Origin of the sequence: Bartonella sp. CL70QHWL, assembly GCF_042194855.1 — a bacterium.
GTDB lineage: Bacteria > Pseudomonadota > Alphaproteobacteria > Rhizobiales > Rhizobiaceae > Bartonella.
The window spans coordinates 1-57671 of record NZ_JBHINJ010000010.1; the positions used below are offsets into that span (position 1 = coordinate 1).

The following is a 57671-nucleotide window of genomic DNA, read 5'->3' on the forward strand; positions in this document are numbered from 1 at the left end:
GTTTTGCTATTCGTGAAGGTGGTCGTACTGTTGGTGCCGGTATCGTCTCTAAGATCATTGAATAAATAATGCTTGTTGAGTGCTTTAATTATTAATGCACTTTGTATAACAGGGAAATAAAAAGCATGAACAGTCAGAATATTCGCATTCGCTTGAAAGCGTTTGATCATAGAATTCTTGATACGTCGACGCGTGAGATTGTATCGACTGCTAAACGTACCGGTGCAAATGTCCGTGGTCCCATTCCGCTTCCGACGCGGATTGAGAAGTTTACGGTCAATCGTGGACCGCATATCGATAAGAAAAGTCGTGAGCAGTTTGAGATGCGAACACATAAGCGTCTTCTTGACATTGTTGATCCAACGCCGCAAACAGTGGATGCGCTTATGAAGCTCGATCTTTCTGCTGGTGTGGATGTAGAAATTAAGCTCTGAGGTTTGAGGACAGAAGGAACAGACCCGATGCGTTCAGGTGTAATAGCACAGAAGCTGGGCATGACCCGTATTTATAATGATGCTGGTGAGCATGTGCCGGTGACGGTACTTCGTTTGGAGAATTGTCAAGTCGTTGCTCAGCGTACAGTTGAAAAGAATGGTTATACTGCTGTTCAATTAGGTGTAGGCTTTGCTAAGGTTAAGAATACTTCACAAGCTCTTCGTGGACATTTTGCTAAGGCTTCTGTTGAGCCTAAAGCCAAAATAGCAGAGTTTCGTGTGAGTCCCGACAATCTTCTTGATGTTGGTACTGAGATTACAGTGGAACATTTTGTTCCAGGACAAAGAGTTGATGTGACTGGTACCAGTATTGGTAAGGGGTTTGCTGGTGTTATGAAACGACATAACTTTGGTGGGCATCGTGCTTCCCATGGTAATTCGATCACACATCGTGCTCATGGTTCTACGGGGCAGTGCCAAGATCCTGGTAAAGTTTTTAAAGGCAAAAAAATGGCCGGCCATATGGGGCAAGCGCGTGTAACAACACAGAATATTGAAGTTATTTCCACTGATAGTGAGCGTGGTTTAATTTTAGTGCGTGGTGCTGTTTCTGGTTCTAAAGGTTCTTGGATTTTGATACGGGATGCTGTGAAGAAGCGTCTTCCTGATAATGCTCCAAAGCCTGCCGGTATTCGCCGTCTTGTGAAGGAGAAAGCGGAAATGGTTACTCCGGTGACGGAAACCTCTGAAGTTGAGGGAGCCTAATAATGGATCTTGTAATTAAAACTCTTGATGGTAATGAAGCTGGCAAATTAAAGGTTTCTGAAGCTATTTTTGATCTTGTTCCGCGTGAGGATATTTTGCAACGTGTTGTTCGTTGGCAGCTTGCACGTCGTCAGCAGGGAAGTCATCAATCCCAAGGTCGTTCTGATGTGTCGCGAACAGGGGCAAAAATGTTTAAACAGAAAGGAACTGGGCGTGCTCGACATTCATCTGCACGTGCACCGCAGTTTAGAGGTGGGGGTAAGGCACATGGACCGGTGGTTCGCAGTCATGCGCATGATCTTCCTAAAAAGATTCGTGCTCTTGGGTTGCGTCTTGCTTTATCTGCAAAATTAAAAGCAAAAGATTTGATTATTGTGGATGAGTTGACTGTTAAGGATGCTAAAACGAAGATGCTTGTTTCTCATTTTTCTAAGCTTGGATTTAATAACGCTCTCTTGATTGGTGGTAAAGAGATTGATATTAACTTTTTTCGTGCAGCCTCTAATATCCCTAATATTGACATTTTGCCTATTCAGGGAATTAATGTTTATGATATTTTGCGTCGCAGCAAACTTGTTTTATCAAAAGCAGCTGTTGAGGCTCTTGAGGAGCGTTTTAAATGACAGATCTTCGCCATTATGATATAATTATTAGTCCAGTTATTACTGAAAAGGCGACTATGATTTCTGAATATAATCAAGTTGCTTTTAATGTCGCGCCGAAAGCGACGAAGCCTGAGATTAAGGCTGCTATTGAAGCGCTTTTTAGCGTAAAAGTTAAAGCAGTTAACACGATAGTCCGTAAGGGTAAAGTGAAGCGTTTCAAAGGTATAGTTGGTCGGCAGAGTGATGTCAAAAAAGCGATCGTAACTCTGGCCAGTGGTCAGACTATCGACGTTTCGACAGGTCTTTAAGAGGCTCGGAGATAGGAATAATGGCACTTAAGCAATTTAATCCAACTACACCTGGGCAGCGTCAGCTTGTTATTGTGGAACGTTCTTGTCTTTATAAGGGAAAACCTATAAAGATGTTAACTGAAGGTTTGTCTTCAAAGGGTGGACGTAATAATCGCGGTCGTGTTACTGCTCGTTTTCAGGGTGGTGGACATAAACGTAGTTATCGGTTTGTCGACTTTAAGCGTCTTAAACGTGATGTTTCAGCAAAGGTTGAGCGTTTAGAATACGATCCTAATCGTACCGCTTTTATTGCTTTAATCCGCTATGAGGATGGGCAATTGAGTTATATTCTTGCGCCACAGCGTCTTGGTGTTGGTGATTCTGTTATGGCTGGTTTAAATGTGGATGTTAAACCAGGTAATGCTATGCCTCTTGGTAATATGCCTGTAGGCACAATTATTCATAATGTTGAGATGAAGCCAGGAAAAGGAGGGCAGATTGCGCGTTCAGCAGGTGCTTATGCGCAGTTGGTTGGACGAGATCATGGTATGGCTATTCTTCGTTTAAATTCTGGTGAACAGCGTTTGGTTCCGAGTAGTTGTTTTGCAACTGTTGGCGCTGTTTCAAATCCTGATCATGGGAATATTAATGATGGTAAGGCGGGTCGGTCACGTTGGCGTGGTAAACGTCCACATGTTCGTGGTGTTGCTATGAACCCCGTTGATCATCCGCACGGTGGTGGTGAAGGTCGTACATCGGGGGGGCGCCATCCAGTATCTCCTTGGGGTAAACCTACGAAAGGTAAGCGTACGCGCTCCAATAAAGCCACTGATAAATTTATTATGCGTACGCGTCATCAACGCAAGAAATGAGAAAGGTAGTCTGAAGTGGTTCGTTCAGTGTGGAAAGGTCCGTTTGTTGACGGCTATCTTCTTGGTAAAGCAGAGAAGGTACGTGCAAGTGGGCGCAATGAAGTTATAAAAATATGGAGTCGTCGCTCTACTATTTTACCGCAATTTGTTGGTTTAACTTTTGGTGTTTACAACGGTAATAAGCATATTCCTGTTTCTGTTTCTGAAGAGATGGTTGGGCATAAGTTTGGTGAGTTCGCTCCTACCCGGACTTATTATGGTCATGGTGCCGATAAAAAAGCGAAGAGGAAGTAGGAATGGGAAAAGCTAAAGTTTCGCGCCAGCTTAAAGATAATGAAGCAAGAGCTGTCACGCGGACAATTCGTGTTAGTCCGCAGAAGCTTAATTTAGTTGCTGCAATGATTCGTGGTAAAAGAGTTAATGTAGCGCTCGCTGATTTGATGTTTTCACGCAAGCGTATTGCTGCTACTGTGAAAAAAACGCTTGAATCAGCAATTGCAAATGCAGAAAATAACCACGATCTTGATATTGATTCGCTTGTTGTGGCGGAAGCTTATGTTGGTAAGTCGATAGTGATGAAGCGCTTTCATGTTCGTGGTCGAGGGCGTGCTAGTAGAATTGAACGTCCATTTTCGCATCTTACTGTTATTGTTCGTGAAGTTACCGAAAAAGTGGAGGCCGCGTAATGGGGCAGAAGATCAATCCAATAGGACTTCGTCTTGGTGTTAATCGGACTTGGGACTCTCGTTGGTATGCTGATAGTGGTGAATATGGGCGCCTTCTTCATGAAGATTTGAAAATTCGTTCATATGTGCTTGAGGAGCTTAAACAGGCGGCTATTTCTAAGGTTGTTATTGAGCGTCCTCATAAGAAGTGTCGTATTACGATTCATTCTGCACGTCCTGGTTTGATTATTGGTAAAAAGGGTGCTGATATCGAAAAGCTTCGTCGTAAGCTTTCAGAAATGACGGATGCTGAAACTTCATTGAATATTGTGGAGATTCGTAAACCGGAGATTGATGCGACAATTATTGCGCAATCAATTGCTCAACAGTTAGAGCGTCGTGTTGCTTTTCGTCGTGCAATGAAGCGTGCTGTTCAGTCTGCTATGCGTCTTGGTGCGGAAGGTATTCGTATCAATTGTTCTGGCCGTCTTGGTGGTGCTGAAATTGCTCGTATGGAATGGTATCGTGAAGGTCGTGTTCCACTTCATACCTTGCGTTCTGATGTTGATTACGGTACAGCAGAAGCTAAGACCGCTTATGGTATTTGTGGTATTAAAGTTTGGGTCTTTAAGGGTGAGATTCTTGAGCATGATCCGATGGCTTCAGAACGTCGTGCTACGGAAGCTGATCAATCTGGTTCTTCATCGAATCGTCGCCGCGAAAATGCTTAGTTTTTGAGATTGAACTAAAATTTGGAGTAGAGAACAATGTTGCAGCCAAAGCGCACAAAGTTCCGTAAACAGTTCAAAGGCCGTATTCACGGTTCTGCGAAGGGTGGTACGGATTTGAATTTCGGTGCCTACGGTTTGAAGGCTGTTGAGCCGGAGCGGGTTACTGCTCGTCAAATTGAAGCGGCGCGTCGTGCGATTACACGTTATATGAAGCGTTCTGGTCGTGTGTGGATTCGCATTTTTCCAGATCTTCCGGTTACATCTAAACCGACTGAAGTTCGTATGGGTAAAGGTAAGGGAAGTGTTGATTATTGGGCTGCACGTGTTGCTCCTGGGCGCGTCATGTTTGAGCTTGATGGAGTTCCGGAAGATGTTGCACGTGAAGCGCTAAGGTTGGGTGCTGCAAAGTTGCCTATAAAAACGCGTTTCATCCAGCGTATTGCTGAATAATGAGGTTAAGCGATGAGAGCCACAGAATTACGGGCGCAAACGCTCGACCAAATGAAAGATGAATTGGCTAAGTTAAAGAAAGAGCAATTTAATTTGCGTTTTCAAAAAGCAACAGGTCAATTAGAAAAGACTGCGCGTGTTAGACAAGTTCGTCGTGATATTGCGCGTATTAAAACTTTTCTTCGTCAAAAGATAAGTGAAACTAAGGTTTAAGGAAATAAGAGATGCCTAAACGCGTTTTGCAGGGTGTTGTTATTAGCGACAAAAGTGATAAGACTGTTGTTGTCAAAGTTGAACGCCGTTATTCTCATCCGCTTCTTAAGAAGACTGTTCGGCAGTCTAAAAATTATAAAGCGCATGACGAAAACAACCAATTCAAGATTGGGGATCAAGTTTCTATTCAAGAATCTAGACCAATTTCGAAAGATAAATGTTGGATTGTTGTAAAAGACAATGTAGCGTAATGGGTTAAGTTTATTGTTTTAGAATTTAACAGTGTTTTTATCATTGATAAATTTTGAGGCGATGAATTTATCGTTATTTGGCAGGCAAATCCGAGTGTATAAAAGGTACAATCGGATATATGTGTTAAGAGAAGGTGGCCAGTCATGATTCAGATGCAAACAAATCTCGACGTTGCTGATAATTCTGGAGCGCGTCGTGTCATGTGCATCAAGGTGTTAGGCGGTTCAAAGCGGAAATATGCTTCGGTCGGTGACATTATTGTTGTTTCGGTTAAGGATGCAATTCCTCGTGGCCGTGTTAAAAAAGGTGATGTTATGAAAGCTGTTGTGGTTCGTACTGCTAAGGATATTCGTCGCGCAGATGGTAGTGTCATTCGTTTTGATAGTAATGCTGCGGTTTTAGTGGATAATAAAAAAGAGCCGATTGGTACTCGTATCTTTGGACCTGTTCCCCGCGAATTGCGTGGTAGGAATCATATGAAGATCATCTCGCTTGCTCCTGAAGTTCTATAAGGAGTAAATGTTATGCAGAAGATTCGAAAAGGTGATAAAGTTGTTGTTTTGTCCGGTAAGGATAAAGGATGTAGTGGTGAAGTAATTAAGGTTAGTCCAAAAGAGAATAAGGCTTTTGTTCGTGGGATTAATATGATTAAACGTCATCAACGTCAAACGCAGAAGCAAGAGGCTGGAATTATTTCTAAAGAAGCTCCGATTCATCTGTCTAATTTGGCGATTGCTGATCCTAAAGATGGTAAGCCTACACGTGTAGGCTTTCGTATGAATGCAGATGGTAATAAGGTGCGTTTTGCCAAGCGTTCGGGAGAGTTGATTAATGGCTGAGGAAAGACAAGTACCGCGTATGAAAGCGCATTATTTTGAAGTGATTCGTAAAGCGCTTCAAGAGAAGTTTAATTACAGAAATGCGATGCAAATTCCGCGGATTGATAAAGTTGTAATAAATATGGGCATAGGTGAAGCAACTGCTGATTCGAAGAAGCCTTCCCTTGCTGCTGAGGATTTAGGGCTAATAACGGGGCAGAAGGCTGTTGTTACGCGTGCGCGTAATTCTATTGCGACCTTTAAGGTTCGTGAAGGAATGCCTCTTGGGGCTAAAGTTACATTGCGTAAAGATCGTATGTTTGAGTTTTTAGATCGTCTTGTTACGATTGCTCTTCCGCGGGTTCGTGACTTTCGTGGTTTAAATCCAAAGAGTTTTGATGGTCGTGGCAATTTTGCTATGGGTATTAAAGAACACATTGTGTTTCCAGAAATCAACTATGATAAAGTTGATCAAATTTGGGGCATGGATATTATCGTTTGTACGACAGCAAAAACGGATGATGAGGCTCGTGAATTATTGCGTGCTTTTAATTTTCCTTTTCGTTCGTAACGGCAAACATAGTGAGGTGAGATTATGGCCAAAGTAAGTGCCGTTGAAAAAAATAAGCGTCGTGAGGTGATGGTAAAGCGTTATGCTGCCCGTCGTGCACGTTTGAAAGCAATAGTTATGGATCAGAAGGTTTCTCTTGAAGAACGTTTTAAAGCTTCTGTTCAGTTGGCAGAGTTGCCGCGTAATTCTTCGAAAGTTCGTATTCGTAATCGCTGTGAGGTTTCAGGTCGTCCGCGGGCTTATTATCGTAAATTAAAAATGTCGCGAATTGCGTTGCGTGAGCTTGGCTCTATTGGCTATATTCCTGGTATTGTAAAATCTAGTTGGTAAGAGGAGATTATTTAATGTCTATGTCAGATCCTCTTGGTGATATGTTAACACGTATTCGTAATGCACTTGGTCGTAAAAAAGGTAAAGTAGTTACTCCAGCTTCGAAACTTCGTGCGCACGTTCTTGATGTTCTTCAGTCGGAAGGTTATATTCGCGGATATAATCAAATTGATTTAGGTGATGGGAAAGCTGAGATTGAAATCGAATTGAAGTATTTTGAAGGGCTGGCTGCTATTCGTGAGATTTCACGTGTATCAAAGCCAGGGCGTCGTGTGTATGTTTCTGCTAAGTCACTTCCACAGGTGGCTAATGGTCTTGGTATTTCGATTTTATCGACTCCTAAAGGCGTCATGGCAGATCATGAGGCGCGTGAACAGAATGTTGGTGGAGAACTCCTTTGTCGTGTTTTCTAAGTTATGTCAAGAAAACGGAAGAAAAAGTAGGTTAGAACAATGTCTCGTATTGGAAAGAAACCCATTTCAATTCCTTCTGGAGTTACTGCTACTGTTGAAGGTCAGCTGGTTAAGGCAAAAGGTCCAAAAGGTGAGCTGAGTTACGTCGTCAATGATGAAGTCTTAGTCAAACTTGAGGAAAATATCATATCAGTTATGCCGCGGGATCAGTCAAAAGATGCGCGTTCTAAATGGGGGATGTCGCGCTCAATGATTGAGAACATTTTTTGTGGTGTGAAAGATGGTTTTGAAAAGAGGTTGGAGATTAATGGGGTTGGTTATCGTGCTGCTTTGCAGGGTAAGGATGTTCAACTATCTCTGGGCTTTTCGCATGATGTGGTTTATAAAGTTCCGTCGGGTGTTACTGTGACTGTTCCTAAGCCAACAGAAATTGTTGTTTCTGGAATTGATAAACAGCAAGTTGGACAAGTTGCAGCGGAGATTCGGGAGTATCGTAGGCCTGAACCTTATAAAGGTAAGGGTGTTAAGCATGCAGATGAACGTATCTTCCGTAAAGAAGGTAAAAAGAAATAAGGATTTTGTATTATGGTTTCATCTAAGGACATTATCCAACGTCGTGCAAGGCGTGTTCGTCGTAGAATTAAAATGGTTTCTCATGATCGTCCTCGGCTTAGTGTTTATCGTTCAAATCAGAACATTTATGCTCAAGTTATCGATGATTTGCGGGGATGTACACTTGTTTCAGCCTCTACTCTTGAAAGTGATTTAAAAAAGTCGTTAAAGAGTGGTGCTGATAAAAAGGCAGCTTTTGCTGTTGGTAAGTTAATTGCTGAGCGTGCGAAGAAAGCGGGTGTTAATGAGGTGGTTTTTGATCGTGGAGCGTATGTGTACCATGGTCGCGTCAAAGCTTTAGCTGAGGCTGCTCGTGAAGGTGGTTTGAATTTCTAAAATTTCTTATTTATGAATGAGTAAGGAGAGTTTAGAGTTTTTCGTTTAAGTTCTTCCAGTTTGGTGAGGGACTTTGTTATCGTGCTTCCGGAAAAGAAAAAGGAATGAGGAATGGCACAAAAAGAACGTGGTGATAGAGAAGAACGCGATAATGAATTTGTCGATAGGCTCGTTCATATCAATCGTGTTGCTAAAGTTGTAAAAGGTGGTCGGCGTTTTGGTTTTGCTGCTCTTGTTGTCGTTGGAGATCAAAAAGGACGTGTGGGTTTTGGACATGGTAAAGCCCGCGAAGTTCCCGAAGCCGTTCGTAAAGCAACGGAATCTGCAAAGCGTGGGATGATTTATGTTCCACTTCGGTCTGGGCGTACATTGCATCATGATCTTGAAGGTCGTCACGGAGCTGGGCGTGTTTTGCTACGTTCGGCTTCTGCTGGTACTGGTATTATTGCTGGGGGACCGATGCGTGCTATTTTTGAAGCTCTTGGTATGCAGGATGTCGTTGCAAAATCGCTAGGATCGTCGAATCCTTATAACATGGTTCGTGCAACATTTGATGCATTGAAACATCAAATGCATCCTAGAGATATTGCTGCTCAACGTGGTATAAAATATTCGACTTTGCAGGCGCGTCGTCGCCATTTAGTTGACCTAGAAGGGTAGTTTCTGAGATTATCAGAAAAGGAATTAGGAAATGGTTCAGAAAAAATCTCAGAGTAATAAAACTGTGACGGTGGAGCAAATTGGAAGCCCTATTCGAAACTCACAGATTCAGCGTGCAACCTTAAAGGGGCTTGGACTAAATAAAATGCGTCGTCGGCGCGTTTTAGATGATACACTTTGTGTGCGGGGTATGATTGCTCGGGTTCGGCATCTTGTTCGCGTTATAGATGAAGGTTAAGGGTTGCGGGAGTATTATATATGAAACTCAATGAACTGCGTGATTGCGAAGGCGCAATAAAAAATCGTAAGCGTGTTGGGCGTGGCATTGGTTCCGGTATGGGTAAGACTGGTGGTCGTGGTGTAAAAGGGCAAAAGTCACGTTCTGGTGTTTCCCTTAATGGTTTTGAAGGTGGGCAAATGCCTATCTATCGTCGTTTGCCAAAACGTGGATTTAGAAATTTCTTTGCCAAAACCTACAATGAAGTTTCACTAGGACGTATTCAGTTGGCAGTTGATGCGGGTAAGTTGAATATTGAAAAGCCTGTTGATATGATTGCTTTGAAAGAGTCTGGTATTATTCGTCGTGAAAAAGATGGGGTTCGTCTTCTTTCTGATGGTGATTTGAAGGCTAAGATTACCTTTCATGTTTCTGGTGCTTCACAAGCTGCTCGTGTTAAGATTGAAAAAGTGGGTGGTCAGGTCATTTTTCCTGATATTGCTCGATAATTTTTTTAATATGGATAGAGACCTAAAGAAGAATTATATTTGTTTTGTGGGATCTTTTGTGGAGACTTGTTTAAGTTCTGCATTTATTTGTGTATGCGTATGTGAATTTTAGGATTATACTTCTGTGATTTAAAGAACTGGAGTGTAAAGTGGAGACGTTTTATGGCATCAGCAGCAGAGCAATTTGCTTCCAATATAAACTTCGGTACCTTTTCGCGTGCAACTGAATTAAAGAAACGCATCTGGTTTACTCTGTTGGCGCTTCTTGTATATCGTTTTGGCACTTACATCTCTCTTCCAGGTATCAATATCGATGCTTTGCGGCAAACATTTGAACATCACGCGTCTGGTGTATTAGGACTCTTTAATATGTTTGCTGGAGGTGCCGTTGGGCGTATGGCTATTTTTGCGCTGGGTATCATGCCTTATATATCGGCATCTATTATTGTGCAATTGTTAACATCTATTATTCCTTCTTTGGAGACTCTTAAAAAAGAAGGGGATTTAGGTCGTAAGATTATCAATCAATATACGCGTTATGTAACAGTCGTATTGGCAATTCTACAAGCTTTTGGTATTGCGGTTGCGCTTGAAAGCGGTATAGGGTCGGGGCTTCAAATTGTTTTAGAACCAGGTCTTATGTTTCGGTTTTCTTCTGTTATTACACTTGTTGGCGGAACGATGTTTCTTATGTGGCTTGGCGAGCAAATTACGTCACGTGGTGTTGGTAATGGGGTTTCTCTTATCATTTTTACAGGGATTGTAGCCAACTTTCCTTCTACTTTTGCTCAGCTTTTGACAGCTCATAGTCAGGCTGATTTATCAACTTTTCTTTTAATAGGAATCGTTCTTATTGCTGTTTTGGTTATTGGGCTTATTGTTTTTATAGAGCGTGCACAACGGCGAATTCTTATCCAATATCCGAAACGTCAGGTCGGTAATCAAATGTTTCAAGGAGATATGTCGCATCTTCCTTTAAAGTTGAATACTGCTGGTGTTATTCCACCTATTTTTGCTTCATCTTTATTATTATTGCCTGCCACTATTAATAATTTTTCTGATAAAATGCCACAATGGGTTCAGGAGATTTCTTATGCTCTTGGTCATGGACAGCCACTTTATATGATTGTTTATGCATTTTTAATGGCGTTTTTTTGCTTTTTTTATACAGCTATTGTGTTTAATCCAAGTGATACTGCAGATCAGTTGAAAAAGCATTCTGGTTTTATTCCAGGGATTCGTCCAGGTGAGCGTACAGCCGAATATATTGATTACGTTTTGACGCGTATTACTGTTGTGGGCGCTGTTTATATTATCTTGGTTTGTTTGTTACCTGAATTTATGATATCTGCATTACAGGTTCCTTTTTATCTTGGGGGAACATCCTTGTTGATTGTTGTTACTGTTACACTTGATACGGTTGCTCAAATTCAGGGGCATCTTGTTGCCCACCAATATGAAGGGTTGATAAAAAAATCAAAACTTCGTGGAGGTAGAAGGAATCGATGAGAGTTATTCTTTTAGGTCCTCCTGGAGCGGGAAAAGGTACGCAAGCAAAAATGTTGACTGAGGAATATAACATTCCTCATTTATCAACAGGGGATATGTTGCGTGAGGTGATTGCCAAAGAAACGGAGATTGGTAAAAAAGCTAAAGCTATTATAAGTTCTGGTGCTTTGGTTCCTGATAGTATTGTTAACCAAATCGTATCAGATCGGATTGATGAAGCTGATTGTGTAAACGGTTTTGTTTTGGATGGATATCCGCGAACTGTGGGGCAGGCGGAAGCGTTGCAACAGATACTGGATTCAAAAAATACGCGGCTTAATGCTGTTATTGAGTTGTGTGTTGATGAAGACGTGTTGATTGAACGTATGAAGAAGCGTGTTGAGGAAACAATAGCGGCTGGTGGACAGGTTCGTTTAGATGACAATCCTGTTGCTTTTGCAAAAAGATTAGTGGAATATCGTGAAAAAACAGCTCCCTTATCAAAGTTTTATTCAGAGAGGGGAATGTTGAAAGTTGTTGATGGAATGATTGGTGTTGCTGAAGTGACACGTATGATTAGAAGTTTTCTTTCATGAGATTTTTTTTAGAAATAAATGAAAAGAGTTGACTTTTGAGATGAAATCTATCAGAAGTAAATTTAATTTATTTTAGTGAAATAAGAGGATTCGGAAGAATTTTTTTCTGAGTCTATTTTTTTCTGTAAGGTATATCAGGTATTTTATAACAATTTGTCAAAATAACTAAGGAGAGTAGGCGTGGCTCGTATTGCTGGCGTCAATATCCCGACAAATAAGCGTGTAATTATTGCGCTTCAATATATCCACGGGATTGGACCAAAATTTGCTCAAGAAATTATTGAAAGAGTTGGCATTCCTTTGGGGCGTCGTGTGCATGAGCTTTCAGATGCTGAGGTGCTGCAGATTCGTGAGGCTATAGATCAGGGCTATCAAGTTGAAGGTGATCTTCGTCGTGAGGTTGCTATGAATGTTAAGCGTTTGATGGACCTTGGTTGTTATCGAGGATTGCGTCATCGTCGGTCTTTGCCTGTCCGAGGACAGCGTACACATACGAATGCCCGTACGCGTAAAGGTCCGGCTAAGGCAATTGCTGGTAAGAAGAAATAAGGGCCTTTGTGGAAGGTTTTTATATATTCTTTTTTCTTGTTTGATTTGTTTGACAAGGAAAAAAAAGGTGGAGCTGCTGATGTTACGGCAGTGATGAGATCGTTGAAAGGGAAATTATGGCCAAGGAAGCCACACGTGTTCGTCGTCGCGAACGTAAGAATATTTCATCGGGTGTTGTGCATATTAATTCAACATTTAATAACACAATGATTACTATTACTGATGCTCAGGGTAATGCAATTGCTTGGTCATCTGCTGGGGCTCAGGGGTTTAAAGGTGCGCGTAAATCGACACCTTTTGCTGCTCAAGTTGCTGCGGAGGATTGTGCAAGAAAAGCGCAAGAGCATGGTATGCGTTCTTTGGAAGTCGAAGTTTGTGGGCCTGGATCAGGGCGTGAATCTGCTCTACGTGCATTGCAATCTGTTGGTTTTGTCATTACTTCTATTCGCGATGTAACACCAATTCCTCATAATGGATGTCGTCCACGGAAAAGGCGGCGTGTTTAATTGGGTGTTGTTTTTTGTTGTCGGAGATTTCTCTGATGTTCACATTGGTCGTTACGATTGAATGGTAACGGAACTAAAGAACGGGAATAAAAATATGATCCAGAAAAACTGGCAGGAACTTATTAAACCCAATAAGGTTGAATCATGTGCACATGATAATCCAAATATTATAAGTGTGATTGCTGAGCCTCTTGAGCGTGGTTTTGGTTTAACCTTAGGAAATGCGCTTCGTCGCGTGTTGTTATCTTCGCTTCGTGGTGCTGCTATTACTGCTGTGCAGATTGACGGTGTCTTGCATGAATTTTCATCGATTCCAGGTGTGCGTGAGGATGTTACGGATATTATTCTGAATATAAAAGAAATTGCGCTTCGTATGGAAGAAGAAGGGCCTAAACGTGTCGTCGTTTATAAAGAGGGGCCTGGTGTCGTGAAAGCGGGAGATATCAGTACAGTCGGGGATATGGAAATTCTAAATCCAGATCATGTTATTTGTACTCTTGATGAAGATGCTGAGATTCGTATGGAATTTATTGTCAACACAGGAAAGGGTTATGTTCCATCTGATCGTAATTGTGTTGATGATGCACGTATAGGGCTTATTCCAATTGATAGTCTTTATTCACCAATTCGTAAAGTTTCTTATAAAGTGGAAAATACGCGTGAAGGTCAAGTTTTGGATTATGATAAATTGACCTTAACGATTGAAACGAATGGTGCTGTTAATGGAGAGGATGCTGTTGCTTTTGCAGCACGCATTCTTCAGGATCAATTATCGTTATTTATTAACTTTGAAGAGCCACAGAAGGAGCCTATTGAAGAGGTTGATTCTGAGCTTTCTTTTAATCCTGCACTTCTCAAAAAAGTGGATGAATTAGAACTTTCAGTTCGTTCGGCAAATTGTCTTAAGAATGATAATATTGTCTATATTGGTGATCTGATTCAAAAAACAGAATCTGAAATGCTTCGGACACCGAATTTTGGTCGCAAATCGTTGAATGAGATTAAAGAAGTTTTGGCGTGTATGGGTTTACATCTTGGAATGGAAATTCCTGCGTGGCCGCCTGAGAACATTGATGATCTTGCAAAACGTTATGAAGATCAATATTAAAATTAGAATTTAAGGAGAGGGCTTATGCGCCATAGTAAGTCAGGACGCAAGTTGAATCGTACTGCCAGTCACCGTAAAGCGATGTTTGCAAATATGGCAACTTCGTTGATCGAGCATGAGCAGATTGTGACAACGCTTCCAAAGGCTAAAGAAATTCGTCCTATTGTTGAAAAACTCGTTACTCTTGGTAAGCGTGGTGGTTTGCATGCGCGTCGGCAAGCAATTGCAGCACTTCGTGATGCGGGAAAGGTTGCAAAATTATTTGATACGCTTGCGCCACGTTATGCATCACGCAACGGTGGGTATTTGCGTATTATGAAAGCGGGGTTTCGTACCGGTGATAATGCACCCATGGCTGTTATAGAGTTTGTTGATCGTGATGTTGAAGCGAAGGGTGCTGGGGATCGTGCTCGCATGGAGGCTTCTGAGAATGAAAAGGGAACATCTTCGTAGAGTTTTCTTATTCTGTTGGATTTTTAAAGGCCGCCTTGTTTTGGGCGGTTTTTTTGTGAGTATTTTTAAGTTTATTTTAGTTGAGAAATAGGTGCAGAGAGAAAATTATAGAGTATTGAATTATCTTATTTTTATAATATTTATTGTTCAAATAGGTTGTTTTTATTCTCTATTATGAAATATTAATAGAGATCCTTAATTTGCGGGGATGCGTTTTTTTATTCTATTAATCTTCAACAGAATGTGCTGATTTTATAAGGAGTGGATTATGAGGTATTCTTTTTGGGTGCGGATTTTTTTTGCAATTATGATGCAGATATCATTTGATCATGTATATGCTCATGTTCCTCAAACACAAACAGAAATCACTCTTTCATTTTCTCCTTTAGTTAAAAAGACAGTTCCATCTGTTGTAAATATTTATGCAGCTCGACAAATTAGAGCACGATCACCTTTTGAAGGCGATCCATTTTTTGAGCAATTTTTTGGTCGTTTTCAAAATAAATTTCCTGTTCGTAAGCAATCGTCATTAGGATCAGGGGTGATTGTTGATGCACGTGGTTTGATTGTTACAAATTACCACGTCATTAAAGATGCAAGCGAAATTAAAGTGGCTTTTTCTGATGGGCGGGAGTTTGAGAGTAAGGTTGTGCTCAAAGATGAAGCGACTGATATTGCAATTCTTGAAGTTGAGGAAAAAGATGCTCAATTTCCTGTTCTTTCTTTGGGAAATTCTGATGCTGTTGAAGTTGGTGATCTTGTTCTGGCTATTGGTAATCCTTTTGGTGTTGGTCAAACAGTTACAAGTGGTATTGTTTCAGCGCAAGCGCGTACACGTGTTGGGATTTCTGATTTTGACTTTTTTATTCAAACAGACGCAGCCATTAATCCAGGGAATTCTGGTGGCGCTTTAATTGATATGAAAGGTCAGTTAATCGGAATTAATACGGCTATTTATTCGCGTTCCGGTGGTTCGGTAGGGATTGGTTTTGCTATTCCAGTTAATCTTGTAAAAGTAATGCTTAATACTGTTAAACGCGGTGGAAAATATTTTGTGCCGCCTTATATTGGGGCTTCTTTTCAAAATGTTACACCTGATATTGCTGGTGGTTTAGGTTTAGAACGTCCCTATGGTGCTCTGATTATTGAAGTTATCAAAGATAGTCCTGCTGAAAAAGCTGGATTGAAAGTAGGTGATGTTATTTTGAGTGTGCAGGGGGTACGCGTTGACAGTCCAGATAGTCTTGGTTATCGTTTTATGACAGCTGACGTTGAGCATAGTCTTGCCTTGGAATATTTACGAAGTGGAAAAACTTTAAAAACACAAATAACAGTTTCATCAATATCAGAAACTGCATTTTTAAAATCTGAAAAAATTACGGGTGACAGTCCTCTTGCTGGTGCTGAGGTGTTAGATTTAACACCGCAAAATAGTCGACGTTTTCATCTTCCTATATCTGCAAAAGGGGTTGTGATTACCAATCTTGAGGAAATGAGCAATGCAGCTGGAATTTTTCAGTCAGGAGATATTCTACGTGTTGTAAATGGCCATAAAATTCAAACAGTTCATCAGTTGAAAAAGGTTCTTATGCAAGGTCGCTCAAATATGTGGCAATTGGAATATGAACGTGATGGTATGTATATTCGCCAATTTATTCGTTGAGGTTTTTTTTGAAGAAAGATTTTTTTACTTCGTCGTTTGATTTTCAAGTTAATAAAAATCAGCCACTTGCAGAAAGAATGCGCCCTTGTTCTCTCAATGATGTTGTGGGACAAAAGCATTTGATTGGAGAGGATGGTTTGCTTTCACGTATGGCGGCAACTGGCTCAATTGGATCGATGATTTTTTGGGGACCTCCAGGGACGGGAAAAACGACCGTTGCACGTTTGTTAGCCCTTGAAACAAATTTCGCGTTTGAACAGGTTTCTGCTATTTTTACAGGAGTTTCTGAACTTAAAAAGATTTTTGAAGTTGCGCAGAGGCGTTTTATATCTGGGGATAAAACACTTCTCTTTGTTGATGAAATTCATCGGTTTAATCGTGCTCAGCAGGATAGTTTTCTTTCTGTGATGGAAGAGGGTACTGTGGTACTTATAGGTGCAACAACCGAAAATCCTTCTTTTGAACTGAATGCTGCCCTTCTTTCGCGTGCACGTGTTTTAACATTTCTTTCTCATGATCATGAAAGTTTGGACATGCTTTTGAAGCGTGCTGAAGAAGTGGAGGGAAAAACTCTTCCCTTGGATAATGATGCCAGAGACGTTTTGATAGAGATGTCTGATGGTGATGCGCGGGTAGCGTTAACATTGGCAGAGGAAGTTTGGTCTATTGCTCCATTGGGAGAGATTCTTGATGTTGTTGCTTTGCAAAAAGTTATTCAGCGTCGTGCGCCCATTTATGATAAAGGACGAGATGGGCATTATAATCTCATTTCAGCGTTGCATAAATCCGTTCGTGGATCTGATCCTGATGCTGCGCTTTATTATTTGGCACGTATGTTGGATGCTGGTGAAGATCCTCTCTATATTGGGCGAAGATTGGTTCGTATGGCTGTTGAAGATATTGGTTTGGCGGATCCTCAAGCTCTTGTCATTTGTAATGCAGCAAAAGATGCTTATGATTATTTAGGATCACCAGAAGGAGAGTTGGCTTTGGCGCAAGCATGTCTTTATGTTGCAACTGCGCCAAAGTCAAATGCAGCATATCTCGCGTATAAAGCAGCACTGCGTTGTGCGCGCAAAAATGGCTCTTTATCACCTCCTAAGCATATTCTTAATGCTCCTACGAAATTTATGAAGGAAGAAGGGTATGGAAGTGGTTATTGTTATGACCATGATGAACCAGACGCTTTTTCAGGACAAGAATATTTTCCCGAAAAACTTGGGCGTCAGAGTTATTATAAACCAGTTGAGCGTGGTTTTGAGCGTGAAATTGTGAAACGTCTTGAGTGGTGGCAACAGTTGCGCAAAAAACGTAAAGATCAAAGTAAAATTTGAGTTGAAATACGTTTTTTATTGATCTCTTATGTTATTGTATGAGAAATTTAGCTTATATTTTAAACATTTATTGCATTGCTTGTAGAGATTTTTTTTGATATCTTCGAAAGTACATAGTTTTTCAAATTTAAATATATCATTCAACTTTTAAGCTGCTTTATTTTTTTTGGTTTTATTAAATAATATATTGACTTATAATAATAGACTGTTTCGTAAGTTGAATGAAAGTTTCAAATACCGTAAATTTCTCTCATCCCAAGTCTGTTATTTGTTGAATCAATCAAATCATTTACTTGCATGTTACAAGCAGGATTACCGTGTGATAAAAACTGTACAAGAAAGGACTAAAAATCCTTCTTATGAATTGTCTCAAGTGCCGAGAACTGTTGCAACATTGGGGGATGATAAATAGTGTGATGGGTGCCGGCTTTCTCCTTCCATAGAGTAAAGATGGTGGCGCCTAAAGGGTTTTGTAGTATACCACATTCATAGGTGTTGTCACAAAACGAGCTTAGAAGTTTTGAGAGATGTTTCTTAAATCAAGTGTATGAATATGCAACACAATGGCGTTTTGTTCTTCGATGCAATAGGGTATGAGGTTGATTGATGATGCGTTTTTTTGTGATCAATAGCAGGAGAATTCTTAGTTTCTCAAGTATTTAATCAAAGGGATAAGCAGAAGGGCTGTAGAACATTGTGTTTAAAATTAAATTGTTCCTTTTCTAGAGAGATATAAATATGTTAACTATGCTCCCATAGAGATATTACTTTATTAGAGTTTATTATGTGTCATAAGATAAGCAATGCCAATTCTTTATTGTGATGGTCATGAATGTTTATGGGCATAATGTGGAGATAGGAATGGAAATAGTCTGTGAAAATCTAAACTCAAGCCTTTAGTTAAATTAAAAGTACAGTGTACACTAAATTTTTAGGTTATTATGAATTCGGTCAAGGATATAATCGTGGATAAAACAAAAGCTCTCGATGCTGCTCTCTCACAAATTGAACGTTCTTTTGGTAAAGGCTCGATTATGCGTCTTGGGCAAAAAGAGCAGGTTGTTGAAATTGAAACAATTCCAACAGGGTCGTTATCCTTGGATATTGCTTTAGGGATTGGTGGATTACCGAAGGGGCGTATTGTTGAGATTTATGGACCAGAAAGTTCTGGGAAAACAACATTGGCTCTCCATGCTATTGCTGAGGCACAGAAAGGTGGTGGGATTTGTGCTTTTATTGATGCAGAGCATGCGCTTGATCCTATTTATGCGCGTAAGCTTGGTGTTGATTTAGAAAACTTGTTCATTTCTCAGCCAGATACCGGTGAACAGGCATTGGAAATTACAGAAACGTTGGTTCGTTCTGGTGCAGTTGATGTGCTTGTTGTGGATTCTGTCGCAGCTTTAACTCCGCGAGCAGAAATTGACGGTGAAATGGGTGATGCTTTGCCCGGATTGCAAGCTCGGTTAATGAGTAAAGCGTTACGAAAATTAACCGCAGCAATTTTTCGCTCTAACTGTATGGTTGTTTTTATTAATCAAATTCGCATGAAAATTGGTGTGATGTTTGGTTCTCCTGAAACGACAACGGGTGGAAACGCTTTAAAGTTTTATGCTTCTGTTCGTTTAGATATTCGTCGCATTGGATCCATTAAAGATAGGGATTCAATCGTTGGTAATCAGACGCGCGTTAAAGTGGTGAAAAATAAATTGGCACCTCCATTTAAGCAGGTTGAGTTTGATATTATTTATGGTGAAGGTATTTCCAAAGTAGGTGAATTGATTGATTTGGGTGTCAAGGTTGGTGTTGTGGAAAAATCTGGTGCATGGTTTTCTTATAATTCTCAGCGTTTAGGACAGGGGCGTGAGAATGCAAAGCAGTTTTTACGTGAACATGTGGAAATAGCTACAGAGATTGAAGCAGCTTTGCGCCAAAATGCTGGTTTGATTGCGATTGAACTGTTAGAAAATGCAGGGTCAGAAAATATAGAAAGTGATGAAGCCATTTGATGGAGTGTTTTTTTCGTCTATAATTTTTTCCCTTTCAGATTTTTCTGTTTTTTTGTTTGAGTTTTTAAATACGCAGTCATTTTTTTCTCAATTTTTTAAAACAAATATTCCATTTTTGATTAAATTGACTTCATGCGTGGCGAAGAGAATTTAATGAGGGGGATTTTTCTTTTATGGTTTTGTGCTGTATTGAGCAGGTGTCAACATGAATAGTGTTAATAATATTCGGTCAATATTTTTGGATTATTTTCATCGTAATGGGCATAAAGTTCTTTCTTCTAGTCCGCTTGTTCCGCGGAATGATCCTACACTTATGTTTACAAATGCAGGGATGGTGCAGTTTAAAAATGTTTTTACTGGACTTGAACAACCTTCTTATACGCAGGCAACAACGGCACAAAAATGTGTTCGTGCGGGTGGAAAGCATAATGATCTTGATAATGTTGGATATACGGCGCGCCATCATACATTTTTTGAAATGCTGGGTAATTTTTCTTTCGGTGATTATTTCAAAGAAGAAGCCATTTTTTTATCATGGAATCTTTTAACAAAGGAATTTTGCCTGCCAAAAGATAAATTGTTGGTGACAGTTTATCAGAGTGATGATGTTGCTGCTGAACTGTGGCGTAAAATTTCAGGTCTTCCAGATGAAAAAATTGTCCGTATTGCGACAGCTGATAATTTTTGGTCGATGGGAGAAACAGGCCCTTGTGGGCCTTGTTCGGAGATTTTTTATGATCATGGTGATGAAATCTGGGGCGGTCCTCCTGGAAGTATGGAAGAAGATGGTGATCGCTTTATTGAGATTTGGAATCTTGTTTTTATGCAGTATGAGCAAGTTTCCAAGGAAAAACGTGTTAACTTACCTCACCCTTCTATTGATACAGGCATGGGATTAGAGCGTATTGCTGCTGTTTTACAGGGCGTTCATGATAATTATGACATTGATCTTTTTCGTGCATTAATTGCTGCATCAGAAGAAATTACAGGGATTGAGGCAAAGGGTGATTTTATTGCCAGCCATCGTGTCATTGCTGATCATCTTCGCTCATCGGCATTTTTGATTGCTGATGGTGTGCTTCCTTCTAATGAAGGAAGAGGATATGTTTTACGTCGTATTATGCGTCGTGCTATGCGTCATGCGCATCTTCTTGGTGCTAAAGAGCCCTTAATGTGGCGACTTTTGCCTGCTTTAAATCGCGAAATGGGACAAGCTTATCCTGAGTTGGTGCGTGCTGAATCTTTGATTTCAGAAACTTTAAGGTTAGAAGAAATACGTTTTCGTAAAACGCTTGAACGAGGACTTGGTTTGTTGAACGAAGCAAGTACCGATCTTAAAGAAGGAGACTATTTGAATGGTGAAGTTGCTTTCAAACTTTATGATACCTATGGTTTTCCGCTTGATTTGACGCAAGATGTTCTTCGTCGTCGCGGAATATCTGTTGACGTTGGTGCTTTTGATAAAGCGATGGAACGCCAAAAAGAGGAAGCACGTGCCAATTGGTCTGGTTCTGGAGAAGCTGTAACAGAGAAAATCTGGTTTTCTGTTCGTGATCAAGTGGGGGCCACAGAGTTTTTAGGTTATGAAACTGAGACAGCGAAAGGTATTCTTACAGCTCTTGTATGTGATGGTAAAATTGTTGATCATATTTCTTCAGATCAGAAAGCTATGCTTGTTGTTAATCAGACACCTTTTTATGGTGAATCTGGTGGGCAAATTGGTGATAGCGGTATCATTTCTGGTGAAAATTTTATTTTTAAGGTGCATGATACCCAAAGAAAGGGTGATGGTGTTTTTATCCATATTGGGGAGATGAAATCTGGTCAGGCATCGAGGTCTGATTGTGTAGAATTAACGGTTGATATTGTTCGTCGTAAGAAAATTCGCGCGAATCACTCTGCTACTCATTTGTTACACGAAGCTTTACGCCAAACATTGGGGGACCATGTTACACAAAAGGGCTCTCTTGTATCGCCAGATCGGTTGCGTTTTGATTTTTCACATCCAAAATCCGTTTCACCAGAAGAGTTGAAAAAAATAGAAGATTTAGCCAATGAGATTATTTTGCAAAATAGTAAAGTAATAACGCGCCTCATGGCTGTAGATGATGCAATTTCTGAAGGTGCCATGGCATTGTTTGGTGAAAAATATGGTGATGAAGTTCGCGTTGTTTCTATGGGGGAGCCATTTGAAAAGGGAGGATTTAAAAAGCGTTGGTCAATTGAGCTTTGTGGTGGCACACATGTGGAGCGAACAGGTGATATCGGTTTGATTCATATTGTTTCTGAAAGTTCTGTTTCAGCTGGAGTGCGGCGTATTGAAGCTTTAACAGGCAAAGAAGCACGTCTTTATCTTAGCCGCCAAGATGAACGTATTCATGAAATTGCTGATCTTTTAAAAACTTCTTCTGCTGGTGTGGAAGAACGGGCGCGAATTTTGCTTGATGATCGTCGTAAACTTGAAAAAGAATTGAATGATGTACGCAAGAAAATGATGTTGAGTGGTGGAATAACAGAAAGGAGCCAAGGTGATATTATCATCATCAATGGGTTTTCTTTTACCGGACGCGTTGTTAAAAATATTTTACCACGGGATCTTAAGGCGCTCGTCGATTCTGAGAAAAAACAAATCGGATCTGGAGTGGTTGCGTTTATTAGTGTCTCGGAGGATGGAAAAGGGAGTGCTGTTGTCGGCGTTACGGATGATTTAACGGATAAGTTAAATGCTGTAGATCTCGTTCGTATTCTTTCAGAGATGCTTGGTGGTAAAGGTGGAGGTGGCCGTCCTGATATGGCGCAGGCTGGTGGTCCTGAGGGGAACAAAGCTGATGAGGCATTTGCGGCACTAAAAGATTTTCTTGAAAAAAATTAAAGAATGAAATCATTCTGCATAGGTATTTTTTACATTGTTATATTGGGTTGGTATCTATGTATCATGAATATCTGTCTGGTGTATTTCTGAAATGCAGATACAGCGTAATTGGGGAAAAATACAATTGTAAAGATAAAAACAGTGTTTGTCTTTATAACGTCCAAGTGTTTCAGGAGTCACCTTTTTAAGATAAGATAGATTATTCAGCACTTCATGCTTTGCTGTGTATTCTTTTACTAGGAAGACTAGTTATTATGTTGCTCTTATAGATTTTTTAAAGAAACCTCTCTTTTTATGAAAGGAAAAATCAAGATTTATTGCATACGATTCTCCTTATAAAGTTATAAGCTGTCATTATTCGATTAGTTTTCAAATGAATAAAATCTCTTTCCTTGAAAAGGCTTATAAAAGAGTTGTTATATCTTAGAGCTATTGTTTTCATTTTGCTTGTTATGTACACAGTTTTTTGGTTTATTATTAAAAGGTTTTGAAAAGAATATTCTCCTATCTTTATAAATCTTTATTTAAAGTTATAAAGTAATGAATTATCAATATAAATCAAAGGAATGTTACATAAATCTAAAGATTTAGATTAATATTTAATTTATTTATGATAAAATTGCTTTAATACATTGAGTTATAATGATAATTTATCGTTTTATCTTTTGAATAAGAGCTACGAATATTCGTAGGATTTTATTATTTCAAATTCTGGGTATGTTAAATTAATCAAAACCACTCACGAATGTTGTTGTGAAATGGGCTTAAGAGCATTGAAAAATGTTTCTTAAAAAAGTCATATGAATGTGCAAAACAATGATGTTCTGTTCTTTATGAGAGGACTATAAAGAACGTGATAAACAAAAGTGCAAAGCAATACATAATATTCATTATTTAAAAGATGTTTCTTTAGTTCGTTTTGAAATTCGTAAAGCTGAGTAAAAAGAAGACGATAAAACTGGAAATTGTTTTTACCTTTACATTTTCCCTAAATGAGAATGTATACTCGTCAATATGCACAGATATAGGAAAATATTTTTGTTCTAATCTAGTAAAATTGCAATAGCAGAGAAAATACTAAACTGTTTTAATATTTTTCTTAAATACCTAAAATGAATTGTGGCATTTTTAGAAATCTCTTTACTTGTATCATATATAAGAACTCTTGTTATCTTGAGGAGGATTTTTTTGCTTGAAAAAGAGTATCAATTTTATGATGCTATGGCTTCATGTAAGGGGATAACATTTTCTCCTTCTCTTTCTGGTGGTTTGATTGTTAAACCACTTGCCTTTAAAAAATTAGAGAAACGTCCCCCTTTATCGATCAATTCTTGAAAGTTTCCTTTTTCCATTAAGTGACCATGATCCAGAAAGAGTATCACATCAGCATTGCGTACTGTTGAGAGGCGATGTGCTATAATAAAAGTAGTGCGGTTATGGCTTATGCAATCGAGAGCATCTTTGACACGTGCTTCTGTTTCAACATCAAGAGCGCTTGTTGCTTCATCTAGAATGAGAATAGGGGAATTTTTTAAAACAGCGCGTGCAATTGCTAGTCGCTGTTTTTCTCCACCGGATAATTGAGATCCTCGTTCGCCCACCATTGTGTTATAACAATCAGCTTTTTTTAGAATAAAATCGTGAGCTTCTGCTATTTTTGCTGCTTCATAAAGTTCTTCATTTGTTGCGCTCGCTTTTCCTATTGAAATATTGTCATGAATAGTACGGTTGAAAAGACCCGAGTCTTGAAATACTGTTGCTAGAGATTTGCGTAAAGATTCGCGATTGATTGAGCATATATTTATTCCATCAATGGAGATATGCCCAAGGGTAGGGTCGTATACGCGCTGCAACAGATTGATCAATGTTGTTTTTCCAGCCCCTGTTGGCCCTACAATTGCAACAGTTTGTCCTGCTTTAACCTCAAAGGAAATATCAAAAACACCTTGAGAAGAATTGGGGAATTTATAGGTCACGTGATGAAATTGTATGGCGCCTTTAACATTTTTGAGGGAAGGAAGATTTTGCGGTTCGTTGATATGAAAGGTTGAGTCTTCCATTTCAAAAAATTCTTGCAGTTTTGCTTGTGAGGATATTGCACAATTAATAAAACTGCTCATTTGGTCTAGGCGGCTAATCATGAGTTGTGCAAATCCAACAAAAGCAACGACTTCACCTACTCGTAATTGATCTTTTGCAACAAAAAAAGCTCCAAGGAGAAGAACACAAACGATTGAAATTGTTGAAGCCATTCGATTTAAGCCACTGGCGAGCGCCCACCAATTGAGAACAGGATTTTGTGCTTTAAGCAGAGCATTTGTATGTTGATGCAGTATAGAAGCTTCTTCTTTTATTCGGTTATAACTTTGTACAATGGAAACATTAGAGATTGAATCACTGACATGTTTAAAAAGGTTGTGGTGGTAGCATTCCACAGCGGCTTGTCCGTCTTTTGTTTTTCGCATCACTAAACGTGCAATTAATACGTAGGTGATGGCAAGCACAACCAAGACTATTGAAAGACGCCAATTCATATTAAACGCTATGGGGATGAGAACCAATAAGGCGACAAGCGTTGAGAGGTGTTGGCGCATAAAATCAAGCCATATGGTTGACATGGAATCTATTGCGCGCAAAAGTGTATGGAGTGCGTTGGAAGTTCCACGCTGTTGATGCCAAATTAAAGGCATGGCAATGATACGTTCGAAAGATTCCGTTAAAACCGTTAAGCGGCGTCTATGGGCTAAGCGGTCAGCACCGCGAGCAACAAGGACATAAGCAATAATATGTGAAAGTCCAAAACAAACCCAGATGGTAAGAGTAGGAATGATAGCTGATTTTTCTGAAATAGAATCAATAACACGTCCGAATAAAATAGGTTCTGCAATAGTGATAATAGCTAACATAACATTAGCGGTACAGATTAAAAGGGATGCATTTTTTTCTCTATTTAGGTAAGTGAGAACACGTGCATAGGTTTTGAATAAGGACACGGTTAATTATCTCCATTCGCTATTAAGCGTAAAGGCTGTTGATTTTTACAACGCTTAGTTTTTAGCTAATAAAATTTGGACGTTAAGAAAAGGCAATTTTGGATACTAACTGTAATATGGTGTGATAAAACCAACTAAAATATGAATTTTTGTGTTTATAAAGGCGCAAAAATAGATCAATAAAATTATCAGGTAAGGGAATTTTCATGGCAGGCATAGAAATAAAAAAAGTTGAGGCAGATGAAAATAGAATGCGCTTAGATCGCTGGTTTAAAGTGCATTATCCAGGACTTGGTTTTGGAGCTTTGCAAAAATTGTTGCGTTCTGGTCAGATACGGGTTGATGGTGGACGTGTTAAAGCCGATACGCGTCTTTGTATAGGACAGGCTGTTCGTATTCCACCTCTCCCTATTAATGACAAGGAAAATCTTTCAATAACGGATAAAACACTTCGTGGGCAGGATGATGGGACCGTTTTGAAAAAAATGCTGCTTTATGAAGATCCAAAGGTATTTGTTTTTAATAAACCCGCTGGGTTGGCTGTACAAGGAGGCTCTGGTTTAACACGTCATATGGATAGTATGCTTGAGGTATGGCGCAATAAAAAAGGTGAAAAGCCGCGTTTGGTTCATCGTCTTGATCGTGAGACGTCGGGGGTGCTTATTGTTGCACGATCAAGGGGAGCTGCTCAGTCCTTAACTGCTGCTTTTAGAGCGCGAGAAACAAAAAAGACTTATTGGGCGTTGGTTCGTGGCGTGCCTAAAAAAAAGCAGGACAAAATTTCAACGTGGATGGTTAAGGAAATGACTGCACAAGGTGACAAAATGCGTGTTTGTGAACATGGGGAGCCAGATTCACATCATGCGGTTTCCTACTATCGCGTTTTAGATACACGAGGGCGGGCTCTTTCGTGGCTTGAAATGGAACCCTATACAGGGAGAACACATCAGCTTCGTGTGCATGCTGCCCATATGGATCATCCTATCATTGGCGATACAAAGTATTTTTTTTCTGATAGTAATTGGACATTACCAGGAGGAATTCAAAATCGTCTTCATCTTCATGCACGTCGTATTCGTATTCCTCATCCTTCAGGAGGAATATTGGACATTGTTGCACCTTTACCACCTCATATGGTTCAAAGTTTTAATCTTTTGTCTTTTAATGAGAGTGATGCTGAAACCGACTAAACAAACTTCATTTGTTCTTTTTGATTGATATAAAATTTTGTCTATAAATTTGATAAGATGAATAGGGCATCATTTGAAGGAAGTTTTTGATAAGTCAATCGCTATGAGAAAATTATGTTTTTGAGTGATGAAATTTTCGAATATCATGGCTTTCTTTCTACAGCTCTTTATCCATATTGATTGTATTGTTATTTTTTGGATATGGTGTATCATTTAATAATCTGAGTTTATGAAGCTGCTCCTTTGAATTATCTATAGAGGTCATATATTGGGAAGGCGTGTCTGTTGAGGGAGATGAGTTAGATAAAATCTGAAAGATATTTACTAAAATAGAGAAAGCGATTTTAGTTTTTTTATGGGGAATAATGAAGGCATTTTATAGTAATGCTGAGGAAAAGTAGACTCTCAAAAAAATCCTGTTGTCAAGGAAGTTTGTTCTGTTATAAATGTGGTTTGATATGCTTATAGTATAGATTTATGCTTTGTATCTTTACTTACACAATGAAGCCTTCTTAGCAAAGTTCTCCTTTCAATGAGCAATTTTTTCTACTTACTTAGTTTATCCAAAAGACTATCTTTCATAAAAGAAGAAATAATTTTTCAGTATCTTAATGCTTCATTGAAGTGAACTCATCACATTGAAAAAATATCTAGACAAAAAATTGGAGATAAAACGTCAGGCGCGTTTTATTGCTCTAGGGAGGGCTTGAACACTTTTGTTTTTTCTAGTGAACAAAACAGATATTTATTATGGGAACATTCAAAGGGGAGATAAGTTGAAATTAGGAGTGACTGATGGGATCATTATTGATTGACGTTAATAACGTCTCAAAAATATATCGCAACATTGACAGAGGAATTGGTTTTAAAAACAAGGTGTTTTCTCTCTTCAAGCCGGTTTATACAAATCATCATGTGTTAAAAGATATGAGTTTCACCCTCTTTTCAGGGCAATCGTTAGCAATTCTTGGCCCTAACGGAGCGGGTAAATCGACACTGATTAAAATACTTTCTGGTATACAATACGCTGATGAGGGATGTGTTAAAGTCCTTGGTGTTGATCCTTATAAAGCGAAGAAAAATCTGTTCAAGTCTTTGGGTGTGGTCTTTGGTCACAAGAATTGTTTATGGTGGGATTTGCCCTTACGCTACAGTCTGGATATGGTTCAACCATTATATGGTCTTGAATGCGCCTCTTTTACCCGTGATCTTAAAGAGATCGCTGAGTTGCTGGGTCTTGAGCATATTATGGATAAGCCAGTGCGGATGCTTAGTCTGGGTGAGAGAGTGAAAAGTGAATTGGCATTTAATCTCTCCTTTAGACCTAAACTGTTGTTTCTCGATGAGCCAAGTATTGGTCTTGATATTACATCTAAGCATGAAATCAGGGAGCTTCTTAAAAAACTGAAAAAGGAGCGTGGCACTGGGTATATCATTACAAGTCATGATATGGGAGATATTGATGGATACGTCGATGATATTATTCTTTTGCATAAAGGAAAGAAACAGTTTCATGGTAATCTTCATGCGCTTAAAAATGTCATTCCTTCTTTGGTGAGAATGACACTTTTTTGTGAACACATGGCTGCACCTTCAGCTGTTGTAGAAAAAATTGATGAGATTGCGTTGAAATTATCTACTCCTTTAAAAGATAAGCACTTTAACGCTGAAGAATGCTCGCTGGAGGTTTCGCTGCCCCGTGAGGATTTTGCGCGTTTTGTACGCGAAATTACAACCGAATTGAACTGTACGTTCTCTGTATCCACTCCCTCGCTTGAAGAGATGCTCCGTGTTAAATTTAAAGAATTTATCTAACCACTGCTTTGGTATGTTTCTTTTTGCCAAGAATGGATTACTCACTGTTCTAAGTGATAGAGCAATGTTTTTTACCGATATTATCATTGGGACACTTTCGCCATTTGTTATTCAACTTCTATTATGGAATGCACTTTTCTCTGATACGGGCAACACCATCAATGGCTTTAGCTTTTATGATATGATGTATTATTATGCTTTTGCTTTAGTCCTAGGTCGCTTAAATAATGGTTATAATGTGATTAAGTTTTTCTCTCATCATGTTAAAGAAGGTCAATTAGAAGTATATCTTACAAAGCCCTTTAGTTATATGACACAAATGCTTTTTACTTTTTTAGGGGAGAGTGTATTATATAGCATCCCGTTATTGGCTCTTTTTGTTGTTAAGCTTGTTTTATCCTATGAAAATATTCTGGGATTGGTCATCGCTTTTCTGTTCTTTTTTCTGGTTGTTATTCTATCACAATTGCTTTGTTTTTTACTCTCTTTTGGAATTGCCTTATTAAGCTTTTGGGTGATTGAGTACAATATATTACTCTCTTTCAGTATTCTCAGTTCAACGCTTCTTGGGGGTGTTCTTTTACCACCATCTTTTTGGCCGGTGTGGCTTATTCCGCTTATGCAATTTAATCCTTATCGTTTCATGATATCAGCTCCTGCCGAGTTTTTCGCGACGCAAAATTTAGCGTTGTTTCAGCAGTTTATTTTCGGAAGTTTTACTTATATTTTGTGTTTTTTATTCTTAATTTATATTGCTTGGAATAAAGGGATGAAAGCATATAATGGAGCGGGTGGTTGAGATGAAAATAATCCTTCATTTTATCAGTTTGAATATCCGCCGACAGATTGTTTATGGTAAGAATTTGGCTGGGGAGTTTATTCTTTCTCTATGCTATTATTTTATTCAATTCATATTTATTGATAGAATATCTTCTTTTTCAGGAAAGATCGGTAACTATAGCAGAGATGAAATCCATTTTATCTTTGTTGTCTTTGTTTTACTTGGAATATTTTTGAATATTTTTACTAATTCTATTGAAACGTTTTTTGAAAAAGTAGCGGATGGTAAAATTGAACCATACTTGATAAAGCCCGTTTCAATCTGGTTGTTGATGTTATTTGGTTGGTGTAAACCTCTTAATCTGATCAAGCTCTTTGTTCTTTATGTTAGTGCCTATTTATTTGTATCATTACCGAATATATCCGATCTTAAGCTAAGATGGATCTCTTTTATTGTTGCAATATTTTGTGTTTTTATTGTCAATATTTGTTTTTTCATGATGTTTAATTTTGTAACATTTATTATTAGCCGTAAGATGCCTGTCGAATATTTTCATGAAATGATTTACGAGCTTTCATTTGTGCCAATAGGAATTTATCCTTTAAGCATCGTAAAATGGCTTTTGTTTATGCTTCCCATGGCTTTTTCTGCTTCCTTGCCTGTGTCATTGTTGCTTGGTAAAGGCGAATGGAATATTGGATATCTTCTGTTGAGCGCTTTTCTTTCCATGGTCATGACTTTCATAAGTTATAAGAAAACAATGCGTAAATTTAATGGATTAGGGGGATGAAATGAAAGTCAGCATGATTATAAAAATAAAAAAAATTGAGTGAATAATTCTATTGTACCATAAATTATCGTTATTTATTCTGGCGATATAAGGCATGTAGAATTTTCACATGAGGATTTTTTTATTGTTAGATAAGATTGAACAATAATATAGGCCGCATTCCCACAGTTACTGGCAAGGAGCGTGAAATAGAAATCAGAGGTTTAAACTGTTCGATTTTAGATGGCAGCTTGATGACAAAAGCCAATGGTAAGATGGCATACAATTTAGTATCATTCATAATACGAGCCAGATGTGTTCTTTTTCGGTTATAGTGCTAAAAAATTGTCAAAGTGGGTAATTTTTATATGCGTAGAATGTGGTTATTCGTGCGGATTTTGTTGGTGCATTCAATATATTATTACGTGGATGAGTTTTTTGCTTAAACAATAAGAAAATTGATAGAATAAAGCTTTTAAGTTGCCCGATAGAAAGCTAAGAGTTGTGCTAAACAACATGATAGCAATTATCAAGACAACAATCACATAGAGACTTTCAGCATGCTGAGTAGGCAAAATTCCATCAATAATTGCTTGAAAAATAAAAGTATTCACCAAGTCAAGTAGCTGTAAAACGATAGCAATAAGATTAATTTCAATAATGTAATAAATATATTTCTTTGTTGTGCAAGTAAATCAAGAGAAGGCTCTTAATTTTTCTTATGCATAACTCATTTTAAGTTATGATTTTGTTAAGAAAAAGAAAAATTAATGTGTTATATTTTAATAGTATTTGCGAATATTATTTTTTTGTACGGTGTTTTTATTTTATTTTAATTTAAAATTAGGTTTGACAATTGTCTAAAACGCGTAATAATCAAATTTAATTGTATCGATATGATGCGTTTTTCTATAAAAGAAAAAGGAGAGTTCAAGCTCATCACGTGCTTCAGGTAATTCATGCCGTCCTTCGGGTTATTATTGGGATACAATAAAATCTACAGGACAAACAGGAGCAATGATAGTGGCGCCTGTTGGGACAGTTGGAGGTGCTGTGCTTGGAGGAATCGTAAGTATAGCGGGTGCAGTTGCAATAGAAAATAGATGGTATAGTTTCTATTAATCGTAGCTGCTGCTGTGGAGGGAGCTATACTAAGAGAAGGCAGTAGGCAGCACTATAAATGGTGCTCTAGGAGGGGGGCCTTTAGAGTTGTGCATCATTTTTATAATTGTGTACGGTAATTTATAGAATATCAGCAATATATCTCTAAAATCATAATAATTTTGTAGATATGTTAATGAAAAATATGTCTAAGAAATATTGTTAGAATATCTTTTAATGGTATATTATTTATAAGTCTATATATTTTAGTTCAGAAATTTTAAGTGTTATAGATACTTTAAATACTATTAATATTATTAATAAATTTATTTAAATTATATTATGCTTTTAAAGCGCATATTAAAACTGATATTATAAAAAATCATCAATAATATTCATTTTATTTTTTATAGTATTCTTTATTTAAGTATCTTTCTATAGAGATTATGAGATATGTTATTAATAAAGTTATGTTTTTAGATTTGGCCAAAAAAATAAAGAGAAATCCAGACAGCTTCTTTTTCAATAAACAAAAATAATGCTTTAATTTGATGTTGTAAAATAACTGATAACGATCATATGTTTTTGATTATCAGTGATGAAAATAATGTGATTTTTGATATAGAGATTGAAAAGATTGAGAACTTTTTCGCGTATCACTCATATTTTCTTACCAAATTTTTTGAAAAATTATATAAAGCAAAAAAATAAATTCTGTTAAGTTATTAGCATTTATAATGAGTTTTTTATTTTCACAGTTTTGTGATTGTTTTTGCATTTAACAATGCATTAACAACATGTGTGGTCCATTTTAAAGTTTTGTTTAAAATTACATAAGTAAGTTCTATTTTGATTTGTTATTGCATCGCTCGTATTGATGTATAACAAAAGCGTTTGAGACAATATAAGATCACAAGAATAAATTTTTAATTGGGTATATAAACTACCGATTGCTTACAGATAAAAAAATCTATGCATATCAAAGTTACGTAAGTTTTTTCTCTTCAAAATGTGTATTTGAGTTAATTTTTGTGATTGATAGCTTTGCTACGATGAAAATACTTGTGAGTTTATTGGTATTCATTAGATAACTATGAATTTTACATATCGATTCAAAAATATAGAATAATATAATTTTACGATTATTGTGGAGTTCATTTTTATAAACTTAAAAACATAATGCTGAGCATTACAAATATTTGCAAAAATGCTTTTATTAGGTATTATTTTGTTTCTTTATAGTTTACATTTTTTATCTTTTTAACCTTGGTTAGAGAGAGAATTTGTATTCATTATCTATTTCTCTATTTTATTTTGAATGCGTGGAGCACTATTAATATCAAAAAGTAATGATCGTGGAAGATAATGAGCTTAAACTGAAGTTATTCTGCGATTCTGTAGAAACGAATTGTCGTAAAATCGTTGAAATGTTTAATGGCTTTATGGATTAAAGTTGGCGGTTTCATCAATATTATCTCTTATCTTATCTCGTTTAGCTTTTCTAATCAAAGAGCGAAATTTTTGTTTACGCTAAATTTTTACTCGGTTAGCTATTTCCTCTCAACATACAATAAGAAAAAAAATTAGCTTACTGTATGCTAGCAATATAAAAAATCCATTATGTGTAATAAAAAAAGACAATTTAGTAATATTTTTTATGTTGTGATTTAAAAATGTTGTGATTAAGAAAATCAATAGTTTTGAAGAAAAAATACAATTTAAACAATAATATAATCATATTATTGTAATAAAATTTTATCATCTAATCAGTCAGCTTAAAACAAAAATAGAATAATTGACAAAACAAATTAAATATGGAAAGAATGAAAATATAATACAAAATGATAATTATTTTTGTGTTATATTATCATTCTCTTCTCAGTAGGAAAATATGAATCATCGGTAGATGATGTGATGTTTTCTGTTTAGAGAGTAAGGTTTTATTAAATATTGTAATAGGTTATTATAATGAGAATATTTAAGCATTGTATATCATGTGTTGTTGCAGTCGCTATTTTCTTTTCACAAGTTTTAGGAGCTAATGCCGATTCTTTAAATGGTAGATCTCAAAACGCTGATTTTATTTCTGTAATGAAACAAGAGAATAGAGTTATTAAATCTGTTAAGGAGATTATTAGTCAATTTTCAGAACAAAGCAGAGAAAAAGATGTCCAAAAGGTGGCTGGTTTGATAGGAATGGAGCCAGCGATTTTTGGTTTAATCGCATTTCTTGTATATTTCTTTACTAGAAAGCCACCGGATCCTAGAAAAAGCGCAGGTGAAAAAGCATTCACTGCTTTTACTCGAAGTGCATGGGCTCTTAATTAAAAATGTTGATTTGATGAATTTTAAATTATTCTGTTTTTGAATCTTTTATAATTAATAAACCGTGATTTCTAATCACGGTTTAGCTATTTTTATATTTATTAATATGCCCATTAAGCTTTAAGTTTTTAGGCTGTACTCTTTTTTTAATATTATTACAGAAATACTTTATTGTACATAATATAGTCTTTTTGAGGTTTAAAATTTTTAATCATTTTATCTTGGTTAGAAAGAATGTGTATTTATTTCTATTTCTCTAAGTCGTAGAATTATATTAATGTTAGAAAGTTAGAATCTTGAAAGACAATGAACTTTATTAAAATTATTCCACGTTCTTGTAGAAACGAATGGCTGTGAAATCTTTGAAATGTGTAATGGCCTTATGGCATTAGATTTGGCGCGTTCACCAAAGTTATCCCTTATCTTACTTAATTTAGCTTTTTCAATCAAAGAGCTAAGTTGATACTTACGCTAATTTTTGCTGGGAAAACTATTTCTTCTCAATCTATACTAAGAAAAAATTATTTTAACAGAATATTTCAATAAAATATTTTTTTGTTTTTTGTAAATTTTAAAAATATTTATCTTACTATATTATACAAAAAATAAAAAACATTACGTGTAACTAAGAAAACAATATATTGATATTTTTATGTTATAATATCATAATAATATTTATGATAATAAAGATAAAATTATAATAAAAACAATAAAATAATTTTATTTTAATACATTTTTGCCATTAAATTATACATTATTAAAACACGAATAAAATAATTGACAATATTAAAATAAACATGTAACGGATATATTGTAAATGTAATATAATATAAAATTAACAATTAAAATAAAACTGTTAATTAAATTTTGTATTATATTTTTTGTTATTAGAAGATAAATATACTTTATCGATAGATGATGTAATGTTTTCTATTTAGAGGGGGCGGTAAAGAAAATTTATTTTATTAAATATTGTAATAGGTGTTTATGATGAAAATATTCAAGCATTGTATAGTATGTTTTGTTGCAGTAGCTATTTTCTTTTCACAGGTTTTAGGAGCCAATGCTGATTCTTTAAATGATAGATTTCAAAATGCTGGTTTCATTTCTGTAATGACACAGGAAAATAGAGTTATTAAAGCTGTTGATATGATTATTAGCCAGTTTGGAGGACAAGGGGCTGAGAAAAATGTCCAAAAAGTCGCGGGTTTAATGGGGATGGAGGCAGCGATTTTTGGTTTAATCGCATATCTTGTATATTTCTTTACTAGAAAACCGCCGAGTCCTAACAGAGAGACAGGTGGAAGAGCATTCGATGCTTTTGCTTATAGTGCATGGGCTTTGAATTAAAAGATAATTCCTTGATGAACTTTGAATTATTCTGTTGTTGAATATTTTATATTAAATAAACCGTGATGTTTAATCACGGTTTATTTATTTTTTACTTTTAATAATATGGTAAATTTATCCTTTAATATCATTAAGATATTGTTGGGGGATGGCAGTATAGGGGACATTAAATTTAAATAATCAGCTGCTTTTTAAAGTTAATTAAATTTTTTCTCTTCAAAATACGCATTTGAGCTAAGTTTGTATTTGATATTTTTTCTATGATGAAAATGCATATGCTGGAATTGAGATATTCATAAACGGTGCGTATTCACTCAAAAATATAGGGTAATACAATACTTATGGTTATTGTGGATTTTATACTGATGAACTGAATAAGTATAGCGATGCGTCTTACAAATATTTGTAAAAAATGCTTTTATTGGAATCTTTTAATCTCTTTGTGGTTTACAATTCATTTTATCATTTTATCTTAAGCAAAGAGAATGTGGATTCATTTCTATTTCTCTATTTTATTTGAGAAGGGTGGAGTTATACGAATGTCAAAAAAAGTCATGATCGTGGAAGATAATGAGCTTAATATGAAGTTATTCCGTGATCTTGTAGAAGCGAGTGGTTATGAAACTGTTGAAACGCGTAATGGTCTTATGGCATTAGATTTGGCGCGTTCATCAATGCCATCTCTTATCCTTGTGGATATCCAGTTGCCAGAGGTCTCTGGAATAGATGTTATTAAACAATTAAAAGAAGATGAAGAACTTCGATCAATCCCTGTTGTTGCTGTAACAGCTTTTGCTATGAAAGGCGATGAGGAGCGAATTCGTGCCAGTGGATGTGAAGAATATATGTCAAAGCCTATTTCTGTTCCTCATTTTATCACAATGGTAAAACATTTTGTGGACTAAAGCTTGTTAAGTGATGATAGAAAAAAATATTGAAAAGCTTATAAAATTGCTAAAGTTTTCGTGCAAATATTTTTCTGCTTTAGCACGTGGATATATTCAAGTTAGTAAAACAGATTTTAAAAATTGAAACTGAAGTTTCGAGATTTTTCGGTTTATTTTCTTGCCTTTTATCTTAAGAGAGGAGGTTGTTTTGCATTTTTGTTTTTTCTAATCGGTATAGATTTGTTCCTACATTCATCTAAAAGTCTGTTTTAGTAGGGGAAAAAGCCTCGGTTTTGTCCGAGGCTTTATGCATTGTACAAAAATTGAAATTAACGCTTTGAGAATTGGAAAGAACGACGTGCTTTTGCTTTACCGTATTTTTTACGTTCAACAACGCGGCTATCACGGGTAAGAAAACCACCTTTTTTCAAGATTGAGCGAAGTTCTGGTTCATAATAGGTTAAAGCTTTGGAAATGCCATGGCGCACTGCACCGGCTTGTCCGGAAAGACCACCGCCTGCAACGGTTGCAATAATATCAAACTGGGTATCCCTATTTGTTGCAACAATTGGTTGACGAAGAATCATTCTAAGAACAGGACGAGCGAAATATTTGTCAAATTCCTTATTGTTGATTGTGATTTTTCCAGAACCTGGTTTAATCCATACGCGTGCAACAGCGTCTTTACGCTTTCCTGTTGCATAAGCACGTCCTTGTGAATCAAGCTTTTGCACGTGGACAGGAACAACATTTTCATGTGTTTCTGTAATACTTGTTACTATGCTAAGCTCAGAAAGAGAATTAATTTCAGCCATAATCAAGCAATCCTTTTGTTTTTGCGGTTTAAAGCACCAACGTCAAGAGATTCAGGCTGTTGTGCTTCATGTGGATGTTGGCTTCCAGCGTAAACACGTAGATTCTTCAATTGACGGCGACCAAGAGGCCCTCGAGGAATCATGCGCTCTACTGCTTTTTCAATAACGCGTTCGGGAAAACGTCCCTCAAGAAGTTGACGTGCTGTACGTTGTTTGATTCCACCAATATAGCCGGTATGCCAATAATATTTTTTATCCGTATATTTTTTGCCAGTGAGAGCTATTTTATCTGCATTAATGACAATAACGTTGTCACCATCATCAACATGTGGAGTAAATGTAGCTTTATGTTTGCCACGTAAGCGGTTAGCAACAAATGTGGCAAGACGACCCAAAACAAGGTTTTCTGCGTCAATAATAACCCATTTTTTCACCACTTCAGTTGGCTTTTGTGAAAAAGTTGCCATAGAAGTATCCTTTATTAGAACCCTTTTAATATAAGGGAATTTTTACTGTTTTGCGTTGAAAATTGTTACCATAGCGAAATATTTAACGCATACTACTTGCTCTGATATAATGTCTTTTGATTGACGTCAAGAGAAAATAAAAACTTTATAAAACAACATGTTACGAGAAAGGTATTATAATACCCCATTAAAAGAAGTTTGTAGACCATTTAAACTTAAAATGAATGTTGCAAAAAACTATTTTATCTTTAACGCATGATTGTATTTTATTGTTCTTCATTATAAAATAAGAAATAATGCAGTGGTCTCGTTATTTTCTCAATGTTGAATCTTCTGCTTGTGGTCAAGCTTGGTTAGATGCCCTTGATGTTCAAGGGATAAATAATGCGCGCGCTATTTCTCAAAAATTTGGCTTTCCAGATCAGTTAGCTCGAGTACTTTCAGCAAGAGATGTGGATGAAGCTGAGGCTGTTGCTTTTATTAATCCAACATTACGTACGCTTATGCCTGATCCAGAAAGTTTTAGGGATATGCAATGCGCTGCAGAGCGTATTGTTAAGGCTCTTCTCAATCAAGAACAGGTTGCTGTTTTTGGGGATTATGATGTTGATGGTGCTTGTTCATCGGCACTCATAGCGCGTTTTTTTCGTTATTTTGGTATTGAAGTCAAAATTTATATTCCTGATCGTATTGTTGAAGGCTATGGTCCTAATGAACAAGCAATGAGGATGCTTGTGCAAGAAGGCGCTCGGTTAATTATCACTGTTGATTGTGGCGCAAACAGTCCTGATGCCGTAAAAGCAGCGAGGCTTGCTGGTGCTGATGTTGTGATTTTAGATCATCATCAAATGTCAGAGATTCATCAAGAAGCCGTTGCTCTTGTCAATCCTAATCGCCCTGATGATTTTTCTAAACAGGGGCATTTATGTGCAGCTGGCGTTGTTTTTGTTACGTTAGCTTGGGTTCATCATTTGCTGCGGAAAAAACAATTCCAAGGGCAGCTGCCTGATCTTTTAAGTATGCTTGATCTTGTTGCATTGGCAACCATATGTGATGTCGTTCCATTACAGGGGGTTAACCGTGCTTTTGTGATAAAAGGGCTTCAAGTTGCTCGTTCTATGCATAATCTAGGAATAACAGCTTTAACAAAGGTTGCACGAATAGGGGAGCCGCTTAATAGTTTTCACTTAGGTTTTTTGTTAGGTCCTAGAATTAATGCAGGAGGGCGCATTGGTGATCAAGCTTTGGGAGCACGTTTACTTAGCTGTGAGAATAAAGATGAAGCGGACAGAATAGCAGAACAATTAGATCGGCTTAATCAAGAACGCCAAGAAATGGAGAACATTCAATTAGCACAAGCGGAATCTTACATTACTTCTCTTTATCAAGATCAAGAAATACCATTATCGCTTGTAATTTCACATAAAGAATGGCATCCGGGAATTATTGGTATTCTTGCTTCCCGTCTCAAAGAGCGTTTTTTTTGTCCTGTTTTTGCTATTGCTTTGAAAGAAGATGGAAATGGCGTAGGGTCGGGACGCTCAATTAATGGTATAGATTTAGGAGCACTCGTTCGTGAAGCTGTTACATTAAATTTATTAGAAAAAGGAGGGGGACATAGTATGGCAGCAGGAATTACAATTCAATCAACAAAAATTGAAATTTTTCGAAAATGGCTAGAAGAAAAAGTTTCTTTAATGGTTTCACAGTTGCGTGCAAAAAAATCTCTTAGTATAGATGGTTCTCTTTCTGCTTCTGGTGTTAATGAAGCGCTGTTTGAATTGCTTGAAAAAGCAGGGCCATTTGGGGCAGGGAATGCAACACCTGTTTTTGTTCTTCCCTCTCATCGACTGGTGAATCTATCTGAAGTTGGTAAAGGACATCTTCGCCTCATTGTATCTAATGTTGAAGGAAAAAAACTGCAAGGAATAGCTTTTCGTGCTGTAGGGACATCGCTTGGTGATTTTCTTTTTGAAAATATTGGTGAAATGATTCATTTAGCTGGTCATCTTAGTTTGAATTATTGGAATGGAACGATCAATCCGCAGCTGCGCGTGATTGACGCAGCCGCAGTGGTTTGAAAGGGATATTTTTTACATTAGATGTCTAGATTAGAAGCAAACGTAGAATTTTCTTGTATGAAACGAAATCGTGCTTCTGGTTTTGTTCCCATGAGACTTTCTACAGTCTTTTTCGTTTCTTGCATTTCCACGGCATCAATACAAACACGAAGCAATGTACGTTTTTGAGGATGCATAGTCGTTTCTTTAAGTTGTTCTGCGCGCATTTCACCCAGCCCTTTAAAACGCCCGATTTCTATTTTAGCTTTTCCAGTAAATTCAGTTTTGAGCAATTCATCCTTATGAATGTCGTCACGAGCATAAGCAACTTTTCCTCCTTGCGATATTCTATAAAGGGGAGGGACGGCGAGATATAAATGTCCCTGATGAATAAGGTCAGGCATTTCTTGAAAGAAGAAGGTAATGAGCAGTGACGCAATATGAGCACCATCAACATCAGCATCTGTCATGATGATAATACGTTCATATCTGAGATCTTTTTCACGATACTTGGAGCGTGTTCCACATCCAAGAGCAAGGATAAGATCGCTAATTGTTTGGCTTGAGTTCATTTTTTCATGTGCAGCACTGGCGACATTTAAGATTTTACCACGAAGAGGTAAAATTGCTTGGTTTGCTCTATTTCTTGCTTGTTTAGCAGATCCTCCTGCAGAATCCCCTTCAACAATGAATAGTTCAGCACCCACAGCATGGTTCTGGCTACAATCTGCAAGTTTACCGGGCAGACGTAATTTGCGGACAGCAGTTTTTCGACTTATTTCTCTATCTTGGCGTCGTCTAACACGTTCTTCAGCACGTTCAATAACCCAATCGAGAAGTTTTGTTGCTTCTTGCGGGGAATTTGCTAACCAATGATCAAAAGGATCGCGGATTGCATTCTCAACGATACGCTGTGCTTCAATGGTTGCTAATCGATCTTTTGTTTGTCCAACAAATTCAGGGTTACTGATAAAGACTGAAAGTATTGCGGCTGTTGAAATCATAATATCGTCAGACGTAATAATCGCTGCGCGCTTGTTTCCTATTAACTCAGCGTAGGATTTCAATCCACGCAAAAGAGCTTGACGTAATCCTATTTCGTGCGTTCCGCCTTCTCCTGTAGGAATCGTATTGCAGTAAGATTGCACACAAGAATCACCACCATGCCAAGCGATAGCCCATTCAACGGAGCCATGGCCATTATTGTGTTGTGTTTTGCCAGAAAAAATTTCTGACGTTACTCGATATTCATCTTTTAGTGACGCAAGTAAATAGTCTTTAAGCCCATTGGGAAAATGAAAAACAGCTTTTTCAGGAATATTTTTTACGCCTTCAAGTATGACGGGATCACAAGTCCAGCGAATTTTTACGCCACCAAAAAGATAGGCTTTGGAGCATGTCATCTTATAGATTTTTTCTGGATCAAAAGCTGCTTTTTCACCAAAAATTTCATGATCAGGATGAAAACGAACGCGCGTACCACGACGATTATAAACATCTCCCAGATCTTCCAATCCAGATTGAGGAATACCACGTGAGAAACGTTGGCGGTACAGTTTTCGTTCTCGTGCAACTTCAACTTCCATATCATCAGAAAGAGCATTGACGACAGAAATTCCTACTCCATGAAGTCCACCTGCAGTTTGATAAGCCTTTCCATCAAATTTTCCCCCAGAGTGGAGTTGTGTCATAATAACTTCAAGAGTAGATTTCTCAGGCATTTGAGGATGATTTTCGACAGGAATACCGCGTCCATTATCTGTAACGGTTATATAACCGTTCCTATCTAATGAGACCTCAATAGAATCTGCATAACCCGCAACAGCTTCATCCATCGCGTTATCAATAATTTCGGCAAATAAATGATGAAGCGCTTTACTGTCTGTTCCACCAATATACATTCCAGGGCGTAAACGCACGGGCTCTAAACCCTCAAGAACTCGAATAGAGAGGGCATTATAGTCATCTTCTTGCGTATCTTTTGCACTTTTTCTTGAAATCATCGCTTTTGATTTCATTGGAGGCTGCAGAGTGTTTTCTTTTGTATTTACCCGAGATTGGGCTTTATTTAAAACACTAAAAAGATCCTTTTTGTTATCGCTCATAGCGTTTAACTATCTACCTCATAAAATAAAATATTTATTAAAATAATTTTATGCCTGTTTTTTATTTAAAAATCAATGCACTTAGAAAACATCAATTGTTGGACCAAAAATTTGTTCAAAAGCGTGTTTGAGAGCAATATCAATATCATGCATTGCTACAGGGCAACCTAGATCAAGAAAGCTCGTTACACCGTGGTTTGTAATTCCACAAGGAACAATTCCTGAATAATGGGCTAAATTAGGATTAACATTGATAGAAACTCCATGAAAACTTATCCATTTTCGCACTCGAATGCCAATAGCTGCAATTTTATCTTCGGAATAAATATCATTTTGTTTTGATGGGAAATGAGATTGTTTAACCCAGACACCAACGCGATCTTCTCTGCGTTCGCCTTTAATATTAAAGTTTGCAAGCATCTGTATGATCCATTCTTCTAATGCACTAATGAAAGCACGAATGTCTTGTTTTCGGCGTTTAAGATCAAGCATGATATAAGCAATACGCTGTCCTGGACCGTGATATGTAAATTCACCTCCACGTCCTGCTTCATAAACAGGGAATAAATTAGGCGCCAAAAGATCTTTTTTATTTGCACTCGTCCCCGCTGTATAAAGGGAAGGGTGTTCAAGAAGCCAAACTTGTTCATGCGCGGTTTTTGCAAGAATTTTTTCTACACGTTCTTGCATATAACGCAGAGCTTCAGGATACTCAACTAGATGATCACTTATCTTCCATTCAACGGGTGGATTTCCTAGAATTGCATTAAAATGATGTGATAAGTGATTACGATCCGTATGTTTCAATTCAAATGTCATTGGTAATATTTATCTTGATGTTTGAGTTTATATTGTAATCAATAAAAGTGATTACAGAGTAAGGTATAGAATTGTTGAATAAAAGAGAATACGTTCATAAATTTTATCTTAAGAAGATTTACTACGCTTAAAAATCCACGTTCCTTTTACCATCTTCCTGTTGCACCGCCCCCACCTGATGATCCACCACCACCCCTAAATCCCCCTCCACCTCGAGGACCACCGAACCTTCCACCAGGATATCTGCCACCGGCACTTAAGTTAAGAAACCAAGGTGTGAAGATGATCCCCAGCCAGAGATACTTTTGTGGACCCACTTTTTTACCAAAAATCATTGCAAGAATAGGAAGACCAAACATTATAAAAAAGGCTAAAAACATAATTGCATTGATTACCATTTCTTCTTTTTCAGCTTGTTTACGTTGTTCTTCAACGATTTTAGCTTTTTCTTTGATACGAAAAGTAAAATCAGAATTACTTTCTGTAATAACTTTGATAATTGCATCAACTGCTTCAGCAATTCCTTTTTGATAATTTCCTTCGCGAAAATTAGGAATCATGAAGCTATTAATAATGACAGAGGAAAGAGCGTCTGTTAGCTCTCCTTCCAAACCATATCCTACTTCGATACGTGCTGTGCGTTCATTCGGTGCAATGACCAGTAATACACCATTATTGATCTTCTTTTGGCCTAATCCCCATGTACGAAAAAGAGAATTGCTGTATGTTTCTATATCATTGCCCGAAAGAGTAGGGAGTGTCACAAGAACAATTTGATCTCCCGTTTTCTCTTCGAGTGCTGCCAGTTTTTTTGTCAAGTTTTCCTTGGTTGCATTATCGAGCAAATGAGCCACATCATTAACATAACCTGTTAAATGAGGAAATTTTATTTGCGAACAAGCGATACTTCCCAATGCAGCAACTAAATACAGAGAGCAGATAAAAGCCCATAATTGTGGAAATACAATACGTTGCAAAGAGTATCGAAATGATTTCATTAATTAAAATTAACCTTTGGTGTTTGTTGGCTATCAGTATCGATGGTAAAAGTTGGCATAGGTTTAGCATCACGAAACCATAATTTTGCCCAAATCATCGTCGGCATTGTTTTGAGTGCAGTATTGTAGGCACGTACTGTTTCAATATAATCGCGGCGCGCAACGGAAATACGGTTTTCTGTTCCTTCTAATTGTGATTGAAGAGCAAGAAAGTTCTGGTTTGCTTTAAGATCCGGATAGTTTTCAACAACAGCCATAAGTCGCGAAAGTGCACTTGATAAATTTGCTTGATTTTTGAGATATTGCTGCATAACTTCTGGGTTATTCAACATATCTGCATTAATGTTGACTTGCGTTGCTTTAGCACGTGCTTCAATTACATTTGTGAAAACACTTTGTTCATGAGCTGCGTAAGCTTTTACTGTTTCTACAAGATTGGGGATGAGATCTGTACGACGTTGGTATTGATTGAGCACTTCACTCCATGCTGCATGTGCTTTTTCTTCATTTGTTGGTATCGTATTAAATCCGCACCCACTTAAAAATGGCACTAACCATGCCAAAAAAATCACGATTGAAAATTGTTTTAATATTTTAAACATTGAAATTGAAGAATTTTGTACATTTAACATAAAGATGTCTCCACAGATATTTTATGTATTATATAGGGTTTATCTTCTTGGTGGAAAGTATTTTGAATTTTATAAACAGGCATATTTATCAATAAATCGACATCTCTATGCGTTTTAGGCACGCTTAAGTGATTTGTTGATATTAAAATAATAAGGGTAATATAGATGTCATATTATAAAAGTTCAATAATATTTATATCAATTATTATTACAGAAAATTATATTATTTTCGTAGTATTTTTGTGTTTCACAACGTGCAGATCACAATTGGAAAAGGAAAAAATGTAAGTATCAATCTTATGGAAAGATAGAAGGTAAGGGCAGTTCTTATTTTCTCTCCTTTAGAAGGTGTACTTAATATGTTGGACAAAAAAGGGCTTTTAAACTATGTATGGTAGTAATTGTGAAGAAGGCGGAAAATCCTGTGATAGAAAGTGTTCAACGGCAAAGTGAAAAGTTTGATGGATTGGCTAATGATTATGATCGTTATCGTCCTCGCTACCCCCTCACTTTATTTAAAACCATGCTCCATCCTTTTAAGAACAAAAAGCATTTATCCATTGTGGATGTGGGAGCTGGGACAGGTATCGCATTAGAGGGAATTGTTAAATTTTTAGGAAATGAGCACCAATATCATGCTATCGATGTATCGGCAGATATGATTAAGAAGGGGCGAAAAAAATTTCCTACGGTGCAGTGGTATCAGGGCCGTGCCGAAGACCTATTGCCTCAAATCGGTGAGGTCGATCTTGTCATTGCAGCGCAAGCGTTTCAGTGGATGGATCGTCCTAAGTTGCTTTGTTCTGTTTCAGATCAACTTCGAGTCAATGGTGTCATGGCTGTTATTCAAAATAATCGCGATTTCCAGCATAGCGAATTTCTAGAGGCTTATGAGACATTGTTAGAGAAAATGAGTCCGAACTATTCTCGGTATTATCGTAATTTTGATTTTTTACAGGAAATGAGTGATGGCTTTGGGGTAGATCCAGGAAAGATTTTTTTTCATACGCACAATTGGACGATGATGATCCCATCTGAAGCTTTTATTGGAATGAGCCGCTCTTCAACGCAAGCGCAACGCGCTATTGCACGCTATGGGGAAGAATATTTACGGCAATTAGTTGCATTGACAAAGAAATATGAAGTGCAAGGTAATTTGGAGCTTTTGTATCGAAGTGAACTCTATATGTATGCGGGATAATCTGATATCGATGATTGCTTTTGCTCTTTTAGCACATCAGAGTAGGCGGTATTCAGGAAATTAACGCATTATAAAGGCAGATTTTGAGGGGGCAGTTTTTTCTTCAGCATTCACGTTGACATCTTATTACGTCTGATTTTCATTGTTCACTTGATATGAGAGAGTTTAAATAGAAAATTTATGCACTGCATTATAGTATTGAAGCGCTTTCTTTACTGCAGTTTAACAACAGATTATTTTATAAAATAAGAAGAGGTAGATTGAATAGAAATATTTGATAATTCTTTGTTTTTATGATTGTTTTTTATTATTAAATGAGAGTGTTTTTAATAAATTTTGACAAAAACAACTGAAAAAGTATAAAAATTATCATAATCAGAAATTTGTAGTAAAAAAGGTAATGGCTTGGAAGCACCTTTAAAAAACAACTCATTTTGAAATTATCTCTAAATTCAGATTCAATATAACAAAAAAGTAAAATATAAATATGTTATATGGAGCATTTCTCTTTTTTAAAGATATAATATAAAAACAATATGTTAATTAAATTTTTTGATATAAGAAAACTTCTTTTATTTTTATTTTAAATAACGGGTTAGGGCGAGTCTTGTGTGGTTTTATTGAAGATGTGCTTTTTAGGTTTAAATCTGGCGCTTTAAATACAATTTTAGAAGTAGCAAAAAAGCTCAATTTCTTCTCTGTTGTGATGTGTTGAATAAGTTTTTTAATTTTCTATAGAGTTTAATTTTTGCAATCATGATAGATTGTGACAGCTATCTGTCTAAGATTATAAGTTTAGTAGGAATAGCTTAATGATAAATCTATTGAGTTCTCCATCTTTACGCGTCATAAAAGAATAAGCCTGCACTATCACACACTTTGTCATCTCCCAATGTTGCGACAGCTCTTGACACGGCTCATAAGAGGAGTAGTCCTTTTTTTTACAGTTTTATCTATACGCCAATTTCGCTTATGACGTGCAAGCGAATGGTGTTGATTGATTCAACATACACAGATTTGGAATGAGAGAGTCTTAAGATATTCCGCTCTCTCATTTAATATGAATCATGCTAGATTATAATTATAAATTAATGCGTTATCTATTTTTGAAATCCATGACCTTAGTTGTGTTTGTCAATATTTCATTTTCATTTATCGTCAACTATTCTACTTTTGAATAATAACTCCATTATAAGGAATACCTTTAAAAAAGTATTCTCGCTTTAAAGAGTCGTTATAGTTTTTTTGTTTTATAGAAGCATCAATAATGCTAAACATTATACTTTGATAAAAAAGAAAGTAAATTATGACTATTATACTGAAACCGAGCGAGGTGACGCTTAGTGAACTTGCGGCTATTTATTTTAATGGTGAAGTGAGTAAACTTCATAATGACACGCATTTAGCTATCGAGAAAGGGGCACTGCGCATTGCTGAAATTGCTGCTGGAAGTGAGCCTGTGTACGGTATTAATACTGGTTTTGGGAAGTTGGCTTCCATTAAAATTGATGCGGACGATGTTACTGTTTTACAGAGAAATCTTATTTTGTCCCATTGTTGTGGGGTAGGAGAACCTTTAGCTGAAAATATTGTGCGTTTGATAATGAGCTTAAAGCTTATCTCTTTAGGAAGAGGAGCTTCAGGAGTTCGTCTAGAATTGGTAAATTTGCTGGAAAATATGCTTGCAAAGGGCGTCATTCCTGTCATCCCTGAAAAAGGGTCTGTTGGTGCTTCAGGTGATCTAGCTCCACTTGCTCACATGGCGGCTGTTATGATGGGAGAAGGGGAAGCATTTTTTCAAAATATTCGTATGAGTGGAGCTGTTGCATTAGAGAAAGCGGGATTGTCCCCTATTATTTTAGAGGCAAAGGAAGGTCTAGCTCTTATTAATGGGACTCAAACATCAACAGCCCTTGCACTTGCCGGTCTTTTTCGAGGTTATCGGGCATTGTGTGGTGGATTGTTGGCAGGGGCCTTGACGACAGATGCCATCATGGGATCAACGGCGCCATTTCATCCTGATATTCATATTTTACGAGGACATTATGGGCAGATTGCCGTATCGAAAACATTAGAAAAGCTTGTAGAGGATTCAGAAATTCGTGCAGCACATTTACGGGGTGATGAGCGTGTACAAGATCCTTATTGTATACGTTGCCAGCCACAGGTCATGGGGGCATGTTTTGATATTTTGCTGGCAGCAGCAAAAACACTGATTATTGAAGCAAATGCTGTTACAGATAATCCATTGATTTTAAGGAATGGTGAAGTTGTATCAGGTGGGAATTTTCATGCTGAACCTGTAGCGTTTGCTGCTGATCAGATTGCTCTTGCTTTATGTGAAATAGGATCTATTTCTCAACGGCGTATTGCTCTTATGGTTGATCCAGCAGTTTCTTATGGACTTCCAGCTTTTTTAGCGCATAATGCGGGTCTTAATTCAGGTTTTATGATTGCTGAAGTAACAGCGGCAGCTTTAATGTCTGAAAATAAGCAAATGGCCCATCCTGCTTCCGTTGATTCAACCCCAACTTCAGCCAATCAAGAAGATCATGTTTCAATGGCTTGTCATGGAGCTCGTCGGTTATTGGTAATGAGCGAAAATCTTTTTACACTTATTGGCATTGAAACGCTTGTTGCAGCACAAGGAATTGAATATCGTGCACCTTTAAAAACAAGTACTTTTTTGCAATCTGTTATGGAATGTTTACGCAAAAATGTTGCTTCTCTTAAGGAAGATCGCTATCTGGCTCCAGATCTTCATCAAGCACATATACTTGTGCGTGAAGGGCACTTATTATCTGTTTTACCAGAAACAATTTTTCCTTCATTAAGTTTTCAATAATATTTGTTTTAAGGACAATGATGAAGGGCGGATATTGAATTTTGAAACTTCCTCATATGAAAATATAGAAGATCAATACTATATTTGAATTATTTAATGAATTATGTATATATATGTTATTTATAGTCAACTAGATATTTTATTATTTTATATGGATCTGATTTAGCATCATAATTTTATAGAAACTATAAATTTAAAGTACCTATACTTTCTGATTTCTATCAGAAATTTTAATCTAAGTTAAATAATATTCACAAATTATATGTTGTAATATTATATTTTTATAAGTACAAATTATAATATATGTATTATATTAAGTAAAAATAAAAAATTTATTGTAGATTCTTCTTATTTGTTAATACTTTATGAATTTTATATTTCATTTTTGATATTTTAAATAAAAAAGGAGAAAGAAATGTTTAAAAGTGCTAGATTATGTGTATCAATAACAGTTATTTTTTTCTCTCAAATTCTTGAGATTCATGCAAATTGTAGGAGAGGTGGCTTTCCAGAGGAAGTTTTCATTACAATAGTGGACCAAGAGAAGGAGCCTCTGATTTTAGCGAAAAACAAAGATTTTATTGCTATCTCAGGGCAAAATCCCGAAGATAAGGAGAATGCTATCATTAGGCCAACAGTCAAAGATTCTATTTTTAGCGCATATTTTTTTTCCATTGGAAAGTTTATCTTTAAGACAGTTGGAGTCCTTAAAAGATGGGTTGTAAATACAATTTCTCATACTTTTGAAGGCTTGCGAGATTCGTATTATCATTGATTGAGCTATTCAATTGGCGTAAAAAGTTTGCTTTGTGGGCTCAAAGAGAGTTTTCTTAAAGTAACAAAAAATTAATTGTACGCATAGTTAATGCGTTTGTTATGAAGTTTTAGGCTTCTATTTTCGTGCACGGAAATAGAAGCCTAAAAGTTTAGATTACATTAAGATTAATTTTCTCTGTAAAAAACTAGAGAATACGAAATGAATTAAATGACAATTATAAAAAAATTCATTATCACTTTATTTGAATAAAATAATACGAAATTGCAGGCTATAAAAGCTGAGTAATTCGCAATAAAAGTATTTTTTATTGTTTAGAACAAAGTGTTTGACGGGCTGGTCTTCGATGTTTTTTGAAATATATTTGTGAAAGAAACATGAGGCTTTATTTATCATAAAGCTGTTATCGTTGTGTGGATTGTCAGCATTTCAAAAAGTAAGGAAAGAAATGGCAATAAATAAACTGAAAAGAGGGATGAGTAAGCGCCAAGTTATTTTTTTAGCTCTTGGCTCTGCTATTGGAACAGGTCTTTTTTATGGGTCTGCACAGGCAATTAAGCTTGCCGGTCCCAGTGTTTTGATTGCCTATTGTATTGCTGGTTTAGCTATTTTTATGGTTATGCGGGCTCTAGGAGAGATGATACTTCATAATCCATTACCTGGTTCTTTTGCTCGTTATGCGGCAAATTACATATCACCATTAGCAGGTTTTTTAACGGGATGGACATACGTATTTGAGATGATTCTTGTTGGTTTGGCTGATATTACAGCTTTTGCGACTTATATGGGGTTTTGGTATCCTGATGTTGCTCCTTGGGTATGGGCACTGAGTATTACATTAATCATCACAGGTATTAATTTAGCTGCTGTAGAAGTCTATGGTGAACTAGAGTTTTGGCTATCTTCTATTAAAGTTATCGCTATCATTGCGATGATTATTTTAGGAATAGCAATTATTTTTTGGGGGTGGGGTGAAGGTGCAAATTTTTCTACCGTTACTGTTCATAATTTATGGAAAAATGGTGGACTTTTTCCCAATGGTTGGTTTGGTTTTTTAGCTTGCTTTAGTGTTGTTGTTTTTGCTTTTGGTGGCATAGAAATTATTGGCATGGCAGTCATGGAAGTTCAAAACCCTCATCAAACGATTTCAAAGGCAATTAATTCTACTCCAGTTCGTATTTTGCTTTTTTACGTCATGACGTTAGCTATTTTAATGTCTCTTTATCCTTGGAATGAGATTGGTCTTATGGATAGCCCTTTTGTATCTATTTTTGAAAATCTTGGGATTTCGTATGCAGCAAATATTTTAAATATTGTTGTTGTTACAGCGGCTATTTCAGCAATGAATAGTGGAATGTATGGTGCTTGTCGTATGATCCATGGTTTATCGCAGGAAGGTTATGCTTTAAAAAAGTTTCAATATTTATCAAAAAATGGTATACCAGTTTTTGTTATTTTGATGATCTTCGGTATCTTTCTTCTTGGTGCTGTCCTTAATTATTTTTACCATGAAAAGCTTTTTTTTCTTATTGCCGCAATGGCAACATTTGCGACAGTTTTTGTTTGGATGATGATTCTACTTTCACAATTTTTTATGCGAATTAAGATGCCTAAAGAAGCACAGAATGGTTTAAAATTTCCCATTCCATTTTGGCCAATAGGATCGATTTTTTCTATTTTATTTATGGTTTTTATTTTTATTCTGTTATGGTATTTTGATGAGACACGACCGATTTTAATTATAGGTTTTAGTTGGATTGCTTGGCTTATTATTTGTTTCTATGCACTTAAACTTTATAATTTTAAGCAAAAGAAACAGCAATAAAATGTGAATAGAGATAAAGCTCAAAACAAATAGCTGATGTCATCAGGAAAACAGGTGTTTGATTGTTATTCTCTAAAGGTTAGAACAATCTAGATTGAAAAAATCTGCTCGTTATTATTTTGCTTTGGAAGTTTTGTGAGCCATTGCTTACGGTAACGACCAAATCATATAAATATTAGGCATTTTTTGATGGTGAGCCCTGCAATCAATATAAGTCTTTCAGGTAAAAATGCCTAATAGTGCAAATAGATTTTACCAGATACAAGATTATAGGCAGATATCTTTTTCTAAACGTATTAATGAAGTTCTGTTCCACAAGAGAAGTTATTGTAAGAATTGTTCTTTAAGCTCTTTAAAAAATTGGTTGTTTAAATTTTATTGTTTAGAAAACTACTATTGCTTTTAGAATCGAAGATAAAGTTCTTTATGTATTTTTTCTCAAAGAGGATTGGCGTTGGTAGAAAATAGTGGATAACAAAGTCATTAGAGGCATTGTATGATTGTATTTGCAAAAACTTTAATAAAGAGCAGCAAGGTATCACAATAAAATCTCATAGAAGAGTAAATTAAAGAGAACAATGAACGCGTGACAGTGTTACGACTCTTATTGTTATTGCGCTCACAATAGCAAGGATCAAACTTATTTTTTATAATATTGATACGAGAGTAATTTTTATCACAAGTGGAGGCGGACAAAATGCACTCCGCAACTGTATTGCGGTGCAAAATCATTCAATACTACCATAAAAGGTGCTCAAGAACACTACGATCAGCAAAAACAATCGTCATCAAGTGGCTTTTTGCATGAGAAATCGTCCGATAGTTCTTAATCGCATACCACAACGGTCTCCTCTATTCTTGGGGCGACGGGGCAACATCGTGTTAGACGCACAAGGAGAAGCCAAGATTTCTGCTTCTCATCTGATTTCCGGTCAAGATATCAATGTAATGGGAGAAAGTATGACGATTGTTGGCATGACAGACCATCATAGCAGCCATTCACAGACGCATGAAACAGGTTTTTTGATGGGCATAGATATGACTTTGTAAGCCGATGGATTGGCGGTAATGGCTATACCTACGGGACACTCCCTGCTGGTAGTAACGTTTTGATAGAATGGTTGAGAGTGGCTACAAATCCCATAAGCTCCCATACCTGTCTTGGAGATGTGGGTTATAAATGCCAAAAGTTTTTATGGCACATCTCATCTAGAACAAAAGCCTTGAATTAAATCATGGAGTAAAAAATGAAACAAACTCTAAAATTATTAAGTGCGATAACTCTATTCAGTATCGCTGGATGTCAGTTTAATAAGCCTCCTTCAGGATACTTGACTGCTTGGGAGAAGCCAGGAGCAGATTTTACTGAAATAGGAAAAGCATTATTAGAATGTGGTATGCCAACGCCTTATGATGTATTTCCAGAAAATAGAAAGCAGAGCATCAATGCAAAAGCAACAACTTATGCTTGCATGATTCAATCAGGATTCCGCTATAAAGATGAAGAAGTAGCAAGAGCGGGAGGGTGGTGTTATACTTTTAGAGCCGAAAACTTGCCCATTTGTCGTCTAGGCGCTGTGATCCCTAGGCCCAGTGTCAAGAAGCGCTTGAACAGCCCTTATTGTAAACAGTATAAAAATGCACCTGAATGCAAACCTTAAGTTTTGCTGTTTGTGATGATCAACAATCCCTACCTTCATGCTTCTCATGCCCGTACGGGGATGGCTTAATTCAGCATGTCAATGCTAATTATTTATGAGGACAACAACTGTTGGCGCAATGATATAAAATATCTATTTTGGTTGTAATCAAAATATTGATAATAATTATAAGCATATCGTTGATAGAATATGGTTTTAGTAATAATTTTACCGTATTTTTGCTATAATAATTATGGCATAATCTTCGGAAAGATAAAAATAATATAGGCTGATAATGTTCATCATTGTTTTGGAAATAAAAAACAGCATGTATAATAATTTATAGATTGTTTCGTAATATCAAAATTACTCAAGGATAGGAAAATGAAGCAGATTTTAAAATTATTAAGCGGGATAACCTTATTTGTTATGGCAGGATGTTACCCAGAGCAGCCTTCTCGAACAGCTGTAGATGCATGGGAAAAATCCGGTGCAGATCAGCTTGAGATAAAAAAAGCCCTGTTAGAATGTGGAATACAGCATCTTGATGGTCGTCTTGATACAGAAATAAGTATGGATGAAAAATTCAATGCAGAGGAGTCTGTGAATGCATGTATGATCCAAGCAGGTTTTCAAGATAAATTGGGAAGAATGAAGTGGTGTGAGAAATATGAAAATCTTCCAATTTGTCAGCCTGATGCAGTTATTCCTCAGCGAAGTGTAGAGAGGCGTTTGAATAGTCCTCATTGTAAAGAGCATAAAGAACAACCTGAATGTCAACCTTAAGTATTGAGGCTGCTGTAATCAAAAATCCTTACATTCTTGTTTTTGCATGGGGTGGGTGGGATTGTTTCTTCAATATCTATATGCTAACAAGAGTCATCTTGCGTGTGAGCAAATATTAGAAGACTTATCAGTCTTTCTATCGTAAATATTGAAGGAGGGGGAATGAAAAAAACATTGAAATTATTGAGTGCTATAATTTTATTAAGCACTGCTGGGTGTATTAGCAAACCTCCCCCATCGACATTAGAATTATGGGAAAAGCCCGGTGTCAATAAGTCTATGGTCCAACAAGCACTGTCAAAATGTGGTTGGAAACCAATCTACGCTTCTTCTGAAAATATGGATTCGCGTGCAAGTGATTTTACAGCAGTTTATGAGTGCATGACTAAAGCAGGTTATCGGTACAAATTACAAGATTCAAAGGGAATCTATTTTTCATCAGCGCCGCGAAGTGATTCATTTTTAGTCAATTTAATGGTAGCAGGGTATCAGCAGGTTATGGACAATGATACTTTTGGTGTAACCAATTCGACAAAACAAGAGCGAGATTTGATGTTACGTTTTGAAAATGATAAAAAGCGCCAGAAAATAAAAAAAGCTTTGCACAAGTGATCGCCAACAGTAGAACGTTGATTTTTAAAGAAATAATTGAATAAAAATATTAAACGGGAGAAGAGAGAAATATCGGTCTTTTGTCTCCAATGTAGTTATATTCATCAGCTACGAGATTGGCAATAGTATTGTTGTCAGATGATGCTAGCGGGGGATAGTGAGTTGTTGTTTAGAGAAATTTATTCAATATAAAGAATGGAAAATAATAGCTTTGCTAAAATATTTGCTTTAACGATAATAAACAGATAGCTTTCATAGAGCTGATTTTGATGAAATTTCATTTTGGTGTTTTTAAATTTCAAAATGGTGAGTGTTTTACTGTATTTTAGATTTTATCAAAAGATCTAAAATATTACATTTATTAATTCAAATTTTTTTGTTAGATGTCTAGCATTTCTAATATAGAAATTATGTAGATTAGCTTATACATTAGTGTGCAATTTCTTGTTTTTTTGTTGTGGTTGAAGGAATAATGCGGTTATAGATTGCGTGTACTGTATCTTATTTGTGCTGTGTTTTATTAAAACGTTTTAATCGTTTAATCTTAAAAGTTATTCTCATTTTGTTGTATTTTAATTTTTCGGTGGTGAGATAAATTGAATATTGTATCTCTTCAAAGTTCGCATTTTTTCACGTTTTTTTAAAGATTGGTGTTTCGGCACTTTGTAATTGCAGTTTTCAGCGGTTTTTGAGATGCCTTCTTTAAAGGGATTGTCATCCTAAATGGTATTTTTAAATTTTTTGTTCTTTCTTTACATAAGACACAAAACATATTATTTAATGCTGTAATTTATCATAAAAAATAAAATAATTTTGTTTGTTTCATTCTTGTTGTGTTTAATTTGTGGTTTATTTTTTTTGCCAGCATTTTTTGTTTTTGTTGAAAAAAGAAAGTTTTGAAAAACAATGATAGTCAAGGTATCTAACAATCACTTGTATTCGTGCGTTTTTACAGCAGCTATTTTTTCTTTTTTGTTAAATATAAATGAGGCACATTCTCATTCATATACATCACTGTCATGTGACAAAAACAAATTACCTTATGAATGCAGTGATGGTTCAAAGCATACAATTAGTGATAAAGTATATAAATTCACGGCACCTGTTAAAGAAAAGAATGGGGAGGGGCGGTCTCTCATGTTACCTGCTGCTATAGTAGTGCAGGAGCCAAATACAGTTATTCAGGCAATGCGTGTAGAGGTTGAAGCTACTGCAGGTATAGAAGATATTTATGGTGTTTTGGTATCACAAGGGGGCAAAATTGTTTTGAGCGATTCAGCTTTTAAAAATGTATCAATAGGTCTTAAAGCTGATAGTGGAATGATTGAGGTTAATCGTGGAACAATTGAGGCTTCTCAGATTGCTGCTTATGCAGAGAATCTAGGAGCATCTGTTACGTTAACGGATACAGAAATTAAAGTGGAAGGTTTGGGTATCGGTCAAGAGAGTGCTCTTTTCGTTAGGGCTGATGCGAGTATTCAGATGAAAAGTGGATTTATTGATGTGAATGATGCTGCTGCGCTTTATGTGGGGAGAGGGGGTAGTGCGACTTTAGATGGTGTTACCATTGCTTCAAAATATCAAAAAACAGAAGACAAAGAAAATACAAATGAAAAAATTACACATACAGTTTTCAATGTAAAACATCATGGTTCTGTTTATGTAAAAAATACGAATATTATTTCTACGGATGTTCATGTTTTAACAGTTGGACAAGATTCTAACACACCATCCAATAATGGCAGGGAAGGAAATATTTTAATTTCACGGGTTAATATTGAAGATTCAACAATTAAAGCAATCGGTAACAAACATGGTATGTATTTTGAGAGGGATGGGGAAAATGATGCGTATGAACAGGGACTTGTCTTTTTGAAAAGGACAATTTTTGAGGTTCCAGACGGAACAGCTATTCATAGTAATAAAAGTCGTAGTTATATTGGAGTAACAGAAGGTACAAAAATTTTTGGTGATTTATTATTAACAGCTGAAAAGGGGGGGACTGTAGCGATTTTGGCTGATTCCTCTTCATTGATAGGAGGGACTCGTGTTGCCGATGATTCTATTGCTGAACTTTATTTAACAGGGGGATCAAAATGGTTTTTGACAAAAAGAAAAGGGATAGATTTGCAAGTTGCAAACCGTACAAGTTCGTCTATTTCATTTGTGAAAGTTTCTGATAGTTTTATTGCTTTTGAGATTCCAATGTTTCAGGAGTATCAGACACTTTATATTGGGAAGGGAGAAAAAGAAGTTTATAGTGCGCAAGATAGGGCAGATATTTATCTCAATACACATCTCAGTAGTGATGGTTTGCTCGATAATAAAAAAACTGATCGGCTTTTGATACATGGTGATGTTTCTGGAAAAACGACAGTTTATGTGCAATTTGTTTCAGGAAATCAGGGTGAGATAGCAACCGGTGAAAATGCTCATAGTATTTCACTTATTCAGGTTTCTGGAAAAGCGGCAGAGGATTCTTTTCAGTTAAATCGTGCTTATATCGCATTAGAGGGTTTGCCTTACCAATATTATCTTCATGCTTATGGTCCAGCTTCTGCTCTTGGAAATGCACAAACTTCTCAAAGATTGGTTGAAGGAGATGGAGATTTTTGGGATTTCCGCCTTGAAAGTAAATATATTCAGCCTGCTTTAGAGGTGTCTGCTATTCCCCCTTCTGAGTTAAAGATCAGGGAGGTTGTTCCACAGGTTCCCACTTACCTTCTGGTACCAAATGCTTTGTTTCATGTTGGGCTCATGGATATTAGTCATCAACAAAAGCAGTTGCACGTTAGGCGGTCTATTCCTCGTAAATTATTAAAAGTTGAAGGGAATTTTGCTTTATCTGTTCAGAGTTATGGTGGACGTTATCGTTATGTCTCAGATCTTTCTACACTTAAATATGGGTACGATGGACATGTTGATTATAACGCTATAGAAACAGATCTTTTGCTTAAAACGGTAGAGAGTGCACATAATACGACATCTTTTGGGATTATGGGAACCTATGGAAAACTTTCCTTACAACCTCATAATGTGGAACAAAGTCAAAAGAGTACATTTAATAAATGGTCATTTACGGCATACGGTAGTATGAAACACAACACTGGTTTTTATGTAGATGGTCTTTTATCTTATGGTTTGTTTAAAGGGGATGTGCTTACCCATGCTTGGGGTAAGACGGCGACATTAAAAGCAAAACCTTTGAACGTTTCGTTTTCTGCTGGTAAAGCGTTTATGACAGGAGGTGAAGGTCTTATTTTTGATCCGCAATTTCAGCTTATTTATCAACATCTTCAATTTGATAAGTTTCTTGATATTGACGGATTTGATGTTGAGATGAAAAAAATAGATCAATGGTTTATGCGTGTTGGTGGGCGTTTAAGTAAAACATTTACAGCCTCTGAAAAGGATCGTATCATTTCTTTTTATAGCACTATTCATCTTGCTCATTGTTTTGATAAAGAACAATTTGTTCATTTTAAAGATGTTTTCCAGTTGGGTTCTTTCGGGTCTTCCTTAGAAACAGGTTTGGGTATCAATGCGCAGTTTTCTTCTAAAGTTACACTTCACAGTGATCTTAGCTATCAGCATAGGTTAACCAAGGCTGGTTTTTCTGGAGTTCATTTCTCTGGTGGTTTGCGCTATCATTTTTAATAAATCTTTTTAAAAATAATAAATGTAATTTTTAAAGTTTTATTTTATTGTCGGGATTTAAACCATTGATGGTGCAGAATTTTAATTGCTTCTTTTAATAATGCTATCATGTGTTTTAATAAGTATGGAAGGATCACGTTGATTTATTTTTTTATCTGGTTGATAGGGGAGCTTAAATGCTTCAAAAAAATTGATAATGGGACTGTGAATCTATTTGTGTTATTTTGACTATAAATATTGGGGATGTGTTTGTCATCAGCTTTTTAAAATAGTAGCCTTATTATCCGATCATGCTGTAAAGTACTGGCGTTTGAGGTCGCTGATATCAATCATGAAAGGCAGGGAGATATTGACTGTTGATTAAAAGCTTTTGCTGTTAAGCAAAGGAGGAGATATGTACAATATACAGCTCGATCGTTTCGTGGATGATGCGTATTTTTATGCTTTAAAATTTTGCAAAAAGCGTTTTTGAAGCTGTTCGTATCGATCGCATTATTGTAGGTGGATAATGAGAAAAGTGGTAAAGCTTGAACACTTTTAACATCAAATTCAATATTTTCAGTTCTTAATAAAGATAAATCCTTTAAAAAAATTGTTCTAATGGCTGTATTGAATATATGAACAAGATCATGTCTTCTTTGTTAAATAGATATGAAATATAAGTTTTAAATCAAAGTGGGGGAGGTAAGATCTTTTTTTCTTCTTTTAAGACGTGGGGAGAAGAGGTTGATCGTATCAAAAAAGTCGTTTAGAAGTTTTTATTATTGTTTCAAATATAGAAACATTGAAGAGCTTTTATTAAAATGGGGTGTAAAAGTAGATTATATCTTCCTCAATTCCTGTTTTTTGAAATATGCACCTTTAATGGAAGATGTTTGCAAAGTTTTAGGCAATCGCATTCG

General features: G+C 36.7%; 54 protein-coding genes and 2 pseudogenes. 49 read left to right on the forward strand and 7 right to left on the reverse strand.

The window, feature by feature from the left end; translation table 11 throughout:
• The 32 genes and pseudogenes from ACFIJZ_RS05805 to alaS form a co-directional block, all read left to right on the forward strand.
• Nucleotides 1–65: pseudogene (locus ACFIJZ_RS05805) on the forward strand (elongation factor Tu); the annotation flags it as partial.
• A 60-nt stretch (nt 66–125) separates the two neighbouring features.
• Nucleotides 126–434, forward strand: a complete 309-nt coding sequence (gene rpsJ / locus ACFIJZ_RS05810; RefSeq protein WP_005773267.1) for a 30S ribosomal protein S10 — start codon at nt 126–128, stop codon at nt 432–434.
• Between the two features lie 27 nt (nt 435–461).
• On the forward strand, nt 462–1199 hold the full coding sequence (gene rplC / locus ACFIJZ_RS05815) for a 50S ribosomal protein L3 (RefSeq protein WP_375631282.1): 738 nt from the start codon (nt 462–464) through the stop codon (nt 1197–1199).
• 2 nt (nt 1200–1201) lie between these two features.
• A complete protein-coding gene (rplD, locus tag ACFIJZ_RS05820; protein ID WP_273791405.1) occupies nt 1202–1822 on the forward strand; it encodes a 50S ribosomal protein L4 in 621 nt (206 codons plus the stop codon).
• Entirely contained in the window at nt 1819–2112 is a 294-nt protein-coding gene (locus tag ACFIJZ_RS05825; protein ID WP_273723987.1) for a 50S ribosomal protein L23, read from the forward strand. Before rplD ends, ACFIJZ_RS05825 begins: the two co-directional genes overlap by 4 nt.
• 20 nt (nt 2113–2132) lie before the next feature.
• The gene (rplB, locus tag ACFIJZ_RS05830; protein WP_273791406.1) at nt 2133–2966 is read left to right on the forward strand and encodes a 50S ribosomal protein L2; all 834 of its coding nucleotides are present in this window, start codon (nt 2133–2135) and stop codon (nt 2964–2966) included.
• Nucleotides 2967–2981: 15 nt separating this feature from the next.
• Nucleotides 2982–3260 carry a 30S ribosomal protein S19 gene (gene rpsS, locus ACFIJZ_RS05835; protein ID WP_004855734.1) on the forward strand — a complete coding sequence of 93 codons (279 nt, stop codon included), beginning with the start codon at nt 2982–2984 and terminating at the stop codon, nt 3258–3260.
• Between the two features lie 2 nt (nt 3261–3262).
• Nucleotides 3263–3652 (forward strand): 50S ribosomal protein L22, encoded by a 390-nt coding sequence (gene rplV, locus ACFIJZ_RS05840; protein ID WP_273791407.1) that lies wholly within the window; start codon nt 3263–3265, stop codon nt 3650–3652.
• Nucleotides 3652–4362 (forward strand): 30S ribosomal protein S3, encoded by a 711-nt coding sequence (gene rpsC, locus ACFIJZ_RS05845; RefSeq protein ID WP_273791408.1) that lies wholly within the window; start codon nt 3652–3654, stop codon nt 4360–4362. Before rplV ends, rpsC begins: the two co-directional genes overlap by 1 nt.
• A gap of 36 nt (nt 4363–4398) precedes the next feature.
• On the forward strand, nt 4399–4812 hold the full coding sequence (gene rplP / locus ACFIJZ_RS05850) for a 50S ribosomal protein L16 (protein WP_273791409.1): 414 nt from the start codon (nt 4399–4401) through the stop codon (nt 4810–4812).
• A 12-nt stretch (nt 4813–4824) separates the two neighbouring features.
• Nucleotides 4825–5025, forward strand: a complete 201-nt coding sequence (gene rpmC, locus ACFIJZ_RS05855; RefSeq protein WP_273791410.1) for a 50S ribosomal protein L29 — start codon at nt 4825–4827, stop codon at nt 5023–5025.
• Between the two features lie 11 nt (nt 5026–5036).
• Complete coding sequence (rpsQ, locus tag ACFIJZ_RS05860; RefSeq protein ID WP_012231991.1) at nt 5037–5276, forward strand: 30S ribosomal protein S17; 240 nt, start codon at nt 5037–5039, stop codon at nt 5274–5276.
• Nucleotides 5277–5420: 144 nt separating this feature from the next.
• The gene (gene rplN, locus ACFIJZ_RS05865) at nt 5421–5789 is read left to right on the forward strand and encodes a 50S ribosomal protein L14 (protein ID WP_004855715.1); all 369 of its coding nucleotides are present in this window, start codon (nt 5421–5423) and stop codon (nt 5787–5789) included.
• 12 nt (nt 5790–5801) lie between these two features.
• Entirely contained in the window at nt 5802–6116 is a 315-nt protein-coding gene (gene rplX / locus ACFIJZ_RS05870) for a 50S ribosomal protein L24 (RefSeq protein ID WP_015856579.1), read from the forward strand.
• On the forward strand, nt 6109–6666 hold the full coding sequence (gene rplE / locus ACFIJZ_RS05875) for a 50S ribosomal protein L5 (RefSeq protein ID WP_273791411.1): 558 nt from the start codon (nt 6109–6111) through the stop codon (nt 6664–6666). The genes rplX and rplE overlap by 8 nt, the downstream gene beginning before the upstream one ends.
• 24 nt (nt 6667–6690) lie before the next feature.
• Nucleotides 6691–6996 (forward strand): 30S ribosomal protein S14, encoded by a 306-nt coding sequence (gene rpsN, locus ACFIJZ_RS05880; RefSeq protein ID WP_273791412.1) that lies wholly within the window; start codon nt 6691–6693, stop codon nt 6994–6996.
• Between the two features lie 14 nt (nt 6997–7010).
• On the forward strand, nt 7011–7409 hold the full coding sequence (gene rpsH / locus ACFIJZ_RS05885; RefSeq protein ID WP_015856577.1) for a 30S ribosomal protein S8: 399 nt from the start codon (nt 7011–7013) through the stop codon (nt 7407–7409).
• Between the two features lie 39 nt (nt 7410–7448).
• On the forward strand, nt 7449–7982 hold the full coding sequence (rplF, locus tag ACFIJZ_RS05890; protein WP_273791413.1) for a 50S ribosomal protein L6: 534 nt from the start codon (nt 7449–7451) through the stop codon (nt 7980–7982).
• 12 nt (nt 7983–7994) lie between these two features.
• Entirely contained in the window at nt 7995–8357 is a 363-nt protein-coding gene (gene rplR, locus ACFIJZ_RS05895; RefSeq protein ID WP_273791414.1) for a 50S ribosomal protein L18, read from the forward strand.
• A gap of 111 nt (nt 8358–8468) precedes the next feature.
• On the forward strand, nt 8469–9017 hold the full coding sequence (gene rpsE / locus ACFIJZ_RS05900; protein ID WP_273791415.1) for a 30S ribosomal protein S5: 549 nt from the start codon (nt 8469–8471) through the stop codon (nt 9015–9017).
• A gap of 31 nt (nt 9018–9048) precedes the next feature.
• Complete coding sequence (rpmD, locus tag ACFIJZ_RS05905; protein WP_375631283.1) at nt 9049–9255, forward strand: 50S ribosomal protein L30; 207 nt, start codon at nt 9049–9051, stop codon at nt 9253–9255.
• A 20-nt stretch (nt 9256–9275) separates the two neighbouring features.
• A complete protein-coding gene (gene rplO / locus ACFIJZ_RS05910; RefSeq protein ID WP_273791417.1) occupies nt 9276–9743 on the forward strand; it encodes a 50S ribosomal protein L15 in 468 nt (155 codons plus the stop codon).
• 162 nt (nt 9744–9905) lie between these two features.
• Nucleotides 9906–11252: a preprotein translocase subunit SecY gene (gene secY / locus ACFIJZ_RS05915; protein WP_273791418.1), complete on the forward strand. Its 1347-nt coding sequence runs from the start codon at nt 9906–9908 to the stop codon at nt 11250–11252.
• Entirely contained in the window at nt 11249–11827 is a 579-nt protein-coding gene (locus ACFIJZ_RS05920) for an adenylate kinase (RefSeq protein ID WP_375631284.1), read from the forward strand. The genes secY and ACFIJZ_RS05920 overlap by 4 nt, the downstream gene beginning before the upstream one ends.
• A 180-nt stretch (nt 11828–12007) precedes the next feature.
• Nucleotides 12008–12376: a 30S ribosomal protein S13 gene (rpsM, locus tag ACFIJZ_RS05925; protein WP_026500557.1), complete on the forward strand. Its 369-nt coding sequence runs from the start codon at nt 12008–12010 to the stop codon at nt 12374–12376.
• 116 nt (nt 12377–12492) lie between these two features.
• Complete coding sequence (gene rpsK, locus ACFIJZ_RS05930) at nt 12493–12882, forward strand: 30S ribosomal protein S11 (RefSeq protein ID WP_007347762.1); 390 nt, start codon at nt 12493–12495, stop codon at nt 12880–12882.
• A 94-nt stretch (nt 12883–12976) separates the two neighbouring features.
• Nucleotides 12977–13990 carry a DNA-directed RNA polymerase subunit alpha gene (locus ACFIJZ_RS05935; protein WP_273791420.1) on the forward strand — a complete coding sequence of 338 codons (1014 nt, stop codon included), beginning with the start codon at nt 12977–12979 and terminating at the stop codon, nt 13988–13990.
• Nucleotides 13991–14014: 24 nt separating this feature from the next.
• Entirely contained in the window at nt 14015–14443 is a 429-nt protein-coding gene (rplQ, locus tag ACFIJZ_RS05940) for a 50S ribosomal protein L17 (RefSeq protein WP_273791421.1), read from the forward strand.
• 268 nt (nt 14444–14711) lie between these two features.
• Nucleotides 14712–16106 carry a DegQ family serine endoprotease gene (locus tag ACFIJZ_RS05945; RefSeq protein ID WP_375631285.1) on the forward strand — a complete coding sequence of 465 codons (1395 nt, stop codon included), beginning with the start codon at nt 14712–14714 and terminating at the stop codon, nt 16104–16106.
• Nucleotides 16107–16114: 8 nt separating this feature from the next.
• Nucleotides 16115–17440: a replication-associated recombination protein A gene (locus ACFIJZ_RS05950; RefSeq protein ID WP_375631286.1), complete on the forward strand. Its 1326-nt coding sequence runs from the start codon at nt 16115–16117 to the stop codon at nt 17438–17440.
• Between the two features lie 965 nt (nt 17441–18405).
• Entirely contained in the window at nt 18406–19449 is a 1044-nt protein-coding gene (gene recA, locus ACFIJZ_RS05955; RefSeq protein WP_273791424.1) for a recombinase RecA, read from the forward strand.
• A 205-nt stretch (nt 19450–19654) separates the two neighbouring features.
• Nucleotides 19655–22321 (forward strand): alanine--tRNA ligase, encoded by a 2667-nt coding sequence (gene alaS / locus ACFIJZ_RS05960; RefSeq protein ID WP_375631287.1) that lies wholly within the window; start codon nt 19655–19657, stop codon nt 22319–22321.
• A 1211-nt stretch (nt 22322–23532) separates the two neighbouring features.
• Here alaS and ACFIJZ_RS05965 read toward each other — a convergent pair.
• Nucleotides 23533–25314 carry a glucan ABC transporter ATP-binding protein/ permease gene (locus ACFIJZ_RS05965; protein ID WP_375631288.1) on the reverse strand — a complete coding sequence of 594 codons (1782 nt, stop codon included), beginning with the start codon at nt 25312–25314 and terminating at the stop codon, nt 23533–23535.
• Nucleotides 25315–25520: 206 nt separating this feature from the next.
• Between ACFIJZ_RS05965 and ACFIJZ_RS05970 the strand changes: the two genes are divergently transcribed.
• The 7 genes from ACFIJZ_RS05970 (at nt 25521) to ACFIJZ_RS06000 (ending at nt 35550) form a co-directional block, all read left to right on the forward strand.
• On the forward strand, nt 25521–26504 hold the full coding sequence (locus ACFIJZ_RS05970) for an RluA family pseudouridine synthase (protein ID WP_375631289.1): 984 nt from the start codon (nt 25521–25523) through the stop codon (nt 26502–26504).
• Nucleotides 26505–27299: 795 nt separating this feature from the next.
• Complete coding sequence (locus ACFIJZ_RS05975; RefSeq protein ID WP_375631290.1) at nt 27300–28319, forward strand: ATP-binding cassette domain-containing protein; 1020 nt, start codon at nt 27300–27302, stop codon at nt 28317–28319.
• The gene (locus tag ACFIJZ_RS05980; RefSeq protein WP_375631291.1) at nt 28294–29118 is read left to right on the forward strand and encodes an ABC-2 family transporter protein; all 825 of its coding nucleotides are present in this window, start codon (nt 28294–28296) and stop codon (nt 29116–29118) included. Before ACFIJZ_RS05975 ends, ACFIJZ_RS05980 begins: the two co-directional genes overlap by 26 nt.
• Nucleotides 29102–29890, forward strand: a complete 789-nt coding sequence (locus ACFIJZ_RS05985) for an ABC-2 family transporter protein (RefSeq protein ID WP_273791430.1) — start codon at nt 29102–29104, stop codon at nt 29888–29890. Before ACFIJZ_RS05980 ends, ACFIJZ_RS05985 begins: the two co-directional genes overlap by 17 nt.
• Nucleotides 29891–32938: 3048 nt before the next feature.
• Complete coding sequence (locus ACFIJZ_RS05990) at nt 32939–33298, forward strand: hypothetical protein (RefSeq protein ID WP_375631292.1); 360 nt, start codon at nt 32939–32941, stop codon at nt 33296–33298.
• 987 nt (nt 33299–34285) lie between these two features.
• Nucleotides 34286–34645 (forward strand): hypothetical protein, encoded by a 360-nt coding sequence (locus tag ACFIJZ_RS05995; RefSeq protein ID WP_273791584.1) that lies wholly within the window; start codon nt 34286–34288, stop codon nt 34643–34645.
• 539 nt (nt 34646–35184) lie between these two features.
• Entirely contained in the window at nt 35185–35550 is a 366-nt protein-coding gene (locus ACFIJZ_RS06000) for a response regulator (protein ID WP_005773308.1), read from the forward strand.
• A gap of 311 nt (nt 35551–35861) precedes the next feature.
• On the opposite strand, the gene rpsI is transcribed toward ACFIJZ_RS06000, so the two are convergent.
• Entirely contained in the window at nt 35862–36347 is a 486-nt protein-coding gene (gene rpsI, locus ACFIJZ_RS06005; protein WP_015856545.1) for a 30S ribosomal protein S9, read from the reverse strand.
• Nucleotides 36348–36349: 2 nt separating this feature from the next.
• Entirely contained in the window at nt 36350–36814 is a 465-nt protein-coding gene (rplM, locus tag ACFIJZ_RS06010; protein ID WP_015856544.1) for a 50S ribosomal protein L13, read from the reverse strand.
• 296 nt (nt 36815–37110) lie between these two features.
• Between rplM and recJ the strand changes: the two genes are divergently transcribed.
• On the forward strand, nt 37111–38895 hold the full coding sequence (gene recJ, locus ACFIJZ_RS06015) for a single-stranded-DNA-specific exonuclease RecJ (protein ID WP_375631293.1): 1785 nt from the start codon (nt 37111–37113) through the stop codon (nt 38893–38895).
• A gap of 17 nt (nt 38896–38912) precedes the next feature.
• Here recJ and parE read toward each other — a convergent pair whose 3' ends face one another.
• The 4 genes from parE to ACFIJZ_RS06035 form a co-directional block, all read right to left on the reverse strand.
• Entirely contained in the window at nt 38913–40979 is a 2067-nt protein-coding gene (gene parE / locus ACFIJZ_RS06020; protein ID WP_375631294.1) for a DNA topoisomerase IV subunit B, read from the reverse strand.
• An 81-nt stretch (nt 40980–41060) separates the two neighbouring features.
• A complete protein-coding gene (lipB, locus tag ACFIJZ_RS06025; protein ID WP_375631295.1) occupies nt 41061–41798 on the reverse strand; it encodes a lipoyl(octanoyl) transferase LipB in 738 nt (245 codons plus the stop codon).
• A 146-nt stretch (nt 41799–41944) separates the two neighbouring features.
• Entirely contained in the window at nt 41945–42796 is an 852-nt protein-coding gene (locus ACFIJZ_RS06030) for a YgcG family protein (RefSeq protein WP_273791580.1), read from the reverse strand.
• Nucleotides 42796–43428 (reverse strand): LemA family protein, encoded by a 633-nt coding sequence (locus ACFIJZ_RS06035; RefSeq protein ID WP_375631296.1) that lies wholly within the window; start codon nt 43426–43428, stop codon nt 42796–42798. Before ACFIJZ_RS06035 ends, ACFIJZ_RS06030 begins: the two co-directional genes overlap by 1 nt.
• Before the next feature lie 391 nt (nt 43429–43819).
• Here ACFIJZ_RS06035 and ACFIJZ_RS06040 point away from each other — a divergent pair, with 391 nt between their 5' ends.
• From ACFIJZ_RS06040 to ACFIJZ_RS06080, 9 genes and pseudogenes are all read left to right on the forward strand, one after another.
• Nucleotides 43820–44629 carry a class I SAM-dependent methyltransferase gene (locus tag ACFIJZ_RS06040; protein ID WP_375631297.1) on the forward strand — a complete coding sequence of 270 codons (810 nt, stop codon included), beginning with the start codon at nt 43820–43822 and terminating at the stop codon, nt 44627–44629.
• Between the two features lie 1306 nt (nt 44630–45935).
• Nucleotides 45936–47474, forward strand: a complete 1539-nt coding sequence (gene hutH, locus ACFIJZ_RS06045) for a histidine ammonia-lyase (RefSeq protein ID WP_273791578.1) — start codon at nt 45936–45938, stop codon at nt 47472–47474.
• 415 nt (nt 47475–47889) lie between these two features.
• Nucleotides 47890–48249 (forward strand): hypothetical protein, encoded by a 360-nt coding sequence (locus ACFIJZ_RS06050; protein ID WP_375631298.1) that lies wholly within the window; start codon nt 47890–47892, stop codon nt 48247–48249.
• A gap of 448 nt (nt 48250–48697) precedes the next feature.
• Entirely contained in the window at nt 48698–50074 is a 1377-nt protein-coding gene (locus ACFIJZ_RS06055) for an amino acid permease (protein WP_375631299.1), read from the forward strand.
• Nucleotides 50075–50811: 737 nt separating this feature from the next.
• Nucleotides 50812–51106, forward strand: a pseudogene (locus ACFIJZ_RS06060) (hypothetical protein); the annotation flags it as partial.
• Between the two features lie 215 nt (nt 51107–51321).
• Entirely contained in the window at nt 51322–51735 is a 414-nt protein-coding gene (locus tag ACFIJZ_RS06065; protein ID WP_375631300.1) for a hypothetical protein, read from the forward strand.
• Between the two features lie 363 nt (nt 51736–52098).
• On the forward strand, nt 52099–52500 hold the full coding sequence (locus ACFIJZ_RS06070) for a hypothetical protein (protein ID WP_375631301.1): 402 nt from the start codon (nt 52099–52101) through the stop codon (nt 52498–52500).
• A gap of 162 nt (nt 52501–52662) precedes the next feature.
• Complete coding sequence (locus tag ACFIJZ_RS06075) at nt 52663–53112, forward strand: hypothetical protein (RefSeq protein WP_375631302.1); 450 nt, start codon at nt 52663–52665, stop codon at nt 53110–53112.
• 906 nt (nt 53113–54018) lie between these two features.
• Nucleotides 54019–56769 carry an autotransporter outer membrane beta-barrel domain-containing protein gene (locus ACFIJZ_RS06080; RefSeq protein WP_375631303.1) on the forward strand — a complete coding sequence of 917 codons (2751 nt, stop codon included), beginning with the start codon at nt 54019–54021 and terminating at the stop codon, nt 56767–56769.
• Nucleotides 56770–57671: the final 902 nt, after the last annotated feature.

Coding starts and splice junctions, on each gene's coding strand:
- alaS (WP_375631287.1), top strand. CDS start 19,655: ATGAATAGTGTTAATAATATTCGGTCAATATTTTTGGATTATTTTCAT.
- ACFIJZ_RS06000 (WP_005773308.1), top strand. CDS start 35,185: ATGTCAAAAAAAGTCATGATCGTGGAAGATAATGAGCTTAATATGAAG.
- ACFIJZ_RS06065 (WP_375631300.1), top strand. CDS start 51,322: ATGAAACAAACTCTAAAATTATTAAGTGCGATAACTCTATTCAGTATC.
- ACFIJZ_RS06070 (WP_375631301.1), top strand. CDS start 52,099: ATGAAGCAGATTTTAAAATTATTAAGCGGGATAACCTTATTTGTTATG.
- rpsQ (WP_012231991.1), top strand. CDS start 5,037: ATGCCTAAACGCGTTTTGCAGGGTGTTGTTATTAGCGACAAAAGTGAT.
- rplF (WP_273791413.1), top strand. CDS start 7,449: ATGTCTCGTATTGGAAAGAAACCCATTTCAATTCCTTCTGGAGTTACT.
- rplQ (WP_273791421.1), top strand. CDS start 14,015: ATGCGCCATAGTAAGTCAGGACGCAAGTTGAATCGTACTGCCAGTCAC.
- rplP (WP_273791409.1), top strand. CDS start 4,399: ATGTTGCAGCCAAAGCGCACAAAGTTCCGTAAACAGTTCAAAGGCCGT.
- rplM (WP_015856544.1), bottom strand. CDS start 36,814: ATGGCAACTTTTTCACAAAAGCCAACTGAAGTGGTGAAAAAATGGGTT.
- rplC (WP_375631282.1), top strand. CDS start 462: ATGCGTTCAGGTGTAATAGCACAGAAGCTGGGCATGACCCGTATTTAT.
- rplO (WP_273791417.1), top strand. CDS start 9,276: ATGAAACTCAATGAACTGCGTGATTGCGAAGGCGCAATAAAAAATCGT.
- ACFIJZ_RS05975 (WP_375631290.1), top strand. CDS start 27,300: ATGGGATCATTATTGATTGACGTTAATAACGTCTCAAAAATATATCGC.
- ACFIJZ_RS05825 (WP_273723987.1), top strand. CDS start 1,819: ATGACAGATCTTCGCCATTATGATATAATTATTAGTCCAGTTATTACT.
- ACFIJZ_RS06030 (WP_273791580.1), bottom strand. CDS start 42,796: ATGAAATCATTTCGATACTCTTTGCAACGTATTGTATTTCCACAATTA.
- ACFIJZ_RS05945 (WP_375631285.1), top strand. CDS start 14,712: ATGAGGTATTCTTTTTGGGTGCGGATTTTTTTTGCAATTATGATGCAG.
- rplX (WP_015856579.1), top strand. CDS start 5,802: ATGCAGAAGATTCGAAAAGGTGATAAAGTTGTTGTTTTGTCCGGTAAG.
- ACFIJZ_RS06035 (WP_375631296.1), bottom strand. CDS start 43,428: ATGTTAAATGTACAAAATTCTTCAATTTCAATGTTTAAAATATTAAAA.
- ACFIJZ_RS05990 (WP_375631292.1), top strand. CDS start 32,939: ATGAGAATATTTAAGCATTGTATATCATGTGTTGTTGCAGTCGCTATT.
- rpsJ (WP_005773267.1), top strand. CDS start 126: ATGAACAGTCAGAATATTCGCATTCGCTTGAAAGCGTTTGATCATAGA.
- rpmC (WP_273791410.1), top strand. CDS start 4,825: ATGAGAGCCACAGAATTACGGGCGCAAACGCTCGACCAAATGAAAGAT.
- rpsN (WP_273791412.1), top strand. CDS start 6,691: ATGGCCAAAGTAAGTGCCGTTGAAAAAAATAAGCGTCGTGAGGTGATG.
- ACFIJZ_RS06075 (WP_375631302.1), top strand. CDS start 52,663: ATGAAAAAAACATTGAAATTATTGAGTGCTATAATTTTATTAAGCACT.
- ACFIJZ_RS06040 (WP_375631297.1), top strand. CDS start 43,820: ATGGTAGTAATTGTGAAGAAGGCGGAAAATCCTGTGATAGAAAGTGTT.
- ACFIJZ_RS06055 (WP_375631299.1), top strand. CDS start 48,698: ATGGCAATAAATAAACTGAAAAGAGGGATGAGTAAGCGCCAAGTTATT.
- rpsK (WP_007347762.1), top strand. CDS start 12,493: ATGGCCAAGGAAGCCACACGTGTTCGTCGTCGCGAACGTAAGAATATT.
- ACFIJZ_RS05985 (WP_273791430.1), top strand. CDS start 29,102: ATGGAGCGGGTGGTTGAGATGAAAATAATCCTTCATTTTATCAGTTTG.
- recJ (WP_375631293.1), top strand. CDS start 37,111: ATGCAGTGGTCTCGTTATTTTCTCAATGTTGAATCTTCTGCTTGTGGT.
- rpmD (WP_375631283.1), top strand. CDS start 9,049: ATGGTTCAGAAAAAATCTCAGAGTAATAAAACTGTGACGGTGGAGCAA.
- rplB (WP_273791406.1), top strand. CDS start 2,133: ATGGCACTTAAGCAATTTAATCCAACTACACCTGGGCAGCGTCAGCTT.
- ACFIJZ_RS05920 (WP_375631284.1), top strand. CDS start 11,249: ATGAGAGTTATTCTTTTAGGTCCTCCTGGAGCGGGAAAAGGTACGCAA.
- rplE (WP_273791411.1), top strand. CDS start 6,109: ATGGCTGAGGAAAGACAAGTACCGCGTATGAAAGCGCATTATTTTGAA.
- rplR (WP_273791414.1), top strand. CDS start 7,995: ATGGTTTCATCTAAGGACATTATCCAACGTCGTGCAAGGCGTGTTCGT.
- secY (WP_273791418.1), top strand. CDS start 9,906: ATGGCATCAGCAGCAGAGCAATTTGCTTCCAATATAAACTTCGGTACC.
- ACFIJZ_RS05970 (WP_375631289.1), top strand. CDS start 25,521: ATGGCAGGCATAGAAATAAAAAAAGTTGAGGCAGATGAAAATAGAATG.
- rplV (WP_273791407.1), top strand. CDS start 3,263: ATGGGAAAAGCTAAAGTTTCGCGCCAGCTTAAAGATAATGAAGCAAGA.
- rplN (WP_004855715.1), top strand. CDS start 5,421: ATGATTCAGATGCAAACAAATCTCGACGTTGCTGATAATTCTGGAGCG.
- rpsE (WP_273791415.1), top strand. CDS start 8,469: ATGGCACAAAAAGAACGTGGTGATAGAGAAGAACGCGATAATGAATTT.
- rpsI (WP_015856545.1), bottom strand. CDS start 36,347: ATGGCTGAAATTAATTCTCTTTCTGAGCTTAGCATAGTAACAAGTATT.
- lipB (WP_375631295.1), bottom strand. CDS start 41,798: ATGACATTTGAATTGAAACATACGGATCGTAATCACTTATCACATCAT.
- rplD (WP_273791405.1), top strand. CDS start 1,202: ATGGATCTTGTAATTAAAACTCTTGATGGTAATGAAGCTGGCAAATTA.
- hutH (WP_273791578.1), top strand. CDS start 45,936: ATGACTATTATACTGAAACCGAGCGAGGTGACGCTTAGTGAACTTGCG.
- parE (WP_375631294.1), bottom strand. CDS start 40,979: ATGAGCGATAACAAAAAGGATCTTTTTAGTGTTTTAAATAAAGCCCAA.
- ACFIJZ_RS06080 (WP_375631303.1), top strand. CDS start 54,019: ATGATAGTCAAGGTATCTAACAATCACTTGTATTCGTGCGTTTTTACA.
- ACFIJZ_RS06050 (WP_375631298.1), top strand. CDS start 47,890: ATGTTTAAAAGTGCTAGATTATGTGTATCAATAACAGTTATTTTTTTC.
- ACFIJZ_RS05995 (WP_273791584.1), top strand. CDS start 34,286: ATGAAAATATTCAAGCATTGTATAGTATGTTTTGTTGCAGTAGCTATT.
- rpsC (WP_273791408.1), top strand. CDS start 3,652: ATGGGGCAGAAGATCAATCCAATAGGACTTCGTCTTGGTGTTAATCGG.
- rpsH (WP_015856577.1), top strand. CDS start 7,011: ATGTCTATGTCAGATCCTCTTGGTGATATGTTAACACGTATTCGTAAT.
- ACFIJZ_RS05935 (WP_273791420.1), top strand. CDS start 12,977: ATGATCCAGAAAAACTGGCAGGAACTTATTAAACCCAATAAGGTTGAA.